This is a genomic window from Phycicoccus avicenniae, assembly GCF_050496545.1.
In the GTDB taxonomy this organism is placed as follows: Bacteria; Actinomycetota; Actinomycetes; order Actinomycetales; family Dermatophilaceae; genus Phycicoccus; species Phycicoccus avicenniae_A.
The window spans coordinates 55515-110258 of record NZ_JBNVZV010000014.1; the positions used below are offsets into that span (position 1 = coordinate 55515).

Genomic DNA, 54744 nt, shown 5'->3' on the forward strand with positions numbered 1-54744 from the left:
CGTCGGCTTCTCGCTTCCCGACGGCCGGCCCCTGCTGCGCGAGGTGACGTTCCGCGTCGGCGACGGCGCGAAGACCGCCCTCATCGGGCCGAACGGCACCGGCAAGACCACGCTGCTGCGCATCCTGGCGGGTGACCTCACCGGGTTCGACGGCGCCGTGACCCGCAGCGGCGGGCTCGGGGTGATGCGTCAGTTCATCGGCAAGGTGCGCGACGACACGACCGTGCGCGACCTGCTCGTCTCGGTCGCCCCCGAGCCGGTGCGCCTCGCCGCCGAGGCGGTCGACCGCACCGAGCTGGCGATGATGGAGCGCGAGTCCGAGCAGGACCAGCTCGACTACGCGCAGGCGCTCGCCGACTGGGGCGACGTCGGTGGGTACGAGTGGGAGACGCTCTGGGACGTCTGCACCGTCGCCGCGCTCGGCATCCCCTTCGAGCAGGCCCAGTGGCGCAAGGTCTCCACCCTCTCCGGCGGCGAGCAGAAGCGGCTCGTCCTCGAGGCGCTGCTCCGCGGCCCGGACGAGGTGCTGCTGCTCGACGAGCCCGACAACTACCTCGACGTGCCGGCCAAGCGCTGGCTCGAGGAGCGGCTGGTCGAGTCGTCGAAGACCGTGCTCTTCGTGAGCCACGACCGCGAGCTGCTCGACCGGGTGGCCACCCGCATCGCCACCCTCGAGCCGGGGCACGGGGGCAACACGGTGTGGGTGCATCCCGGCCGCTTCTCGACGTACGAGCAGGCGCGCATCGACCGCAACGACCGCCTCGACGAGCTGCGCCGCCGCTGGGACGAGGAGCACGTCAAGCTCAAGGAGCTCGTCCTGATGTACCGCCAGAAGGCGACGTACAACGACGGGCTCGCCTCCCGGCTGCGCGCCGCCGAGACCCGCCTGCGCAAGTTCGTGGAGGCCGGCCCGCCCGAGGCGGTCCCGTTGCGGCAGAAGGTGACCATGCGGCTCACCGGTGGCCGCACGGCGAAGCGCGCCGTCGTGGCGACGGCGCTCGAGCTGCGCGTCGACGGGCAGCGCCTCGTCGAGCCGTTCGACGCCGAGATCTGGTTCGGCGAGCGGGTGGGCGTGCTCGGCAGCAACGGCTCGGGCAAGTCGCACTTCCTCCGGCTGCTGGCGGCCGGGGGCAGCGACCCCGACCGCGAGCACCAGCCCGTCGGGGACATCCGGCCGCAGCCGGTCGAGCACGCGGGCCGGGTCGTGCTCGGCTCGCGGGTGCGTCCGGGCTGGTTCGCGCAGACCCACGACCACGCGGCCCTGCACGGGCGCACGCTGCTGGAGATCCTCCACCGCGGCGACGAGCACCGGGCGGGGATGCCCCGCGACCTCGCCGCTCGCGCGCTGGACCGCTACGGGCTCGCCGCGGCCGCCGAGCAGTCCTTCGACTCGCTCTCCGGCGGCCAGCAGGCGCGGCTGCAGATCCTCCTGCTCGAGCTGTCCGGGGCGACCCTGCTGCTCCTCGACGAGCCGACCGACAACCTCGACCTGCACTCGGCCGAGGCGCTCGAGGACGCCCTCGCCGCGTTCGAGGGCACGGTCGTCGCCGTCACGCACGACCGCTGGTTCGCCCGCGACCTCGACCGCTTCCTCGTCTTCCGCGCCGACGGTACGGTGGCGGCCACCGACGAGCCGGTCTGGGACGAGGGCCGGGTCCGCCGGCCGAGATGAGGGAGCACGCGATGGGTCCGCAGTCACCGGCCGAGCGCCACCGCGAGGTGGCCGCCGTCTTCACCGACCGGGTGCGCGGCACCCGCGACTGGGACGTCCCGGCGCCCGTCGAGGGCTGGACCGCCCGCTCGGTCGTGGAGCACCTCACCACCTGGTACCCGGCCTTCCTGGCCGGCAGCGGCGTGGCCTTCCCGCCGCAGCCCAGCGCGGCCGAGGACCCGCTCGCCGCGTGGGAGGGGCACGTGGCCGCGGTGCAGGCGCTGCTCGACGACCCGGAGCGGGTCGAGCAGCCGCTGGACAACCCGCACATCGGCTCGATGAGCCTCGGCGCGGCGACCGACATGATCTACACGACCGACGTCTTCCTGCACACCTGGGACCTCGCCCGAGCCACCGGGCAGGACGACCGGATGGACCCCGAGGTCTGCGCCGGCCTGGTCGAGGGGATGGCCGGCGTCGAGGAGTCGATGCGCTCCTCCGGCCAGTACGGACCGCGCGTCCCGGTGCCCGACGACGCCGACCCGCAGACCCGGCTGCTCGGGTTCATCGGACGCGACCCGGCGTGGACGCCGCCGGCAGGGTAAAGAGTTCTTCAAGCCTGTGCTCCGGATCTTCATGTAAAGCGTTTACGCACCTAGGTTGGGCGACTCGCACACCGAGCCGGACGGCCCCGCCGCCGACCCACCCCGAGGAGCACCGATGCTTCGTCCCCGTCGACGCCTGTCCGTCCTCGCCGCCGGGGCCCTGGTCCTCGCCGGCGCCGTGGTGGGCATCGCCCCCGCCACGGCCGACCACACCGACACCCCGTCGCGGGTGACCCTCATGGGCACGCTGATGAGCGAGCTCGGCTGTCCCGCCGACTGGTCCGAGGACTGCACGTCCACCGACCTGCTGCCGGTCGCCGGGTCGCCCGGGCTCTTCGCGCGCACCTTCACCGTCCCGGCCGGCGACTACCTCTACAAGGTGCGGCTGAACGGCTCGTGGGACGAGAACTACGGCGACGCGACCTTCGGGGTGGCCGACGGCAACATCCCGCTGCCGCTCACGGCCCCCACGACGCTGCGCTTCACCTACGACCACGCCACCCACCGCGTCCGGGTCGGGCCCGCCGAGGCCCCGTCGAGCCGGCCGACCCGTACCGACGCCCGGCTCGCGAAGGACGGCCTGCGCAAGGACCTGACCCGCGAGAACTTCTACTTCGTGATGGCCGACCGGTTCGCCAACGGCAGCGCCGGCAACGACCGCGGCGGGCTCACCGGCTCGCGCAGCGCCACCGGGTTCGACCCGAGCGACCAGGGCTTCTACCACGGCGGCGACCTCAAGGGCCTCATGAAGAAGCTCGACTACATCGAGGGCCTCGGCACGACCGCGATCTGGATGACGCCCTCGTTCAAGAACAAGCCGGTGCAGGGCGAGCCGGGCTCGGAGTCGGCCGGCTACCACGGCTACTGGGTCACCGACTTCACCCAGATCGACCCGCACCTCGGCACCAACGCCGAGCTCAAGCAGCTCATCGACCTGGCGCACAAGAGGGGCATCAAGGTCTTCTTCGACATCATCACCAACCACACGGCCGACGTGCTCGACTACCCGTCCTCGGCCTACGACGAGACCGGTCAGGTGCCCTACAAGACCAAGGCCGAGTCGCCGTACACCGACGCGTCCGGGGCGCCCTTCGACGACCGCGACTTCACGATGATCGGCGACGACTTCCCGGAGGTCGACGCCGCCACCTCGTTCCCGTACGTGCCGACCTTCCGCACCGAGGCCGACAAGACGGCCAAGGTCCCGGCCTGGCTCAACGACCCGACGATGTACCACAACCGCGGCACCTCGACCTTCTCCGGCGAGAACAGCGAGTACGGCGACTTCCCGTCCGGCAACCGCTCCGCCCTCGACGACCTGTGGACCGAGCGGCCGCAGGTCGTGCAGGGGATGATCGACGTCTACAAGACGTGGGTGAAGGACGCGGGCGTCGACGGCTTCCGCATCGACACCGTCAAGCACGTCAACATGGACTTCTGGAAGCAGTTCGGCCCGGCCCTCCAGGGTTACGCCGCACAGGTGGGCAACAAGGACTTCTTCATGTTCGGCGAGGTCTACGACGCCGACCCGCGCTTCATGTCCCAGTACACGACCGAGGGCCGCCTCCAGGCCACCGTCGACTTCGGGTTCCAGGGCAGCGGGGTCAACTTCGCCAAGGGCAAGCCCACCAGCGAGATGCGCGACTTCTACGCCCTCGACGACTACTTCACCGACACCGACTCCAACGCCTACTCGTTGCCGACCTTCCTCGGCAACCACGACATGGGCCGGGTCGGCAGCTTCCTGCGCCAGGGCACCTCGTGGACCGATGCCCAGCTGCTGCGGCGCGACGAGCTGGCGCACTCGCTGATGTACCTCACCCGTGGGCAGCCGGTCGTCTACTACGGCGACGAGCAGGGATTCTCGGCCCCGTCGGACGTCCCGGGCGGCATCGGCGACCAGCGCGCGCGCGAGGACATGTTCCCGAGCAAGGTGGCGCTGCACAACGACACCTACGACCTCATCGGCACCCGGGCCACGACCGCCGACGCGAACTACGACACGAAGCACCCGCTGTACCGGCACATCGCCGAGCTGGCGAAGCTCCGAGACAAGCACCCTGCCCTCGCCGACGGGGCGCAGGTGCACCGGTACGCCTCGAACGAGGCCGGCATCTTCGCCTTCAGCCGGATGGACCCGGACGAGAAGGTCGAGTACGTCGTCGCGGTGAACAACGCCGAGACGGCGAAAAGCGCGACCTTCGCGACCTACCAGCCGGGCCGCAGCACCCTCAAGGCGGTGTGGCCGGCCTCGGCCCCGAAGCAGCTGCGGACCGACGCCGAGGGCCGGGTCACCGTGAACGTCCCCCCGCTCTCCGGCGTCGTCTACCGGGCGACCGCGAAGCTGCGGGGCGACCGCGTCGCGCCGCGCCCCGCATTCAGCGCCCCGGGCGCGGCGGGCATCGTCACCGGCCGGGCGGAGGTGGGCGTCACCGTCCCCGGTGGTGACTTCACGCAGGTGACCTTCGCCTGGCGGCGGGTCGGCACGACGGGCTGGACGCCGCTCGGCACCGACGACAACGCGCCCTACCGCGTCTTCCACGACGTGCGCGGCCTGGCGCAGGGCACGCCGGTGGAGTACCGAGCGATCGCCCGTGACCACGACGGCGACCTCGGGGTGGTCTCGACGAGCGCCGTCGTCGGCCAGCCGCAGCCGCCGGAGGAGGACGGCGTCGTCCTTGGCCCGATCACGCAGCCCGACGCGGTGTCGGTGCCCGGCAGCCACGGCAGCGAGATCGGCTGCGGGGCCGACTGGGACCCGCCGTGCGAGGACATCCAGCTCGCGCTCGACGACGACCAGGTCTGGAAGGGCACCTTCAGCCCCCAGGCCGGCCAGTACGCGTTCAAGGCCGCCGTCAACCGGTCGTGGGACGAGAACTACGGGTCGGGCGCCAAGCGCAACGGCTCGGACATCGCGTACACGACCGACGGCGGGCCGGTGTCGTTCTACTTCGACTACCGCACGAAGTGGGTGACGAACACCGAGCTCGACCCCGTGCTCGTCGCGACCGGTGACTTCCAGTCCGAGCTGGGCTGCCCCACCGACGGGGACGCCTCCTGCATGCGCTCCTGGCTGCAGGACCCGGACCGGGACGGCACGTACTCGTTCTCGACGATCGGCATCCCGGCGGGTACCTGGTCGGTCTCGGTCGGCTCGAGCGGGCCGCAGTCGTTCACGGTCGCGGAGGGGGAGGCGACGACGATCTCGTTCCAGCGCGCCACCTCGACGATCGGCGTGGACACCTTCGTCCCGGACCTCGGGCCGGACCTGAGCACCGCGCGCGCCTCGTGGCTGACCCCCAACCGCGTGTCGTGGAACCTGCCCGACGAGCGCGGCAGCTGGACCTACCGGCTGCACTACGGGCCGAAGGGCTCGCTCGCCCTCGACACCGAGACCGTCGGCGGGTCCTCCGTCCCGCTGACCCTCGACCGGCGGGGCCTGCCGACCTGGCTGGCGGACCGCTACCCGGACCTCGCCGACCAGGAGGTGCTGCGGCTGAGCAGCCGTGACGCCCGGGACGCGCGGAAGATCTCGCGGGCCGGCCAGGTGGCCGTCGTCGCCTACGACGAGCTCGGACGGGTCGTGCAGGCCACCGGCGTGGAGGTGGTCGGCCGCTTCTGAGGCGGACGTCAGCGCCCGGTCGGGCCGAGCACGACGTCGCGGCCGTCGAGGCGCACGGCGAAGCCCGCGCGGGTCACCCGCACCTCGCGCAGCACCATCCCGTCCGGCACGCCGGGCACCTCCTGGCGGATGGTGACCAGCTCGCGGACCAGGGCGCTCGCCGCCGAGTCCACGACACCCGGCCCGCCGAGGTCGACGGTCTCGGGCGTGAGGAGCAGCCCGCCGGCGTCGGCGCGGACCCGTCCGGTGGCGCGGACCGTGACCTGGCGCCCGAGCACCGTGGCGGTCCGCTCGACCCCGGCGCGGCCCCGGCCGGCGTCGAAGAGCCGCACGCCCTCGCCGACCTGCCGCGCGACGGTGTCGAAGGGCAGGGTCGCCGAGAGGTCGAGGCGGGCGGCCCGCAGCCCGGCCGGTCCGAAGCGGACTCCCGAGCCGGTCGCGGTGACGTCGGTCAGCGTGCCGTCGGCCGCGACGACGTCCTCACCGGTGAGGCGCACCGCGCCGAGCCAGGTCTCGTCCGCCGCGAGGTCCGCGGGCGGTGTGGGAGCCGTCGAGGACGTGGGGGAGGCGGGCGGCACGGGCGCCGGCGGGGCGCCGGACCCGATCGAGAGGAGCAGGGCGCCGGCCGCCGCCGCGAGGACCACGAGGGTGGTGACGACACCGAGGAGGAAGCGCTTCACCCGGTCAGGGTGTCACGCCCGCATCGCCCCGAGCGTCCGGGCGAACCCCTCCGGCACGAGTACGTCGTCCGGGGTGAGGTCGTGCACGGACGCCTTCCCGAGCCCGAGCAGCGCGGAGGAGATGCCGCCGGACATGATGTCGAGGACGTTCTCGACACCGGCCTGGCCGTTCGCCGCGAGACCCCAGAGGTAGGCCCGGCCGATCATCACGGCGCGGGCGCCGAGGGCCAGGGCCTTGACGACGTCGCCGCCCCTCCGGATGCCGGAGTCGAAGACGACCTCGACGTCGTGACCCACCGCCTCGGCGATGCCGGGGAGCATCCGGATCGCGCCGGGGATGCCGTCGAGGTTGTTCCCGCCGTGGGTCGAGACCGAGATGGCCGTGACGCCGGCGTCGACGGCGCGGCGGGCGTCGTCGACCCGGCAGATGCCCTTGAGCATGAACGGGCCGCCCCACGCCTCGCGCATCCAGGCGATGTCCTCCCACGACGGCGGCGGCGTGGTCATCCACTCGCCGTAGGCGCCGAAGAAGGTGGGGCCCTTCTGGCCCGGCGCCCCCATGTTCGGGGTGGTGAGGTCCGGGAGGGCGCCGGAGCGGACGAAGTCGAGCAGCCACCGTGGCCGGCGGACCACCTCGGGCGCGAAGGACATCATCGCCCGGGGGGTGAGGGCTTCCGGGATGGTCGGGCTGCCCCAGTCGCGCCCGTGCGAGAAGGTCCAGTCGAGGGTGGCGATGATCCCCTTCGCTCCGGCTGCCCGGGCCCGCTCGAACCGCTGCTCGATGGTGTCGCGGCCCCCGGACCAGTAGATCTGGAAGAAGGTCTTGTCGTTGACCGCCGTGACGTCCTCGATGCTGCTCGACCCGAACGAGCTGAGCCCGATGGCGGTGCCGCGGGCGGCTGCCGCGCGGGCCACGGCCACCTCGCCCTCGGGGTGGACGGCCTGGACGCCGGTGGGGGAGATGATGACCGGCAGCGCGAGGTCGACGCCCATCACCGAGGTCGCGAGCGAGCGTTCGGCCGGCCCACCCGCCACGTGCGGTGCGAACCCCAGCTCGGAGAACGCGGCGATGTTGTCCTCGTAGGTCAGGCCGCGCTCGGAGCCGGCGAGCAGGGCCTTGTAGACCGAGCGCGGGAGCCTCTTCTCGGCGCGGCGCTGGGCCTCGGCGACGGTCTCGAACCATCCGGTGCTGCTCATGGGGTGGCCTCTCGTGGGGGGGGCGGTGCTGACGGGCGGGGCGGTGACGGTGGTGGTGCGGGTGCGGACGGAGGGCAGGAGGGCGCGGGCCGACCTCTCGCGCAGGCAGCCCCACCAGAGGCCGGCGCCGTAGGCGAGGTCCTCGGCGCGGCGCAGCGCGACGTAGCGCGGGAGGTCGAGGTCGGGGCGGACGCGACGGTGGTCGAGGACGCCGTCGACGACGGCCGCGACGACCGCTGCCCGCCGGGCACGCCGCGAGATCGGCAGCAGGGCAACGGTGACAGGCCAGTGGTGGCGGACGACGAGACCCGCGGTCTGGGTCAGGGTGGCGTGCAGGCCGACCGCGAGCACCGCTCGGGCGGCACGGTGCGGCTGGTCACTGCCCGTCAGCCGCCGGGCGAGGGACTGCTCGGCGAACGCGGCGGCGGCGAGGGCGACAGGCAGGCTCCAGCGGCGCTGGGCCAGCAGCGCGGCGGCGGTGACGGCGGCCCAGGGGGCGAGCACGGCGGGGGCGACGGCCTCGCCGTGGCGGGTGGCGAGCAGGGCGGCGCCGCTGCCGTAGAACGCCTTTCGCCGCAGCCAGGCTCCGGCAGTCGTGCGGTGCTCGTGCCGCACGACGATGGACGGGTCGTAGCGCACGACGTGGTCACGGGCCACCCGCCACACGAGGTCGACGTCCTCGGCCACCTCGAGGGACTCGTCGAAGCCGTCGCCGAGGGCCTCCCGGCGCCCGAGCAGGACGGCGCTCGGCACGTACGAGACGCGTCCGTGCGGGTGCACCCGGGCGGGTGCGGCGCCGAGGTCGAGGGAGGAGCGGGCCGACTCGTAGCGGGCGAGCACTCCCCGGAGGTCGTCGAGCCCGAGGACCCGGGGCGCGACGAGGGCGACCGCGGGGTCCTCGAGGTGCCGGCGCAGCGCGGCGAGGGCGGTGGTGTCGAGGACGACGTCGGAGTCGACGAAGGCCACGACGCCGGAGGTGACGGTGCGCAGGCCGGTGTTGCGCGCGGCGGCGGGCCCGCGACACTCCGGGTGGCGGACGTAGCGGGCGTCGTGGCTCCGGCACACCTCGACGAGGGCCGCGGGGTCGCGGGAGCCGTCGTCGACGACCACCACGGGCACACCGGGCAGCCCCCGCAGGAGCCGGTCGAGGGCCGCCGGGCGGTCGAGCACGGGGACGACCACGGTGACGTCGGTGAGTGGGGCGGGCGGGGTGCCGTTCCACCACGGGTGCGCCAGGCCGCGGTCGAGGAGGAGCCGGGCGACGCGGCCCGAGGTGGGGTCGTCGACGACGAGGGCGCCGCGCTCGTCGAACCGCTCGAGGGCGGCCGGGCGGAGGTGGACGAGCCGGCCCGACGAGCCCCCGAAGAGCGTGCGGCCGTCGTCGCAGCGGTGCGTGTCGTCGGCCAGGCGCACCCGGAAACCGCGGGGGAGGTCAGGCACGGCCGAACCCCCCGTCGGCCGGGAGGATCGCACCGTGGACGGATGTCCCTGCGGTGCAGCCGAACTCGATGACCGCCGCGACGTCGTCGGGGTCGAACGGCCGGGGTGGGTGCTGGTGCTGCGCGAGCTCGTGCACGTCGTCGAGGCCGTAGATGCGCGCCGTGGCGGCCAGCATCTCGGTGTCGGTGGCTCCCGGGGCCACGCCGCAGGCCGTCACGGAGGTGCCGACGAGGTCGGCGGCCAGCGCCCGGACGACGCCCACCGCGGCGTGCTTGGCGACGACGTAGGCGGAGAGCCCGTACAGCCCGCGGTCGCCGGCGACGGAGGTGGCCACGCACACCGTGGGCCGGTCGGCGGCCGGACGGGCCAGCAGGTGGGGGACGGTGGCGCTCGCGAGGTTCCACGCCGTCGTGGCGTCGGCCGCCCACAACCCGTCGCGCAGGTCGGAGGAGGTCTCCCACAGCGGGGACCCACCCGCGATCGCGGAGGCGCAGGCGACGGCGACGTCGAGCCGGCCGTACCGCGCGGTGACCTCGTCGACCGCGGCGCAGGTGGCCGCGAGGTCGCGCAGGTCGACGGAGCGCACCTCGATCCCGCTGTCGCGCAACGCCTGCGCATCGATGTCGGCAGCGTGGCGGTAGCCGACGGTCTCGCCGCCCAGCGCGTCGAGGACGACGACCGGCCCGCGTGCGGCCAGCCGCCGGGCGACGGCCGCACCGATGCCCCGGGCGCCCCCGCCGACGACGGCCACCCGTGCGGCGTCCTCCGGCCCGCTGCTCACGCCGGCACCCCGGAGCCCTGCGGACGGACGAGGCACCCGTCCTCGTCGACCGCCGCGGCGCGCACCTGGCGCGCCACGCGCTCGACCAGCTGCTCGAGGTGCGCACGGCCCTCGGCCGCCGAGGCGCCCCTCGGGTCACCGAGGACGCCGCTCGGCGAGACGGCGGCCACGCCCTCGGCCCGCAGCCGCGCCAGCAGCTCTCCGACAGGTCGGGTCGGGCCGGGGGCGGCGGCCTCGGTCCGTACGCTCGCGGGGTCGAGGGCCAGCACCATCGAGGTCTCCGCCCGGCCCGCGTGCGCGTCCCACCCGGGCTCGGCGCACGAGGTCCACGAGACGTCGTGGCCCTCCCACCGCAGCTGCCGCACGGCGTGGACGAGGGCCTGCGCGTTCCCGCCGTGCCCGGTGACGAGGACGACCGGCCCGCACCACCGGCGCGCGGAGCGGACGAGCTCGACGACGAGGTGCAGGAGGGCGTCGGTGCCGATCGAGACGGTGCCCGGGAAGCCCTCGTGCTCGCCGCTCGCGCCGTACTCGACGGTCGGGGCCACGACGGCGGGGAGGTCGGCCAGCCGCTCGGCGACACCGTCGCAGACGGCCCGGGCCACGAGGGAGTCGGTGTGCAGCGGGAGGTGGGCGCCGTGCTGCTCGACCGCGCCCAACGGCACGAGGACCGTGGCACCGCGCAGCGCGGCGCCGGAGGTCCGCGGCCCGAGGTCCACCGACGTCAGCCCGTCGCGACGGCGTCCCGGCCGGGAGCCAGGGGGTTCTCGTCGCACGGCGAGGCCGGCGGGCGGCGGGCGATGGTGACCGGGACCGGGGCGTTGCGGACCGGACCGGTGTGGCTGTGGTCCTGCGAGGGGGCCGGGCGGCTGCCGTCGGCCACGGCGGCGAGGGCGCCCGCCGCGTTGCCCTTCACGCACTCGGGGTCGGGGCCGTCGAGGGGCAGGCCGGTGAAGAACTTGGCGGCCATGCAGCCGCCGCGGCAGGCGTCGTAGGCCGAGCACCGGGTGCACGCGCCACCGGTCTGCGGGGAACGCAGCTCCCGGAACAGCGGGGCGTCGCGCCAGACGCTGCCGAAGCCGTCGCCGCGCACGTTCCCGGCGAGGAAGCGGTCGTGGATGGCGAAGGGGCAGGCGTAGACGTCCCCGACCGGGTCGACGAGGCAGACGACGCGGCCGGCTCCGCAGAGGTTGAGGCCGGGGAGGGCGTCGCCGTAGGCCGCCAGGTGGAAGAACGAGTCGCCGGTGAGGACGCCCTCGCCACGCGCGACGAGCCAGTCGTAGAGGGTGCGCTGCTGCTCCGGGAGCGGGTGCAGCTCGTGCCACACGTCGGCGCCGCGGCCGGCGGGGCGCAGGCGGGTGAGGCGGAGCATCGCGCCGTGCTCGTCGGCGATGTCCTTGAACCGGTCGAGCTGCGGGATGTTCTCGCGCGTGCAGACGACGGAGAGCTTCGTGTCCTGCATACCGGCGTCGCGCAGGTTGCGCAGCGCGCGGAGGGCGGCGTCGAAGGTGCCGGCTCCGCGGACGCGGTCGTTGACCTCGGCGGTGGCGCCGTCGAGGGAGACCTGGACGTCGACGTAGTCGGTGCGCGCCAGCCGTTCGGCACGCTCGGGGGTGATGCGGAAACCGTTGGTGGAGAACTTGACCCCGACGTGGTGGGCGACGGCGTGGTCAATGATCTCCCAGAAGTCGGGCCGCACCGTGGGCTCCCCGCCGCCGATGTTCACGTAGAACACCTTCATGGCCTCGAACTCCTCGATGAGCCCGAAGCACTCCGCGGTCGTCAGCTCGCGCGGGTCGCGCCGGCCGGACGAGGAGAGGCAGTGCACGCACGCGAGGTTGCAGGCGTAGGTCAGCTCCCAGGTGAGGCAGATCGGGGCGTCGAGGCCGTGCTCGAAGTGGTCGACGAGCCGGGTGCCCGTCGTCGGGACGGCGGGGCGTTCGGGGGCGAGGGTCATGCGGTCCTCCTCGTGATCATCCGCTGCTCGGCGAGCCGGTGCAGCGCGGCGTCGAACCCGGCCCGCTCGTCGTCGCGGACGCCGGCCCGCTCGAGGGCGGCCCCGACGGTGGGGGCGGCGGCCAGGCCCTCGACGACGGCGACGAGCCGGCGGTCCTTGAGGAAGGTCAGCCGGCGGGTGGTGAAGTCGTAGAGCAGGGCCCCGAACGGCTCGGGGCGGATGGCCACCGAGCCGTTCAGCTCCCAGGGCTGCTCGAGCACGGCGGCCTCAGTAGACGCCGCACATGCCGTCGATGGACACGTCCTCGACGAGGGCGTCGGCGAGGAGCTCCTCGCGCTCGGGGGCCTCGGTGGTGGTCTGCTCGACCGTCTCCTCGGGGGTCATGGCGACTCCTTCCCAGCTGCGTCGGTGGTGGCCGGCCCCTCGTGGAGCCGTTCCTCCACGCTAGGAACGGCGGCCGCGGGCGAGCACCCCTCGCCCGCACGGGCGCCGCCCCGCCGTCCGGGCAGGGGACAGGTGGCGACCTGCCCGGACGGCGGGGCGCACCCACCCTCCGGCGAACGGGCCGGGCCCGGGGCGGGCGGGCGGTTTCCGGATCCTCGTCTGGTCAAGCCCGCGTGGCCCTCCCTAGCGTCGGCGGCGCTGGTAGGCGACTGCCTCAACGAGGAGGATGTTCCATGCAGGTCGACGAGCTACTGAAACCGTTCCCCATCAAGGAGTTCCACCCCTTCCCGCGGGCCCTGATGGGTCCCGGTGCGCACGAGATGATCGGCCCGGAGGCGCTCAAGCTGGGCTTCCGCAAGACCCTGGTCATGACGTCGGGCCTGCGCGGCACGGACGTCGTCCACAAGATCGTGGAGTCGATGAAGTACCACGGCCTCGAGGTCGTCGTGTACGACAAGGTCGAGTCCAACCCCAAGGACTACAACGTCATGGACGCGGTGTCCCTGTACCAGGACAACGAGTGCGACTCGTTCGTGTCGATCGGCGGAGGCAGCTCGCACGACGCGTGCAAGGGCGCCCGCGTGGCGGTGGCCCACGACGGCCGCAACGTCAACGAGTTCGAGGGCTTCAACAAGTCCGAGAACCCGAAGAACCCGCCGCACATCGCGGTCTCGACGACGGCCGGCACCGGCTCGGAGACCTCGTGGGCCTACGTCATCACGGACACCACGACCGACCCCGACAACCCGCACAAGTACGTCGCGTTCGACGACGCCTCGGTCACCACGCTGGCCATCGACGACCCGGTCCTCTACTACGACTGCCCGGTCGACTACACGGCCCAGTGCGGCTTCGACGTGCTCGCCCACGCGAGCGAGCCGTACGTCTCGCGGCTGAACTTCGAGCCCTCGCTCGGCAACGCGCTCCGGGCGATCAAGCTGACCGCCGAGAACCTGCGCCAGGCGGTGTGGAACGGCCAGGACCTCGCCGGGCGCCAGGGGATGATGTACGCGCAGTACATCGCCGCGCAGGCGTTCAACTCCGGCGGCCTCGGCATCATCCACTCGATCAGCCACGCGGTGTCGGCGTTCTACGACACCCACCACGGGCTGAACAACGCGATCGCGCTGCCGCGGGTCTGGGCGTTCAACATGCCGACCCAGTACAAGAGGTTCGCCGAGATGGCCGAGGCGATGGGCGTCGACACCTACGGGATGACCGACGTGCAAGCCGCGGACGCCGCGCTCGAGGCCGCCATCCGGCTGCTGCGCGACGTGGGCATCACCGAGAAGTTCACCGACGTGACCGCCGACAGCTACTCGAAGAACCGTCTGGGACAGGGCCCGACGAAGTTCTACGAGAACGCCAAGACGATCACCGGCGACGAGGCCGACGTCGACCGCATCACGAACCACGTCCTCGGCGACGCCTGCACCCCGGGCAACGCCAAGGAGTGCACCTTCGAGACGGTGCGGCCGGTCGTGGACCACTGCATGAACGGTGACCTCGACGACCTGCTCACCTGAGCCCCGGTGCCGCCCGGCGCGCGACGCGACGCCGCCGGGCGGCATCGGCACCACCGCATCCCCACCGACGACGCTGGAGGAGACCGTGACCGACACCGAGGGGACGAGCGAGGGCGTGGCGAACACCTTCACGAGCGTCGAGGACGCGCGGGAGCGGCTGCGGGAGGTGGGCTACCTCACCGACGACCGGCTGGCGACGACCGCCTTCCTCCAGTCCGCCCTCGGCAAGCCGCTCCTCCTCGAGGGGCCGGCGGGCGTGGGCAAGACGCAGCTCGCGAAGTCCGTCGCCGACGCGACCGGTCGGCGGCTCCTGCGGCTCCAGTGCTACGAGGGCCAGGACGAGACCAAGGCCCTGTACGAGTGGGACTACGGCAAGCAGCTCCTCTACACGCAGATGCTGCGGGACAAGATCGGGCAGGTGGTCGAGGACGCCCCGGACATCGGCAGCGCCGTCGAACGGATCGCCGCCCAGGACAGCGTCTTCTTCTCCGAGCGCTTCCTCGTGGCCCGCCCGCTGCTCGAGGCGATCACCTCGAACGAGCCGGTCGTGCTGCTCATCGACGAGGTCGACCGGGCGGACGAGGCCCTCGAGGCCGTCTTCCTCGAGCTGCTGGCGGAGTTCCAGGTGTCGGTGCCCGAGGTCGGGACGTTCGTGGCGGAGCAGACCCCGCTCGTCGTCCTCACGTCGAACAACACCCGGGACCTGTCGGCGGCCCTCAAGCGGCGCTGCCTGCACCTGTTCCTCGACTACCCCTCCGCCGAGCGCGAGCTGGACATCATCCGGTCCAAGGACACCGGTCTGGCCGACGCCCTCGCCGAGCAGCTCGTCGGGGTCGTGCGGGGACTGCGTGGGCTCGAGCTGCGGAAGGCGCCGAGCATCTCGGAGACCATCGACTGGGCCCGCACGCTCGCCGTCCTCGGCGTCACCGAGCTGTCCGCGCCGGTCCTCGCCGAGACGCTCAACGTCGTGACGAAGTACGAGCGCGACCTCGGGCTGGCCACCCGCGAGCTGCCACGCCTCGTGGACCCGAACCAGACCGTCCCCGAGGACCGCGGGCAGGGGCACGGCCACGGTCATGGCCACGGGCACGGTCACTCCCACGACGACACCGACGGGCCGGACGGACGTGACGTCCGCGCCGCCAAGGATGCCCCCGGCCGGCACGACGAGGCCTACTACGGGTCACCGAGCGCGGCTGCGGCAGAACCGAAGCGGGTCGCGCCCGGCCAGGGGCAGCGCTCGTTCCGGGGTGGCGGCGCCAAGCGGCGGCCGGTCTAGGCGGCGCCCGGTGGAGAGCTCGCTGCACCGCTTCATCCGCTTCCTGCGCCTGCACGGGATGCGGGTGAGCGTCGCGGAGGCGGTCGACGCCCTCGAGGCGGCGTCGCAGCCGGGCATCATGGCCGAGCGCGAGGTGCTGCGCTCGGCGCTGGCCGTCACCCTCGTCAAGGACCGCCGCGACCAGGAGGTCTTCGACGCCGTCTTCGACCGGTTCTTCCGGCTGCGCGCCGTCGTGCCGGAGGCCGAGGGCCACGGGCACGCGCACGACGACCTCTCCGACGAGGGCGAGCTGACCGGGCTGACCATCTCCGACGAGCTCTCCGACACCCCCCAGCAGGGGCACAGCCACGGGAAGCCGCAGGACATCCGGGAGTTCTTCCGGCCCGAGGACCTCGCGCAGCAGTACAACCTGCACCAGGAGGCCAACAAGATCGACATGGCCTCGATGACCGACGAGGTCGTGCTCTCCAAGGACGGCGTGACGCCGCAGGGCGAGGCCGCGCGGGTGCAGGTGTCGACGTCGCGGCTGCACAACCCGGGCACGCCCGGCCGGCTCACCGAGGCGCGTGGCGCCGAGCTCGACGTCGAGCTGACGGTGGCCGAGGAGCTCGCCCTGCTCAGCTGGCTCGGTGAGCCCGACGACGAGCTGGAGCGCGTGCTCGAGGATCCGGACGTCGCCGCGCTGCGTGCGCAGCTCGCGCCGTTGCTCGCCGGCCTGCCCGAGCAGATCAAGCGCCACCTCGAGCAGCTGATCTCCGCGCAGGCCGAGGTGGAGGAGCGCGAGCTGGACACCGCGCGCGCCGAGGTGCTCGCCGAGCCGGACCGGCTCGCCTTCGAGGAGTCGGTGCGCCGGCTGCTGCGGGCCCTGCGCGGGGCGCCCCGGCCCCGGCGGCACGTGGCCGGGCGTGGCGTCATCGACAGCCGCCGGACGATGCGGACGAACATGCGCTACGACGGCGTGCCGTTCCGCCCGGTCCTGGTCAGCAAGCGCGAGGACCGCCCGCAGCTGCTCGTCCTCTGCGACGTGTCGCTCTCGGTGCGCGCCACCTCGGGGTTCGCCCTGCACCTCGTCCACGGCCTGCAGTCGGTCGCGTCGAAGGTGCGCTCGTTCGCGTTCGTCGACGAGGTGGCCGAGGTCACCGACCTCTTCGACGACCACCACGTCCAGCAGGCCCTGGCGATGGTGATGGCCGGGCGCGGCGACGGCGGGTCGGTCGACGTCGACGCCGACAGCGACTACGGGGCGGTGCTGCGGCAGTTCCTCGACGAGTACGGGTCGGCGATCACGCGGCGCACGACGGTGGTCGTCATCGGCGACGGGCGCGGCAACGGCAAGGACCCGGCGGTCGGCACGTTCGAGGAGATCGCGCGGCGGGCGCGGCACGTGGTCTGGCTGACGCCGGAGCCGCGGTACTCCTGGGGTCTCGGCCGCTGCGACCTGCCGCTCTACGCCGAGCACTGCGACCACGTCGAGGTGGTGCGCAACCTCGGCGCGCTGGAGTCGTTCTCGCACCGGATGGGGGAGGTGCTGGTGTGAGCGTCGCTCCCATCGACGCGCTGTCCCCGGCCGTCGGCGGCTGCTACCGGGACGGGGTGGTCACGGTGCGCCGGCGGGGGACGACCGCCCCGCGCCGCCTCGGCGCCGCACGGACCCCGCACTTCGACCTCGGCCGGGACGCCCGTGGAGACCTGGTCGTCGAGCACTCCCTGACCCTCGAGCGCGTCGACGACGACCTCGCCGGGCTGCTGTCGGACGAGCTGTTCGAGCCCGGATGGCTGCGCGGCGCGGAGATGTTCGAGCGGGTCTTCACGGGGGTGGTGCTCACCTGCGCCGAGGACCCCGAGGTGGCCTGGGAGGCGTTCTACGCCAACACCCTCGCGGCCGTCGGCGCGCACGCCCGGGCCGGGGTGCCGGCCGACGGCGCCCGCCCGGACGGGCACGGCTGCGTGCGCGACTACGCGCCGGTGTACGCGCAGGCGGAGTCGCTCGTCCGCCCCGGGTCGGTGCTCGAGCTGGGGAGCTGCTTCGGGTTCCTCGCGCTGCGGCTCGCCGCATCCGGCCGGCCGGTGACGGCCTCGGACGTGTCGGCCGGGACGATGCGGTTGCTGTCGGCGATGGCCCCGCGCTTCGGGGTCGAGGTCGACACCCTCACCTGCGACGCCGCGCACGTCCCGGCGCCCGACGGCTGGGCCGACACCGTGCTCGCCGTCCACCTGCTCGAGCACCTCGAGCCCGACCACGCCGGGCGGGTGGTGGCCGAGGCCTGCCGGCTCGCGGCCCGCCGGGTGGTCGTCGCGGTGCCGCTCGAGGACACCCCGAGCGAGCAGTTCGGCCACCTGTGGGCGGTCCACCTCGACGCGCTGCGGGCCTGGGGAGCGGCGGCCACCGGCTGGCGGGCGGAGGTCCACGAGCACCACGGCGGCTGGCTCGTGCTCGACCGCGCCTGAGATCCGCATCCGGGTGTCGGGATGGCCGTGGACCGGCTAGCCTGCCCGTGTACAGCGGCTTTTGACAGGGGAAGGCGCCGTGACACCAACTGGTCGAACCATGCTCGCGCTCGCAGCGGCCATCGGGCTCTGCGCGCCCACGATCGCGCTCGCGTCGGCGCAGGCCCGCCCGGCGCCGACGGTCTCGTCGGCCGCCGCAGCCGCGTCGCCGGCCTACACCACGTCGGTCCGGACGGGGGTGGGGCTCCTCGGTGGGACCACCGACACCGGCAACCACTGCGGCAGCTACGACGACTGGAACAACACCAGCCCGTGCACGACGCCGCTGCAGTTCCCCTTCCCGGTGAAGTTCTACGGGAAGACCTACACCTCCGCGCTCGCCGACACCGCGGGCAACATCCAGTTCGGCGGTGACGCCACGCGCACCGAGTCCGACACCTGCTTCCCCGACCCCGAGCTCGGGCCGGCCTTCGCCGTGCACACCGGGTACGCCATGCAGACCGCCGAGAAGCCGACCTTCGGCATCTTCACCGGCGTCCACGGCACCGCGCCGCACCGCACTTTCGTCGTCGAGTGGCGGGCCGGGCTGGCCGGCCTCAGCTTCGACGACCCATACGCGGAGTGGGACTTCGAGGCCCGGTTCGTCGAGGGGTCCTCCACCGTGAGCGCCGTGTTCGGCGACAGCTACGAGAACGACCTCGGCCCGAACGACACCTGGGTCCGCACCAGCCCCGCCCCGTGGCGGGGGTCGACGGCCGTACAGGACGGGCTCGGCCACTCCAGCGGCGGCTGCGGCGGCACCCCCGCCAAGGGCACCGAGGTCACCTTCACGACGACGCCGACGGCCCCGACCGTCGTCGAGGAGAACGGCGCGGCCGTCCGGTACTCCGGGACCTGGCGCGCGGGGCGGTGCGGCTCGTCCACGTGCAGCCCCGGCAACCGGCAGACGAGCACGTCCGCGGCGGGGGCCCGGGCCACGCTCACGTACACCGGCACGCGGGCCGACTGGGTCGCCTCGACCGGCCCCAACGGCGGCAAGGTCGGCCTGTACGTCGACGGCCGGTTCGTGCGGACCGTCGACCTGTACAGCCCGACCATCGTGGACGGCCGCGTGTTCGCCGGCCCCACGAAGGCGTCCGGGAAGCACACGCTGACGCTCAAGCGGCTCAGCGGGCGCCTGAACGTCGACGCCTTCCGGGTGCGCTGACCCACCTTGTCGCGGGCGCGGTGTCGATCCCGGCCGGTCCCGCGCGTCAGGGTGGTGTCAGACCGATCTCCCGAGAGGACCCACCATGCCCCAGTACGTCGTGATGTTCCCCGCCGACGACGAGCAGGAGTGGAGCGCCGGCACCGCGGCCGACCACCAGCGCACCTACGACACGGACGCGGAGTTCGTGGCGGCCCTGCGGGCTCGCGGCGGTGCCGTGACCGGCGGCGCGGCGCTCGCGGCCAGCGGGATGGCCCGCACCCTCCGGCGTGGCCCCGACGCGCGGCCCCTCGTGACCGACGGACCGTTCTCCGAGACCGTGGAGCAGCTCTCCGGCTTCTACCTCGTCGCCTGCGACCGGTACGACGATCTCGTCACCGCGGCCGAGGTCCTCGTCCGCGCGCACCCGGTCGTCGAGATCCGCCCGGTCGAGGAGGACTGACGGCCGGGGATCCTGCGCCCGGACCCGGCAGCTGCTGCGCCCGCGCGCAGGATGTGCGGCGCCCCGCGACGCCTCAGAGCATCCCGCGTTTGGTCGCCTCGTAGACCGCCTCCGCCCGCCCGGACACGTCGAGCTTGCGCAGGATGTTGCCGACGTGGAACTTGGCGGTGGTCTCGGAGATGTACAGCCGCTTGCCGATCTCCTTGTTGGACAACCCTCGCGCCAGCAGCTGGAGCACCTCGTCCTCTCGTGCCGAGAGCGTCGGCCGGGTGGGCGGCGGGGGTGCCTGCATCCCGCGCACCATCGCCGCCGCCGAGCGCGCGTCGAACGCGGACTCGCCCTGGCTGACGTCGTGGATGGCCCGCACGAGCGCGGCGGTGTCGACGTCCTTGACGACGTACCCCCGCGCCCCGGCCCGTACGGCCTCCAGCACGAGGTGCTCGTCGAGGAACGTCGTGAGGACGAGCACCGCCACGGACGGATGGCCGGTGCTGATGGCCTGGGCGAGCTCCAGGCCCTCGGTGTCCGACGAGGTGGACAGCTTGAGGTCGAGCAGCACCACACGCGGTGTCACCCGCTCCAGCACCGCGAGGGCCTCGCCCCGCGACGAGGCCTCGGCGACGACGGCGATGTCGGGCTCGCGCTCGAGCACCGAGCGCAGCCCCTGCCGGACGATCGCGTGGTCGTCGACGAGCATGACCCCGATCGGCTCGCTCTCGGTGGCGGGATCGGTGCGGGGATCGGCGGTGCTCAGCACGGCGTGGCCTCCTCGGGGTCGGACAGGTCGAGACCGGGACGGGAACGGAGCACGGGCAGGGGGATGCGTGCCGTCAGGCGGACGCCGCCGAGCCGGGAGCGGCGGAAGGTCAGGGTGCCCCCGAGGCCCTGGACCCGCGCGTCCATGTTGGCCAGCCCCTGGTGCCGCCCGTCGCGCACCGTGCGGCGCTCGAGGCGCAGCATCCGGCGCAGCGCGGCGGGCTCACCGTCGCCGTCGTCGGACACCGACACCACGAGCGCCTCGGGCAGCCAGCGCACCCGGACGACGGCCCGGCCAGCCGACGCGTGCGTGACGACGTTGAAGAGCGCCTCCCCGACGACCCGGGCCACCTCGTGGTGCACGTCGTGGCCGAGCGCCACGGCCCGGCCGGCCACGAGGACGCGGATGTCGAGGAGCGAGCGGTGGTGCTGCACGACCTCGCCGAGCAGGTCCTCGAGCGAGGCGACGGAGTCGCTGTGCGGACGGGTCAGCGCGAAGATGGCCGACCGCAGCTGCTCGACGGCGGTCTGCGTCAGCGACTTCGCACTCTCCAGCTGAGCGGCCAGCGCGTCGGCGCCGTCGTGCACGGCCTCCCCCCGCGCCACCTCGACGGCCATCCCGGCGGACAGCACGTACTGCGTGACGCTGTCGTGGAGCTCGCGGGCGATGCGGTGCCGCTCGGCGTCGACGAGCTCGCGCTGCTCGGCGACGGCGAGCCGGTGCTCCGCGGCCTCGAGCTCGGCGGTGCGGGCCGCGAGGTCGCGGGCCTGGGCCCGGGCCTCCTCGTGGAGGCGCTGCGCCCGGCGGTGCAGCGAGAGCCCGGCCTGGTACTGCTCGCTCGTGTGCAGCGACACGGCGGCCTGGTTGGCGAGGATGCGCAGCACGGCGAGGTCCTCCGGCTCCGGGTCCTCGGCAAGGCCGTGCCGGGCCGCGAGCCCGCCCACGCGCCGCCCCTCGAGGTACATCGGCACGCGCACCCACACGTCGGTGCGTGCCGACGGCCCGGCGTACCCCGACCGGATGGCCGACAGCTCGAGGCGGACGTTCTCGGGGACGAGGGTCGGGTCCCCGACGCTGCGGCGGTCCGGGCCGATCACGACGAAGCGCGGGCGGGCGTTCTCGAGGTGGCTGTCGGCGAGCGCGAGCACGGCCCAGCCGGCGTCGAGGTGGTCGGCCGCCGCCCGGGCCACCTCCTCGAGCAGGCCGCGAGGACCCTCGACGGTGCGCACGACCGCCCGGCTGATGGTGTCCATGGCGCGCACGGCCCGCTGGGTGCGCTCGGTGGAGCGGACGTACGCCGGGTAGTACGAGTTCTTGCCGGACCGCACCCCGGTGAGCCGGGCGAGGTCCGAGGCGCCCTCTGTCACAGCGCCGCCCGGAAGATGCGCTCGATGTCCTCGGCGTCGGTGGGGCGCGGGTTGGTGGTGAGGCAGGCGTCCTCGAGGGAGTTGCGGGACAGCACCGCGAGGTGCTCCTCGGTGATGCCGAGCGAGCGGAGCGAGCGCGGCACCCCCACCTCGTCGGCGAGCGCGCGCACCTGTACGGCCAGCGCCTCGGCGACCTCGTCGGCCGGGACGCCGTCGACCGGGATGCCCGCCGACCGCGCCAGCGCCACGAAGCGGTCGGGGGAGGAGGCGGCGTTGTACCGGATGACGTGCGGCAGCAGGATGCCGTTGATGACGCCGTGCGGGGCGTCGAGCAGCCCGCCGACCTGGTGGCTCATCGCGTGCGTCGCCCCGAGGATCGCGTTGGTGAAGGCGAGCCCGGCGGCCAGCGCCGCCTCGGCCATGCCGGTGCGGGCCTCGTGGTCACCGGGGTCGATCATCGTGGTCACCAGGTGCTGGTTGACCAGCCCGACGGCGTTGAGGGCGTGCACGTCGGCGAGCGCGTTGTGGGCCCGCGAGACGAACGCCTCGATGCCGTGCGTCAGCGCGTCGAGGCCGGTGGCGGCGTTGAGCCACTCGGGCATCGTCGTGAGCAGCCGCGGGTCGGTGATGGAGATGTCGGGCACGAGCGCGCGCCCCATGATCGTCACCTTCACGTGTCGGGCGGTGTCGGTGACGATGCAGAACTGGCTGACGTCGGCGCCGGTGCCGGAGGTGGAGGGGATCATCAGCAGCGGGGGGATCTCGCGGTGGACCTGGTCGACCCCGCGGTAGTCGAGGATCGAGCCGCCGTTGCCGGCGAGGACGGCCACCCCCTTGGCGGCGTCCATCGAGGACCCGCCGCCGATGCCGATGATGACGTCGCAGTCGTTGGCCCGGTAGAGGTCGTGAGCGGCGGCGACCTCGACGTCGCGGGGGTTCGGCGAGACGTCGCTGCAGACGACGGGGGAGAGGCCGACGTCGCGCAGGTGGCCGAGCAGCTCGCGGACCCAGCCGGCCTCGACGATGCCGGGGTCGGTGACGACGAAGGGCCGCCGGGCACCGAGGCGGCGGGCGGCGTACCCCGCCTCCGCCAGCGCGCCGATGCCGAAGACGATCTCGGGGGCCTGGAACTTCACGAGCGCGGACGAGTCGACCGGCCACGTGGTGGCGGTCCCGGCGCCGTTGCCGTGCGTCCCCGTCATCCGGCCTCCATCGCCCCGTCGGTTCCCGGCAACGGTAACCCTCCGACCGGGCCGGCGCACCCCCCGAACCGGTCGCCCCGAGGGCCAGCGGGCACCTGCCCGACCGGGCAGGTCGCGTGGCCGCGTCAGTGGCAGCAGCCCCGGGGTCCGAGATCGGTCGCGGAGGTGCCGAGGTCGTCGGAGACCCCGGCGGCCAGGCGCGGCCACTGCGCGCTCGGGCGGCCGTCGGTGGCGAACTGGCTGCCGTCCGCGGTGTACGGCTGCGGCCACCCGGCCGGTGAGTCCTCCCAGGTCTCCTGCCGGCCGTACGGGGTGAGGTCGAGCAGCCCGTAGGCGGGGGCCATCACCTCGAGACCCCGGCCGCGGGGGGTCCAGTACGTCTCGAGCACCCGGTCGCCGTCGCGCAGGTAGCAGACGAGGGAGCCGAAGGGTCGGCCCCTGAGCAGCGCGGGGCCGGAGCCGGCCACGGAGTACCACGGCTGCTCCCAGCCCATGAAGGTCCGGTAGCGGTGGCTCTCGGCGAACGGTCCCTCGCAGATCGTCGCGTAGGTGGTGTCCCGGGCGTGGAGGCTCGAGAGCTCGCGGACCTGGCTCGTGAAGAACGTGCAGCCCTCGCACTGCCGCGCCGCCGGCTGCCCGGTGTGCCACATGAAGTAGTACGCCACGAGGAGACGGCGGCCCTCGAACACCTCGAGGAGCGGGACCGGCCCGGCCGGCCCCTCCACGGGGAGGGAGGCGTCGACCTCGAGGGCGGGCAGGCGGCGCCGGGCGGCCGCGACGGCAGAGCCCTCACGGGTGTGGGCCTTCTCGCGCACCCGCAGCCGTTCGACGGCGGCCTCGTACTCGGCGCGCCCGGTCGGGCGGGGGAGGGCGGGGGCGACGGGCGTGGTGTCGGGAGTGTGACGCGTCATGTCTCCTCCTCGAGGAGCTCGGTCAGGCGGGCGAGGTGACCGTCCCAGTCGCGGGCGAGGGCGGCGAGGAACTGCTGGGCGACCTGCATCGGAGCGGGCCGCAGGCGGAACCGGACGCGGCGGCGCTCGCCCGGCTCGGCGACGACGAGGCCGGCGTCGGCGAGCAGCCCGAGGTGCTTGGACACCGCCTGCCGGCTGATCGGCAGCGTGCGGGCGAGGTCGGTGGCGGTCGACGGCCCGGCCTCCGCGAGGGCGGCGAGCACCGCGCGGCGGGTGGGATCGGCCAGGGCGGCGAAGACGGCCTCGGCGACCGCCTCCGCGTCGGGCGCGCCCGCCGGGTCAGGCCGCATCGAGGTGCGCGACGAGCTCGCCGAGCTCGTGCTGCCACCCGCGGGTGTTCCCGCCGAAGGCGGCGTCGTGCTGCTCGGGCGAGAGCTGGGCGAAGCCGGTTTCGGACACCGTGAGCCGCGTGCCGTCGGAGGTCGCCTCGAGGACGAACTCGACGTAGGTGCGCCGCGGGTCGTCCTGCGGCAGCCCGTACACGTGCCAGGTGAAGCCGAAGACCGAGGGCTCCTCGACGCGCTCGACGCGCATCCTGGCGACGTCACCGGACTCGTCCCACGTCATCGTGGCCTCGCCCCCGGGGCGCAGGTCGATCTGCACCCTGTCGCCGAACCACGACGCCAGCCCGTCGGCGGTCGTGATCGCGTCCCACACCCGCTCCGGCGGGTGCCGCAGCTCCACCGTGCGCTCGATCCGGTCGGGGAAGCCCATCGTCATCACTCCCTGGGTAGCAACTGGTTGGTTGCAACAGTATGGCAACCGAAAGGTTGCGTCAAGAGGTGGAGAGTCAGGCCGCCGGGGCCACGACCGGTTCGGTCCTGCGCCGTTCCTGGCGCAGCGCCGGGAGGTAGCAGAGTGCGCCGAGGATGCTGAACGCGCCGGCGACGAGGATGCCCGTGGCGGTGCTCGTGGCTTCGGCGAGCGGTCCGAGCACGAGGAGGCCGAGGCTGTAGCAGCCGCCGGCCACCATCGAGTTGATCGAGAGCACCGTCGTGCGGTTGGCGGCCTCGGCCTGCCGGTGCAGCAGGGTCGAGTGCACCGGACCGGCCGTGCCGTGGAGGGTGTAGACGACGAAGAAGGCGGTGACGAGCCCGACCGGCCCGGTCATCAGGGCCATGACGACCACGAAGAGCCCCTGGAGGACCCGCGAGGCGATGGCCGTCCACGTGACGCCCACCCGGCGCGCCGCCAGCCCCGCGGCGGCCGACCCCGCGGCGAACAACCCCCACGCGGCGGCCGACACCGGGCCCATGAGCGCGCCCGCCTGAGCCTCGCCACCGACGAGCTCGGAGAGCCGGACGGGCATGAAGGTCTCGAAGGCGATCATCCCGACGCTCCAGAACACCTCGACGAGGACGAGGGCCCGCAGCACGCGGTTGCTGCCGAGGAGCCGGAAGCCCCCGGTGACCACGCGCGGGGCCTCCCGGGCCGAGGCGAGGGCGCGGTGCAGGCCGCGGGAGTCGAGGTGCGTCACCGGTTCGCGCAGGAGCAGCGCGGTGGCGACGAGGTTGACGACGACGAAGACGATCGAGAGCCAGTAGGCGTTCTCGAGCGCCGTGAGCGAGCGCACGGGGTGCCAGGCGATGATCCCGCCCGACAGCACCGCGCCCGACGCGATGGCGGTCCCCAGCACCGTGCCGGCGCGGGCCAGCCCCTGCTCGACCTCGACGTCCGGGTCGTCGGCCTGCGCGGTGTCGACGTACCAGGCCTCCAGCGGCCCGGAGTCCAGCGCCCGGAAGACGCCCTGGAGGAGGAGGGCGACGCAGAAGGCGAGGAAGGTCTGCGCGAACACGTACACGAGGGCCGACACCAGGGACACGACGGTGGATGCGACGAGCAGCGGCCGGCGCCCCAGCGCGTCCGCGAAGCCACCCGTCGGGAGCTCGAGGGCGAGCACGACGAAGCCCTGCATCGAGAGGATGACGCCGAGCTGGGCGAGCGACATGCCGCGCTCGAGGGCGAGCAGGGTCGTGACGCCGATGACCAGCCCGACCGGGAACCACCGCGTGAAGGTGAGCAGCAGGAGGACGCGCCGGGCCTGCGGCGCGGTCAGCGGAGCGGCGCTCACCGCCGGTCACCGCCCCGGGGCGCCCGGTCGAGGTCGACCGGGTACATCACGGCGTAGACGGACACGCGGCGGGCGGCGGGGTTGCCCTGGCCGACCCGGCGGTAGCGCGCGACGACGGCGTCGACCTCGGCGCGCATCGCGACGGCCTGCTCGGGGGTGGCGAGGACCCAGGAGTCGTCCATGCCCATCGCGTCCCGCCATTCCGGGGGCCAGGCGTGCTCGACGTCGAGCCACCGCTCGTAGCGCTCGGCGAGGTGGCGCGAGTAGTCGCGCTGGAGCCACCCCAGCGCCGTCTCGGCGTCGTCGTCGCCGACGAAGTCGCTCGGCTCCCACTGGTGGCTCTCGGTGGCCGCCCGCCAGAGCCGGCGCTTGCCGGCGCCCTCGCCGGTGTCGGTGACCAGCCCGACCGCCTCGAGGCGGCGCAGGTGGTAGGACGTCGCCCCCGAGTTGGTGCCGAGGGCGCCCGCGAGGTCGGTGGCCGTCGCCGGGCCGCCGACCCGCAGCGAGGACAGCAGGCGGCTGCGCAGGGGGTGGGCGAGGGTCTTCAGGGCCTGGGCGTCGAGCCGCAGGCCGGTCAGCGAGCCGTCGTCGGGGGAGCCCGGGACCGGGGTCGAGTCCGTCATGGTGTGCACAGTACCTTTGCACAGTCTGTTTGCACAAGAGGCGTGCACGATGCTGACGCGCGGCATCCGTGCAGGTCAGGACCCCATCACGCGGCCCCGGTGGCGATTTGGGGGGCCGCTGCCACCCCCGTAGACTGGGTGGCTGTTGTGCCGTGTGCCCTCGCGAGGGCTCCACTCCCTCCCGGGAGCACTCGGCATCACGCCCCCGTCCACGAACCATGAGGAAGCCCCCATGCGTACCTACACCCCGAAGGCGGCCGAGGTGACCCGTGCCTGGCACGTCATCGACGCCACCGACGTCGTCCTCGGCCGGCTCGCCAGCCAGACCGCCGTCCTCCTGCGCGGCAAGCACAAGCCGACCTTCGCCCCGCACGTCGACACCGGTGACTTCGTCATCATCGTCAACGCCGACAAGGTCGTCCTGACCGGCTCCAAGGCCGAGAAGAAGATGGCCTACCGCCACTCGGGCTTCCCGGGCGGCCTGCGCTCCACGTCCTACACCGAGCTCCTCGCCAAGAACCCCGAGAAGGCCATCGAGAAGGCCATCCGCGGGATGCTCCCCAAGACCTCCCTCGGTCGCCAGCAGCTGACCAAGCTCAAGGTCTACCGCGGCGCCGAGCACCCCCACACGGCCCAGCAGCCCAAGCCCTTCGAGATCACCCAGGTGGCCCAGTGATGTCCGAGAACGCCCAGATCGACGAGACCGCCGGGACGGACGCGAACGACCTCGCCGTCACCGAGTACACCTCCGAGTCCGACGGCACCGTCGTCGACGGCGAGGTCCGCCGCCCGAGCGCCTCGGCGCCCGGCGCCGCCACCGGCCGCCGCAAGCAGGCCATCGCCCGCGTCCGCATCGTGCCGGGCACCGGCGAGTGGAAGGTCAACGGCCGCACCCTCGAGGAGTACTTCCCGAACAAGGTGCACCAGCAGATCGTCGCCGAGCCGCTCAAGGTCCTCGAGCTCGACGGCGCCTACGACGTGCTCGTCCGCGTGCACGGCGGTGGCCCCTCCGGCCAGGCCGGCGCGGTCCGCCTCGGCGTGGCCCGCTCGCTCAACGGGGTCGACGAGGAGCTGAACCGTCCGGCGCTCAAGAAGGCCGGGCTGCTCACCCGCGACGCCCGCGTCCCCGAGCGCAAGAAGGCCGGTCTCAAGAAGGCCCGCAAGGCCCCGCAGTACAGCAAGCGCTGATCCGCGACGCCGCACCCGCGGCGACCCGCACCCCGGAGGCGGCACCACGTCGGTGCCGCCTCCGGCGTGTGCGGAGTAGGTTCGTCCCCGATCGCGACGCGAAAGGCTGACCCATGTCCCGACTCTTCGGCACCGACGGCGTGCGGGGGCTCGCCAACGGCCCCGTCATCACGGCGGAGCTGGCGCTCGACCTGAGCATCGCCGCCGCCCACGTCCTCGGCGAGCCCGACCACGCGGCCGGCCGCCGGCCCCGCGCCGTCGTGGGCCGCGACCCGCGCGCCAGCGGCGAGTTCCTCTCCGCCGCCGTGTGCGCCGGGCTGGCCTCGGCGGGCATCGACGTGCACAACGTCGGCGTGCTCCCGACCCCGGCCGTCGCCTACCTCACCGCCGACATGGGCGCCACCTTCGGCGTGATGCTCTCCGCCTCGCACAACGCGATGCCCGACAACGGCATCAAGTTCTTCGCCGAGGGCGGCCACAAGCTGCCCGACCGGGTCGAGGACGAGATCGCCGCCCGGATGGGGCAGGACTGGGAGCGCCCGGTGGGCGCCGAGGTCGGCCGCATCCACGAGAACCGCGCCGGCCAGGCCCGGTACGTCGCCCACCTGCTGCGCACCCTCCCGAACCGCCTCGACGGGTTGACCGTCGTCATCGACGGCGCGCACGGTGCCGCCAGCGCCGTCTCGCCCGAGGTCTTCCGCCTCGCGGGCGCCGACGTCGTCGAGATCGGCACCGACCCCGACGGCCTGAACATCAACGACGGCTACGGCTCGACGCACCTCGACCGCCTCAAGGCCGCCGTCATCGAGCGGCACGCCGACCTCGGCATCGCCCACGACGGCGACGCCGACCGCTGCCTCGCGGTCGACCACACGGGCACCGAGGTCGACGGCGACCAGATCATGGGCATCCTCGCGGTGGCCCTCAAGGACCGCGGCGAGCTCGCGCACGACACCCTCGTCGCGACCGTCATGAGCAACCTCGGTCTGCTGCAGGCGATGGAGCGCAACGGGATCTCGGTCGTGCAGACCGGCGTCGGCGACCGCTACGTCCTCGAGGAGATGCGCCGCTCCGGCCACGCCCTCGGCGGCGAGCAGTCCGGCCACGTCATCATGCTCGACCACGGCACGACCGGCGACGGCGTGCTCACCGGCCTGATGCTCGCCGCCCGCGTGGCCGAGACCGGCCGCCCGCTCGCCGACCTCGCGACCGTCATGACCCGCCTGCCGCAGGTGCTCGTCAACGTCAAGGGCGTCGACACCAGCCGGGTCGAGGCCGACTCCGGTGTGCAGGAGGCGGTCCGCGAGGCGTCGAACGTCCTCGACGGCTCGGGACGCGTTCTGCTGCGCAAGTCGGGCACCGAGCCGGTCGTGCGCGTGATGGTCGAGGCCGGCACGCACGACGAGGCCCAGGACACCGCCACCCGCCTCGCGGCGGTCGTCAAGGAGCGGCTCTCGCTCTGAGCGGGGAATGGCCGCGGGGTGCGGTGGGTTGGCCTGAAGGACCACCTGTCGACGTCGAAGGAGAGCCTCCGTGCCCCACGAGTCCGTGACCAAGAAGTTCTACAGCATCTCCGCCACCTCCACCGGTGGGCGGGACGGCCACACGAAGAGCGCCGACGGCACCGTCGACGTGCGCCTCGGCAAGCCGAGCACCTCGAACCCCGTCGCGAACCCGGAGACGCTCTTCGCGGCCGGCTACGCCGCCTGCTACAACGGCGCGCTCGCCCACGTCGCGCAGCGTGACGGCGTCGACGTCACCGGCGCGGAGACGACCGCCGACGTCACGCTCGGTGAGACGGCCACGGGCGTCGGCCTCGCGGTCGAGATCGTCACGACCATCCCCGGTGTCGACGCCGAGACCGCGCAGGCCCTCGCCGACAAGGCGCACGAGTTCTGCCCCTACAGCAAGGCCACCCGGGGCAACATCGACGTCACCGTCGTGGGGAAGCCTGCCTGACCCGCTTCCCCCGCAGCGTCTTCCGGCCTCCTCCCGTCACGACGGGAGGAGGCCGGTGACGTGTCGGGCGATCTCCAGCGCGGCGGTCGCGGCCGGGGAGGGGGCGTTGAGGACGTGGACGCACCGACCCGAGCGCTCGACGAGGAAGTCGTCCACCAGGGTGCCGTCGGGGCGGACGGCCTGGGCGCGCACGCCGGCGGGGGCGGGCAGCAGGTCCTCGTCGCGCAGCGCGGGGACGAGCCGGCGCAGGCTGTCACCGAACCGCCGGGTCGAGAGCGAACGGGCGACCTCGGCCGCTCCGGTGCGCACCTGGCGTCGGGCCAGCCGCCAGAAGCCGGGATGGGTGAGCGTGTCGGCGAGATCGCGGGCGTCGACGTCGCGCCAGCGGTAGCCCTCGCGGACCAGGGCGAGGACGGCGTTCGGGCCGGCGTGCACGTGCCCGTCGACGCCGCGGGTCAGGTGGACGCCGAGGAAGGGCAGCTCCGGGTCGGGCACCGGATACACGAGGCCCCGCACGAGGTGCTCCGCGGCCGCGGTGAGTGACCGGTACTCGCCGCGGAACGGCACGATGCGCACGGACGGCCGGTGGCCGAGCCGCCGCGCGACGAGGTCGGTCCGCAGACCGGCGCAGTTGACCACGACGTCGGCGGTCACCGGACCGTCGGTGGTCTCGACGGTGGTGGCGTCGGCGTGGTGGCGGGCGCCGGTGACGGCGGTGCCGAGCCGCAGGTCGGCGCCGGCCGCCTCGAGCCGGCGGACGAGCGCCGCGCACACGCCGGGGTAGTCGACGACGCCGGTCTCGGCGACGTGCAGCGCGGCGAGGGCGGCCACGTGGGGCTCGTGCTCGCGGGCCTCGTCGCCGTCGAGGCGGCGGACGTCGAGCCCGTTGGCGAGGCCGCGCTCGTGGAGGACGGCGAGGCGTGGGAGCTCGTCGGCGGAGGTGGCCACGACGAGCTTTCCCGTGCGCGCGTGGGGGACTCCCTCCGCCGCGGCGAAGCGCAGCAGCTCCTCGGCACCGGCGCGACACCAGCGGGCCTTGGCGCTGCCGGGCGCGTAGTACAGGCCGGAGTGCACGACACCGCTGTTGCGGCCGGTCTGGTGCGTCGCCCAGCCGGTCTCCTTCTCCAGCACCGTGACCCGCGACGACGGGTCGTCACGCACCAGCCGCTCGGCGACGGCCAGCCCGATGATGCCGCCGCCGACGACGACGACCCGACGGGTCACCTCCGCGTCACCGGTCCCGGTGCTCGCCGATGATGCGCGCGTACTCGCGGCCGGAGTCCTTGATGGTGCGCACCTGCGTGTCGTAGTCGACGTGGACGATGCCGAAGCGCTTGTCGTAGCCGTAGGCCCACTCGAAGTTGTCGAGCAGGCTCCACGCGAAGTAGCCCCGGACGTCGGTGCCGGCGGCGACCGAGTCGGCGAGCGCTGCGAGGTGTCCCTGCAGGTAGGCGACCCGCTCGGGGTCGTGCACGGCGCCGTCGGAGACGGTGTCGTCCCAGGCCGAGCCGTTCTCGGTGATGTAGACGGGCAGCCCGCACTCGCGCGCCGAGCGCTCGACGATCTGCCGGTGCGACTCCGGCGACTGCTCCCAGCCCATGGCGGTGACCGGGGGGCGGGGCGGGATCTCGTCGACCCGCTCGCAGCCGGGGAGCAGGTGCGTGTTTCCGGTGGGCTCGGCGCCCTCGGGGGTGGCCCGCACGCGGCTCGGGAAGTAGTTGTTGACACCGAGGTTGTCCAGCGGCGCCGAGATGGTCTCGAGGTCGCCGTCGTGGACGAACGAGCCGTCGGTGAGGTGCGCGACGTCGTCGAGCATCCCCTCGGGGTAGGCGCCGTGGAAGAGGGGGCCGAAGAAGACGCCGTTGAGGGCGTTGTCGGCACGGCGCACGGCGTCGAGGTCGGCGTCGGTGGCGTCCTCGGGCCCGTGGACCTGGGTGGGGTTGAGGGTGATCGAGACCTCGGCGTCGGCGCAGTGCTCGCGGATCACCGGCACGGCGGTGCCGTGGGCGAGCATCAGGTGGTGGGCGGTGAGCAGGCCCTCCATCGGGTCCTGGTGGCCCGGGGCGTGGGCGCCGATGGCGTGGCTGAGCATCGAGGAGCACCACGGCTCGTTGAGCGTGGTCCAGTTCCGGACGCGGTCGCCGAGGGCGCCGACGACGTGGGCCGTGTAGTCCGCGAACCAGCCTGCGGCGTCGCGCGAGCGCCAGCCGCCGCGGTCCTCGAGGGCCTGGGGCAGGTCCCAGTGGTAGAGCGTGACGACCGGGCGGATGCCGGCGCCGAGCAGCTCGTCGACGAGCCGGTCGTAGAAGGCGAGGCCGAGGGGGTTGGCGGGGCCGACGCCGTCGGGCTGGATGCGCGGCCACGCGACGGAGAAGCGGTAGGCCTCCAGCCCGAGGTCCTTCATGAGGGCGACGTCCTCGGGGACCCGGTGGTAGTGGTCGCAGGCCACCTCGCCGGTGTCGCCGTTCGCGACCTTGCCGGGGGCGGCGGAGAAGGTGTCCCAGATGGACTGGCCGCGCCCGTCCTCCTTGGTCGCGCCCTCGATCTGGTAGCTCGCCGTGGCCGCTCCCCAGAGGAAGTCGGCCGGGAAGGTGGGGGTGCTCGTCATGACGGCAACCTACCGGGCGGGGCGCACCTCGTCGCCGACGCGGACCTCGCCGGCCACCTCGGGCACGAGCTGGACGGCGAACCACGTGGCGCCCTCCCAGCGGCGGTGCCGGGCCAGGGTGCGGATGGGCTCGTGGCCGCGGGCGAGCGTGTCGGGGTCGAGGGTGGTCATGACGCAGCGGTCGACCGGCTTGACGACGCGGAAGGTGACCGCACCCACCGTGACCGAGGTCCAGCCGTCCTCCTCGAACGGCTCGAGGTCGCCGTCGACGACGAGGTTCGGGCGGAAGCGCGTCATCGCGAGGTCGGTCGGCTCCTCGCCGCGCTCGAGCGCCGTCTCGGCGACCCAGTCCTGCAGCCGCCGCAGGGAGCGCGTCGTCGCGAGGGTGACGGGGTAGCCGTCGGCGAACGCGGTGGCCTCGCCGGGACGGTTGAGGGCCGGGTTGAGCGGACGGGGCTCGGCGACGTGCACGAGGCGGAGGTCGTCGCGGCCGAGGGCGGCGCGCAGCCACGCCGCGGCTTCCGGCCCGGCGTCGCGACCGGTGAGGCCCCGGCCGTGGACCGTGACGGGGATCGGGTCGCCGTGGGGTTCGTCGGCGAGGAGGTCGTCGTGGCCGGATGCCTTGAGCCGCAACGTGTTCCGGAGGCCGGTGTCGGTGTCCGGGGTGTCGGCGACGAGGGCGAGCATCGCGTGCTCCTCGCGCGCGGTGAGGCACTCGCCGGACGCGTCGACGACCATCCACCGTCGGTCTCCGCGCAGCCCCCACGGCTCGACGGTGGCGGCCCGGACGTGCCGGACCGCGGTGCTCTTGACGGGGTGGAGCGCCAGGCCCTCGAGGGTGGCGCTCACGCCAGCTGGTCGAGGCGGCCGGTGTCGACGTCGTACATGAAGCCGCCGACGAGCGCGCGCTCACCGATGAGCGGGTGCGAGCGCAGGACGTGGACGTCGTGCTCGAGCGCGGCCCTCTGGTCGGTGACGACGTTGAAGTCGTGCCACGAGGCGTCGACGCCGGCGGACTCGCCGACGCGGCGCTGGAGCTCCTCCTCGGAGTTCGACGCGACCGCGCAGCGGGTGTGCGGGACGACGAGGACACGGTCGACGTTGAGCAGGTGCACCGCGAGGACGAGGGCCTCGAGCGCCTGCGGGGTGACGCGTCCGCCCGGGTTGCGGAAGATCTTCGCGTCGCCGGGGTGCAGGCCGAGCATCGCCAGCGGGGCGATGCGGCTGTCCATGCAGGTGACGATGGCGATGCCCGCGTGCGCGACGCCGTCGAACCCGGCGAGGTCGAAGGTCTGCGCGAACTCCTCGTTGGCGGCGAGCAGGTCGGTGAAGTCGGTCGGGGTGTCGCTCACAGCAGTCCGGTCCTCTTCTCGATGGTGAACGCGACCGGCTTGGTCACGGCGGCGAAGAAGTCCTCGCCCTTGTCGTCGACGACGACGAACGCCGGGAAGTCCTCGACCTCGATCTTCCAGACCGCTTCCATGCCGAGCTCGGGGTACTCGAGCACCTCGACGCTGCGGATGCAGTCCTGGGCGAGCCGCGCGGCGGGGCCGCCGATCGAGCCGAGGTAGAAGCCGCCGTGCGCCTTGCAGGCGTCGGTGACCTGCTGGCTGCGGTTGCCCTTGGCGAGCATCACGAGCGAGCCGCCGGCGGCCTGGAACTGGTCGACGTAGGAGTCCATCCGGCCGGCGGTGGTGGGCCCGAACGAGCCGGACGGCATGCCCTCGGGCGTCTTGGCCGGGCCGGCGTAGTACACCGGGTGGTCCTTGAGGTACTGCGGCATCTCCTCGCCGGCGTCGAGCCGCTCCTTGATCTTGGCGTGGGCGATGTCGCGGGCGACGACGAGCGGGCCGGTGAGGCTGAGCCGGGTCTTGACGGGGTGCTTCGTCAGCTCGGCGAGGATCTCGTCCATCGGCCGGTTGAGGTCGATGGGCACGACCGCGCCGGCACCGGTGCCGCTGACGCCCTCGGCCTCCTCGAGGCCGTCGTGGGTCTGCTCGGGGAGGAAGCGGGCGGGGTCGGTCTCGAGCTGCTCGATGAACACGCCCTCGGGCGTGATCTTCCCGAGCACCTGCCGGTCGGCGGAGCAGGAGACGGCGATGGCGACGGGGAGGCTGGCGCCGTGGCGGGGGAGGCGGACGACGCGCACGTCGTGGCAGAAGTACTTGCCGCCGAACTGCGCCCCGATGCCGAACTGGCGCGTCAGCTCGAGGACGCGCTCCTCGAGCTCGGTGTCGCGGAACCCGTGGCCGGTGGCAGGGTCACCCTGCTTGGGCAGGTGGTCGAGGTACTTCGCGCTGGCGTACTTGGCTGTCTTGAGGGCGAACTCGGCACTGGTCCCTCCGATGACGATGGCCAGGTGGTAGGGCGGGCAGGCCGCCGTGCCGAGGCCGCGCAGCTTCTCGTCGAGGAAGCGCATCATCGCGTCGGGGTTGAGGATCGCCTTGGTCTCCTGGAACAGGAACGACTTGTTGGCGCTGCCGCCGCCCTTGGCCATGAAGAGGAACTTGTAGGTGCTCTCGTGGCCGGGCGCGGTGTCGGCGTAGAGCTCGACCTGGGCCGGGAGGTTGGAGCCGGTGTTCTTCTCCTCCCACGTGGTGACCGGGGCCATCTGGCTGTAGCGGAGGTTGAGGCGCGTGTAGGCGTCGTAGACACCGCGGCTCAGGGCCTCCTCGTCGGTGCCCTCGGTGAGCACGTGCTGGCCGCGCTTGCCCATGACGATGGCCGTGCCGGTGTCCTGGCACATCGGGAGGATGCCGCCCGCGGCGATGTTGGCGTTCTTCAGCAGGTCGAGCGCGACGAACTGGTCGTTGTTGCTGGCCTCGGGGTCGGCGAGGATGTTCGCCAGCTGCTGGAGGTGCGCCGGCCGGAGGTAGTGGGCGATGTCGTGCATCGCGGTCTCGGACAGCAGGCGCAGCGCCTCGGGCGCGACCTGGAGGAAGCTGCGGCCGCCCGGGCCGTCGACGACCTCGACGCCCTCGGTGGTGAGCAACCGGTACGGGGTCTCGTCGGCGCCGACGGGCAGGAGGTTCTCGTAGGCGAAGTCGGTCATCGGATCTCCTCTCGGGTGGGCGCGTAGGCGCCGGCGTGGCGGACGGTGACGCCGCTCGTGGCCAGGGCGCGGTCGACCGCGGGCTGCACGTCGGCGAGGGTGGCGGCGGCGAGGCGGGCGCGGGCGTCGGTGCTGCCGAGCAGCCCGTCGTCGAGCAGGCCGGAGACGAGGCCGGCCATGAACGAGTCGCCGGCGCCGACGGTGTCGACGACGTCCTTGATGCGGGCGGCCTCGCGGCCCTCCTCGCCGGACGCGGCGCGCCAGACGACGCCGTCGCCGCCGAGCGTCACGACGGTGAACGAGGCGCCGAGGGCGGCCCAGTGGGCCATCACGGTCGAGGGGGAGTCGCCGGGGTAGAGCCACTCGATGTCGTCCTCGGAGCACTTGACCACGTCGGCGAGGGCGACGAGCTCCTCGACGCGGGGGCGGACGTCCTCGACGTCGCCCATGATCGTCGGCCGCACGTTGGGGTCGTACGAGACGGTGCCCTGCTCGCGGGCGCGCAGGACGGCGGCGGTGACCTCGGCCTCGCCGGGGCGCAGGGTGGTGGCGATCGAGCCGGTGTGCAGGTGGGCGGTGCCGTCGGGGAGCTGCACCGGCGGGAGGTCCCAGTGCAGGTCGAAGACGTACGAGGCGGCACCGCCGTCGTCGATGGTGGCCAGGGCGGTCGAGGTGGGGTGGTCCGCGCTGCGGCTGCCGGGGAGGAGCCGGACGCCACCGGACTCGACGTGCTCGGCGCAGCGGTGGCCCCGGGTGTCCTGGCCGACGAGGCAGGCGAAGTGGGTGTCGTGGCCGAGGCGGGCCAGCCCGAGGGCGACGTTGGCCGGCGAGCCGCCGACGTGCTCGGCGGTGCTCCCGTCGGGGTAGCTGACGATGTCGACGAGCAGCTCGCCGACGACGACGACCGGCGGCGCGGTGGCGCTCACGGCATCCCAACCTCTCTGCAGGCGACGTGCCGGGCACGGCCGGGGGGACGGTCGTGGGCGGCTTGTCGAACCCTATCGCCGGGTCCGATTGGGAGTCTCCGCGGTCCGTCGGGGACGATGGGGGCGTGAGCACGCCCGCCGCGCCGAAGAGCCGCTACTCGATGGGGTCGACCAAGAACCTCGTCCTGTCGCTGCTCGCCGTCCTCGGCATGGTCCTCGTGCTCGTCCTCCTCGTGCCGCGCGTCGACCGCGTCGGCGGCCCGCCGGTCGACGTCCACACGCAGGCGCTCGAGGTCAAGGAGCGCTCCGGCTGGCCGATCGTCGAGCCGGCGGGGCTGCCCGAGGGATGGAGCCCGACGTCGGTCCGCTACGTCGGCGTCACCGGGGGCTTCCTCACCTGGCACGTGGGCTACCAGACGCCGTCCGGCACGTTCGTCGCCGTCGAGCAGACGAAGGACCCGAACCGGGAGTGGATCTCGGCGCAGACCAACCGTGCACCGCGCGAGGGAACCGTCGAGGTCGCGGGCCGCACGTGGGAGAAGTTCGTCCGCGACAACAAGGTCCAGAACAGCCTGCTGTCGGTGCCGGCGCAGGGCTCCGGTGAGCTCGCGACGCTGGTCACCGGCACGGCGTCGTTCGAGGACATGGCCACCTACATCGAGTCGCTCCGACCGGTGCAGTGAGCCGCGTCCGGGTGCTCGGCGCCGACCGCGCCGCCGCCCTGTCCGCCCTGCCGCTGACCTACGACGGCCCGGGCCGCCTCGCGGGGACGAGCCGGCCGGGCTTCCACACCTTCAGCCGCTCCCTCGTCCTCGACGGCGTGTCGATGGAGGCCGCCGCCGAGGCGCTGCTCGGCTGGCGCGCGCACACCGGGGCCGGGCTGGCGGTACGCGCATCGGCGCCACGGGTGGACGAGGGTGTCGTCGCCGAGCTGGGACTCGGCCTCACGGCTGGTCGGGTCGCTCCGGTCGCGCCGGTGCGGGTCGTCGACGTGGTCGACGAACCCGGCCGTCGTGGTTTCGCGTACGGCACGCTGCCCGGGCACCCCGAGGACGGCGAGGAGAGCTTCGTGCTCGAGGCCCTGCCGGACGGCCGGGTGCGCTTCACGGTCGCGGCGACCTCCCGTCCGGCCTCCTGGCCGGCTCGGGTGGGTGGGCCGGTCGCGCGAGCGGCCCAGCACTGGATGGCCGGCCGCTACCTGCGCGCCTGCCGCGACGCGGCGCGCTGAACGCTGGCGGTACCGGCGCCGGGGGAGGAGCATCGGGGCATGTCCCGGGGGAGCCGTTGGCGCGAGGTGGAGGGGCTGCTCGACGGGCTCGACGGGGTGCGGCTGAAGGAGGACCCGCGGGGCCGGCGCTGGTGCGTGGGGCAGCGGCTCGTGGCCCGGCAGGTCGACGACTCCACCCTGCTGGTGCGGTGCGCGTTCGGCCCCCGCGAGGAGCTGCTGGCCGCGCACCCGGAGACCTTCTCCGTGCGCCCCGAGCTCGAGGCCCACGAGAAGGTCCTCGCCGACGTCTCGGCGGGAGACCTCGGGGCGCTCGGTGCGGCACTGCGGGCGGCCTGGGAGATGCAGCGCCGCTGACGTCCGTGGCGCGGAGCCGCCGGCCCGGTCGCCGCAGTGCGGGGATGGCGCAAGCCGCCCGGCGCAGTCGTCTCGCCTGACCGAGCGTCAGGCGTCGACCCGGTGCTGGGGTTCCGTGGTGCGGGTCCGGCCGTTCGGGCCGTGCCAGGTGATGGTGCCGTCGGGTGACAGGACGGGTCGCCAGCGGCCGAGCTGCTTGAAGCGGTGATGTCTACGGCACAGGTCCTCCAGGCCGGTCGGTGCGGTCTCTCCGTCGGGCCAGGCTCGGACGTGGTCCAGGTCGCAGCGCTCGGCGGGGCAGGTGCAGCCCCACATCCGGCAGGTCCCGTCGCGGGTCTTGACGAACTCGGTGATGGCCTTGGTCGGCTTGTACGCGCTGGTGGTCAGCGAGGCGAGGGTGCCGGTCTCGGCCTCGAGCACGGCGCGGGCGACCTCCATCGGCAGGAGCTTGAGGAGGTTGGCCAGGGTGGCGGGGTCGACCCAGCCCACGTTCGGCAGGTGCGTCCCGGACACGGCGAAGCCGGGGCTCACCTCGGCCATCACGTCGGCGCGGTCGCTGAACGACTCGGGCGACATCGTCACCCACGAGAGCTCCTCGCGTGTGGCGGGGTCGAGGTCTCCGTAGCGTGTCTCGGCGCCGGTGGTGTGGTCGATGATCGTGTCGTCGTCGTCCCAGTCGACCCGGAACCGCTCACCCGTGACCGTCTCCGGAGCCGGACGGTCGGTGACGACGGGCACCCCGAGGGTGACCTGCGCGGTGACGGTGACGTTGCGCAGGACGAGGTCGGTCAGGGCGTCGGCGCGGGACTCCGGCACGGACAGTGACTCGTCGACCTGGCGGTACTCCCCGGCCAGCTGCTCCACCGCCGACCACATCGCCGCCGAGGTCGCGGTCGGGAGCGAGGCGAACCACTCCGACAGGCCGTCCGCACCGGCGCACACCTCCACCCGCCGGCCCGTCTTCGTCAGCGCCACGTGCACCGCGACCTGGTCCGCCGCCACCCGCGTCGCCACCCGGCGCGCCTCGGACATCACCCGGGCCGGGTCCAGGCCGGGCAGCCGCGGCGCGAGCTCGGCATCCACCCGACCGCACGCCTCCACGTCCAGACCGGCGCAGGCGTCGATGACCTTGTGCGCGCTGATCGCCGTGACCGACCCGGCCACGAAGAGGTCGCGGGTCGACGGGAAACGCTCCCCGAGCGCAGCACCCAGGGCCACCTTCCGCGCCGCCACGCCTTCGGTCAGGCCGGCCTCCAGGCAGAACATCACCCCCGACATCTGGTCCACGAACCCCACCGGGTGCACCCGCTCCGCCGGGCCATCACCCGACAACCGCGTCTCGAACCGCGCACCCCACGCCGCCGACACCGCCACCAGGGCATCAGCACTGTTGGCCAGCCCCTGCGCCTCCCCGGCCAGCGCGAACGCGTCCTCCGACGACAGCCCCCGACCGGACTCGACCAGCTCACGACCCAGCCGCGCGCACTCATCGCGCAGTGCCGCGATGCGGCTCGAGATCGTCCCCCTGTCCATGCCTCATCCTACCGAACATCCGTATGGTTGACAATGGTCACCGCAGGTCAATCTCGTTGAGGCACAACACATCTGACCCAGATGCTGGGTCAAGCGTGCAGGTGCTCCGGGGGCTGGGCCACGCGGACTGGCGGAGGTCCTCGGGGGCCCGACCGATGAGTTCCGGAGCCCGCTCCGGTCCATGCTGGTACCCGTCACCGGACCGACCCAGGAGCACCGATGTCCCGTCTCGTCACCGCCCACCTCTTCACCTCCGTCAACGGGGTCTGCGAGTCCCCGAACGAGTTCCAGTTCGGCGCGTTCGGGCCCGAGGAGGGCGAGATGATGGGGCGCGTCATCGGCCCGGTCACCGACATGGTGCTCGGCGCCACGCTCTTCCGGGAGTGGTCCGAGTTCTGGCCCACCATGCCGGCCGACGACCCGTTCGCACGGTTCGTCAACGGAGTGCGCAAGCACGTCGTCTCCAGCACGCTCACCGGCGACCTCGGCTGGAACGCCACGCGCATCAAGGGGGGCCCCGTCGAGTACGTCCGCGCGCTCAAGGAGGGGGAGGGCGGCGACATCTCGGTGGGCGGTGGCGTCGAGACCGTGCGCACGCTCTTCCTCGGCGGCGTCGTCGACCGGCTGCGCCTCACGATGCACCCCGCGGTGGGCAGCGGGCGGCGGCTGTTCGACGAGTCGGTGCCGGTGACCCGTCTCGAGCTCCTCGAGGCGGTGCCCACCTCGGCGGGCAACGTGCTGCTCACCTACGCGCTGCGGCCCACCGACTGACCGGCCGGGCGGCGACCGGGCCGGAGCGCGTCACTCGTCGCCGGCGGTGATGCGCTCCTCGGCCTGGTCGAGCCACTGGCGGCAGTGCGCCGCGAGCGCCTCGCCGCGCTCCCACAGCGTCATGCTCTCCTCGATGCCGACCTGGCCGCTCTCGAGCCGGGCGACGAGGTCGACGAGCTCGTCACGGGCCTGCTCGTACCCGAGGGAGGCGACGTCGGCGTTGGCGTCCTCGGCGGGCGCGGGCGCGCTGCTGTCCTTCGGCATGCGGCGAGCCTAACGGCCGGCACCGACTAGGTGCTCGAGCCGACGACGCGGGTGCCGAAGTCACCACGGGCCACGCGCACGCGCAGCAGCTCGTCGGCCTCGACCTCCTCGGGCGAGGTCACCACCGCTCCGCCGACCCGCTGGACCACGGCGTACCCGCGGTCGAGGGTGGACTGCGGCGAGAGGGTGCGGGCCTGGACGCCCAGGTGGTCGACGCGGTCGCGCTGGCGGTGCAGGCCGGCCTCGACCCGGTGGTGCGCGCGGGCCACGAGCGCGTCGACCACCTCGCGCTGGCCGCGGACGAAGGCGCCCTTGTCGGCGAGCACGGGACGACTTCCGAGCTCGGTGAGCCGGCGCCGCTCGTGGTGCAGCCGCCCCCCGAGCGCCCGGTGCCCGCGCGCCCGGGCGGCGTCCAGCCCGCGCCGCTCGGCGTCGGCATCGGGCACGATCGCCTTCGCCGCATCGGTCGGGGTGGAGGCGCGGTGGTCGGCGACGAGGTCGAGGAGCGGGGTGTCGACGTCGTGCCCGATGGCGCTGACCACGGGTGTGACCGCGGCGGCGACCGCACGCAGCAGCGTCTCGTTGGAGAACGGCAGCAGGTCCTCGACCCCGCCACCACCCCGGGCGATGACGACGACGTCGACCTCGGGGTGGGCGTCGAGCTCGGCGAGGGCGGCGGTGACCTCGGTGACCGCCGCCGTCCCCTGCACCGCGACCTGACGGATCTCGAAGACCGCGCTCGGCCAGCGCCGGCGGGCGTTCTCGACGACGTCCTTCTCGGCCGCGCTGGCCCGGCCGCAGACCAGCCCGATGCGGCGGGGCAGGAACGGCAGCGGCTTCTTGCGGTCGCGGTCGAAGAGGCCCTCCTGGGCCAGGTGCCGCTTGAGGTACTCGAGCCGGGCCAGCAGCTCGCCGACCCCGACCGGCCGGATCTGGCGGGCGTCCAGGACGAGCGAGCCGCGCTGGGTCCAGAACGACGGCTTGGCCTGGAGGACGACCCGCGCGCCCTCGGTGAGCGGCCCGGGCATCGCGTCGAGGGCGTTGACGTGGACCGAGCAGGACAGGCTCATGTCGACGTCGGGGTCGCGCAGGGTGAGGTAGGCGGTGCGGGCGCCGGGACGCCGCGTCAGCTGGACGACCTGACCCTCGACCCACAGGACCGACATCTTCTCGACGTACTCGCCGATCTTCATCGAGAGCAGGCGCACCGGCCACGGGTGCTCGGCGGAGGTGTCGGCGGCCTTCTCCGGGAGCGGGGGTCGCGCCGGGGTGCTCATGGCACCGCACTCTAGGCGCGGGCGCCGTCAGCCGAGGCCGGTGCGCCGCCGCGCGGCCCGGATCATCGCGCGGCGCAGGTCACGGGGCGGGACGGGCGGGGCGAGGGCCGGTGCCCCCGGCGTCGCGCGGCAGCCCTCGAGGAAGAGATCGACGTGACGCCGCCACGCTTCGGGGGCGTCGTCGCGGGTGGCCTCGAGGATGCCGGCGACGGCGAAGGTGAGGACCGGGAGGTCCTCGGGGCTGAGGTCGGGACGCACGACACCGGCCTCCTGGCCGCGGCGGACCACCTCGACGGCCGTCGTGTAGCCCTTCTGGCGGGTCCCCTCGTGGTCACGCCCGGGGAGGCCGGCCGACTGGAGGAGGTGGGTGAACCCGCGGTCGCGCGCCTCCAGCTCGCTCATCCCGGTGACCATCGAGACGAAGGCGTGCCACGGGTCCGGGTCGGCGAGGGTGGCGTCGAGGAGGACGTCGAAGGCCTCGAGGGCCTCACCGAAGGCCTCGGAGACGAGCGCGTCGCGGTCGGGGAAGCGGCGGTAGAGCGTCGCGATGCCCACGCCCGCCTCGTCGGCGACGGCGGTGAGGGGGGCGCCGACCCCGTCGCGGCCGAAGACGCGGCGCGCGGCGGTGAGGAGGCGCTCGCGGTTCGAGGCGGCGTCGGCCCGCAGGCCGCTCGCGCCGCATCCTCCGGTCCGGTCCGTCACCCGTCGAGCATAAGTGGAATAGATCCTCCGGTTGCTCGCGTTGCGCCCGACAGCAAGCGGAGGAGGGCCTCCGCTTCCACGAGAGGAAGCCACACATGAACATCGCCGTCTGGGTCGTCCAGGTCCTGCTCGCCGTCGCGTACCTCGCGGCCGGTGTCCTCAAGACCACGCAGTCCCGCGAGGCCCTCAAGGCCAAGGGCCTGGCCTGGGTCGAGGACTTCTCGGACGGGACCGTCAAGCTCATCGGGGCCGTCGAGGCGCTCGGGGCGATCGGGCTGGTCCTGCCCGCCGCGACCGGCATCCTCCCGTGGCTGACCCCTCTCGCGGCCGTCGGGCTGGCCGTCGTCCAGCTGCTCGCCATCCCGGTGCACCTGCGCAGGGGCGAGAAGCAGGCGCTGCCCGTCAACGTCGTCCTGCTGCTCCTCGCCGTGTTCGTCGCCTGGCAGCGGTTCGGGCCCAACGCGTTCTGAGCCGTCCCGGCGATTCGGGCCTGCGCGGGGGCCGACCTACGATGGAGGCATGGCTGACTCCCCGAAGCGCGTCCTGCTCGCCGCCCCGCGCGGGTACTGCGCGGGTGTGGACCGAGCCGTCGTCACGGTCGAGAAGGCTCTCGAGCTCTACGGCGCGCCCGTGTACGTGCGCAAGGAGATCGTCCACAACAAGCACGTGGTCACGACCCTCCAGAAGCGCGGCGCGATCTTCGTCGACGAGACCGACGAGGTGCCCGAGGGCGCCACGGTGGTCTTCTCCGCGCACGGCGTCGCGCCGGTCGTCCACGAGGAGGCGCGGGCGCTGAGCCTGCGCACCATCGACGCCACCTGCCCGCTCGTCACCAAGGTCCACCGCGAGGCGGTGCGCTTCGCCGACTCCGACTACGACATCCTCCTCATCGGCCACGAGGGCCACGAGGAGGTCGTGGGCACCGCCGGTGAGGCGCCCGAGCACATCCAGCTCGTCGACGGCCCCGACGACGTCGACAACGTCACCGTCCGCGACCCCGAGAAGGTCGTGTGGCTCTCGCAGACCACGCTGTCGGTCGACGAGACGATGGAGACCGTGCGCCGGCTGCGCGAGCGCTTCCCCTCGCTGCAGGACCCGCCGAGCGACGACATCTGCTACGCCACGCAGAACCGCCAGCTGGCCGTGAAGCAGATGGCCGCCGACTGCGACCTGATGATCGTCGTCGGCTCGCGCAACTCCTCGAACTCGGTGCGCCTCGTCGAGGTCGCGCTCGAGCACGGCAGCCGCGCCGGGCACCTGGTGGACTTCGCCGAGGAGATCGACGAGTCCTGGCTCGACGGCGTCTCCACGGTCGGCGTGACGTCGGGTGCCTCGGTGCCGGAGATCCTGGTGCGCGGGGTGCTCGACTACCTCGCCGCGCGCGGGTACGAGGACGTCGCGCCCGTCGTCGCCGCGGAGGAGTCGCTGATGTTCGCCCTCCCCAACGAGATCCGTCGTGACCTCAAGGCTGCGGGCATGTCCGACAAGATGCGCCACGACGGCTCGTTCGCCGAGGCCGGCTCGCTGCACTGACGGAGGCCGCGATGGACGACCGGGTGGCGCTGGCCCTCACCGCGGACGACCTCGCGCTGGCCGGGCGCCTGCTCCACGAGTTCAACACCGCGTACGACGACCCGACGCCCGGGGCCGACGCGCTCGCGGCGCGACTGACCGGCCTGGTGGCCCGGGGGGAGACCGACGTCCTGCTCGGTGACGAGCACGGGGTGGCCGTCGTCCGGTACCGGCCGTCGCTGTGGAGCGCGGCCGACGAGGCCTACCTCGCCGAGCTCTGGGTGAGCCCGTCGGTGCGCCGCACGGGCCTGGGCCGCGCCCTGCTGCGGGCCTGCCTGGAGCGGGCGCGCGAGCGCGGCTGCGACCTGCTCGACCTCTCGACGAGCGAGGACGACCCCGAGGCGCGGGGGCTCTACGAGAGCGAGGGCCTGCACGCCACCGAGGGGGTCGGCGGGCCCACGACCTTCCACTACGAGATCGACCTCTGACCCTCCTCGCCACCTCCGAGCGGCTCGTCGAGCACGAGCTCGGGCCGGGCGTCGGGACCGGTGACGGCGTCGATCAGCTCCTGGGCGGTCAGCGGCCGGGGGCCCGAGCGCACCGGCTCGAGGGTGTCGAGGTCGTCGGTGACGACGTCGAGGTCGCGCATCCGGCGGGCGGTGACGAGGACCCGGGACTCCAGCGCCCCGACCATCGCGTTGTAGGCCTCGACGCTGCCCTGGAGGCTGCGGCCCAGCTTGGCCGTGTGCCCGCCGAGGGTGGCGAGGCGGGCGTGCAGCTCGCGGCCGAGGTCGAGCAGCTCGCGGGCGCTGGTCGAGAGCGCGTCCTGCTGCCACGTGAAGGCGACCGTGCGCAGCAGCGCCAGCAGCGCGCCGGGGCCGACGAGGACGATCCGCTGGGCCAAGGCCTTCTCGTGGAGGGACGGCTGGGCGGCCAGCGCGGCGGCGAGCATCGCGTCGCTGGGGACGAAGCAGACGACGACCTCGGGGCCGTCGCGGAACGCGGACCAGTACTCCTTGCCGGCGAGGGCTGCCACGTGCGAGGCCAGGCCGTCGGCGTGCCGGCGCAGCAGCGCGCCGCGCTCGTCGTCGGGGAGGTCCTCGGCCTGGGCGTCGAGGAAGTGCGTCATCGGGGCCTTGGCGTCGACCACGAGGGACTTGCCTCCGGGCAGGCGCACGACGACATCGGGCCGGACGCGGCGGTCGTGGGCGCTCAGCGCGGTGACCTGCTCGTCGAAGTCGCAGCGGGAGAGCATCCCGGAGGCCTCCAGGACGCGCCGCAGCTGGACCTCGCCCCAGGCCCCGCGCACCGACGACGAGCGCAGTGAGCCCGCCAGGGAGGCCGTGGCCCGGCCCAGCCCCTGCGTCTCGGACTCGACCCGTCCGAGCAGCGAGCGCAGGGAGCCGAACTGCTCGACCCGGTCGCGCTCGAGCACGCCGACGTGCTGCTCGACGCGCACGAGCGCGTCCTTGAGCGGGGCGAGCAGGGCGGCGGTCTCCATGTCCTCGGCGAGCGAGGTCTCGAGGTCGAGCACGCGCTCGCGCAGGAGGTCGCGCTCGGCCTCGACCGCCGCGCCCCGGGCCGCGAACACCAGCCGGGCGACCGCCCACGCCCCGAGCGCGCCGAGCACCACCCCGAGGAGAACCCACACCCATCCGTCCATGGCGCGATGCTCGCAGCCGCCACCGACAGGCCGGGCAATCCACGCCGCGGGGCCGCGACGAACAGTGCTCGACCGGCGTGACCCCTGCGCGCCCTCCCGACCGGAAGGACCCCTCCGTGCCCGTGCTCCAGGACTTCTCCGCCACCACCCTCTCCGGCGCACCGCAGGACCTCGCGGCCTACCGCGGCAAGGTCGTGCTCGTCGTCAACACCGCCTCGCAGTGCGGCTTCACACCGCAGTACGACGGGCTGGAGGCCCTGTGGCAGGAGTACCGGGAGCACGGCCTCGTCGTCCTCGGCTTCCCCTGCAACCAGTTCGGCGGCCAGGAGCCCGGCAGTGCCGAGGACATCGGCGAGTTCTGCCGCGTCAACCACGGCGTCACGTTCCCGATGTTCGACAAGGTCGAGGTCAACGGCGACGACGCCCACCCGCTGTTCCGGTGGCTGCGCAGCGAGGCCAAGGGCGCGCTCGGCAGCGAGAAGATCAAGTGGAACTTCACGAAGTTCCTCGTCGGCCGCGACGGCACGCCGATCAAGCGCTTCGGCTCGAGCACCAAGCCGGAGAAGCTCCGCGACGCCGTGGAGAAGGCCCTCGCCGCCTGATCCGGCCTAGGGTCGCGGGCATGCCCGAGAGCCCCGAGGAGTACTTCGCCCGCGTCGCCGCCGCGCAGGACGCTGACGGCCGCATCCCGCTCGACCCCGACGGCGTCCTCGTCTGGGACGTCTTCCCGTTCGAGACCGAAGGGCTCCGGCTCAAGCCCGGGCCGGTACCCGGCGACGAACGGGTGCGCTCGGGGGAGGACCCCGCCACTTGCCAGTGCGCGCAACCCCCCGCCCGCGGGCCCCGCGAACCCTTCGGCGTGGTCTGGGAGGACGAGAACTTCCTCGTCAAGGCGCCGCCGCCCTCCGGCGCGCCCTTGATGCTCTCGGCCGTCACCCGCGGGCACCTCGACGTGCCCGACATGGGCGCCGACCTCGCGGCGGCCTTCGGGCGGCTCCACGTCGCGCTCGTCGCGTCCGTCGAGGAGCTGCCGAGCGTCGGCCGCTGCCACGTGATGCGGATCGGCGACGGTGGGGTCCACGCCCACTGGTGGTTCCTCGCCCGCCCGGCCCGCCTGCCGATGGTCTTCGGCTCCTTCATGGTCGACTGGGACGACTTCCTCCCGCCGCTGCCGCTCGACGTCTGGGCCGAGAACGCGGCCTTCGTCGCACAGCGGCTGCACGAGCGGCTGGGCGGCAACGTGGTCACTGCGCTCGCGTAGGGTCGGGCCATGGCGCGACGCGAGGAGACCGAGGCCGAGCGCCTGCGCCGGATCGCCATCCTCAACAACCGGCTGCCGAAGAAGCGCAACATCGCCCAGGGACTGCTGCGCAACCCGGCCGGTCTGGTGCTGCTGTGCGAGCTGTCGTACAAGCAGGAGTGGGACCTCCCGGGCGGGGTGGTCGACCCCGGTGAGCCGCCGGCCACGACGGTCGCGCGCGAGATCGACGAGGAGCTGGGGCTCGAGGTCGCCGTCGGCGGGCTCGTCGCCGTCAACTGGCTGCCGCCGTGGCGCGGCTGGGACGATGCGCACCTCTTCCTCTTCGACCTCGGGGTCTTCGACGGCGAGCTCGACCCCGCCCGCTTCCTTCCCCGCGAGATCGCCGGGGCGCACTGGGTGGACCCGGCGGCCGTCGCCGACCACGTCGCGCCGTACACGGCCCGGATGCTCGCCGCCGTCGCCTCGTGGTCGCCGGGGGAGACCCTCTACCTCGAGGACGGTTCGCTGCCGGGGGGCGCCGCGTGAAGGACGAGAACCGTCTGGCGCTCGTGCTGCTCGGGGCGCTCGCGCTCGTGAGCGTCGGCATCCTCGGCTACATCGTCGTCTCGGCCCTCACCGCCTGAGCGACGCCTCCCGCGGCGCGTCTCCGGCGTCGGCCGGTCCGACCGACGACACGAAGCCGCTCCGCGACCCCCGTCCGTGCGGGGACGCGTGGCCCGCGCGACCATCGTGTCGTCCGCCGGTCCGCGCTCGGCCACCCTCGCGATTTCGGCCCGCCGGGGCCGGTGCGGCACGATGGGTGGTCGTGCCCGCCCGTCCGGCCGGCGCCTGCACCAGCCCCAGGAGGACGCGCCGTGGCGCTCACCATCGGAATCGTCGGCCTGCCGAACGTCGGCAAGTCGACGATGTTCAACGCCCTGACGAAGAACAACGTCCTGGCGGCGAACTACCCGTTCGCGACGATCGACCCCAACGTCGGGGTCGTCCCGCTGCCCGACGAGCGGCTCGGCCGGCTCGCCGAGATCTTCGGCAGCGAGAAGATCCTCCCCGCCACCGTCTCCTTCGTCGACATCGCCGGCATCGTCCGCGGCGCGTCCGAGGGGGAGGGGCTCGGCAACAAGTTCCTCGCGAACATCCGTGAGGCGGACGCCATCTGCCAGGTCGTGCGGGCCTTCGAGGACGGCGACGTCGTGCACGTCGACGGTGCCGTCTCGCCCGAGTCGGACATGGAGACCATCCACACCGAGCTCGTCCTCGCCGACCTCCAGACCCTCGAGAAGGCCGTCACCCGGCTCGAGAAGGAGGCGCGCATCAAGAAGGAGTCCAAGCCGCTCCTCGAGAACGCGCTCGCCGCGCAGACGGTGCTCGAGGAAGGGAAGACCCTGTACGCGCACGGCGAGGCCGCCGGTGTCGACCTCGCGCTGGCCGCCGGGCTCGGGCTGCTCACGACCAAGCCGTTCATCTACGTCTTCAACCTCGACGAGGACCAGCTCGCCGACACCGACCTGCACGCCCGGCTCGCCGCGCTCGTCGCGCCCGCCGACGCCGTCTTCCTCAACGCCAAGCTCGAGATGGACCTCATGGAGATGTCCGCGGAGGACGCCCTCGAGATGCTCCAGTCCTTCGGTGCCGAGGAGTCCGGGCTCGACCAGCTGGCGCGCGTCGGCTTCCACACCCTCGGGCTGCAGACCTACCTGACCGCCGGCCCGAAGGAGTCGCGCGCCTGGACGATACGTCAGGGCTGGACCGCCCCGCAGGCGGCCGGCGTCATCCACACCGACTTCCAGCGCGGGTTCATCAAAGCCGAGATCGTCTCGTTCTCCGACCTCGACGAGCTCGGCTCGATGGCCGCCGCGAAGGCCGCCGGCAAGGCGCGCATGGAGGGCAAGGAGTACGTCATGCAGGACGGCGACGTCGTGGAGTTCCGCTTCAACGTCTGAGGGCGTCGACGTGCCGATGACTCCGACGTGAGCATTGCACTGCGCATCGGCGCGCAGTAGAGTGCTCACATGGACGCTCACGAGACCACCCGGCAGTCGCTGCCCCCGTTCCACCTCGCCATCCCCGTCGGTGACATCGCCGACGCCCGGCGCTTCTACGGGCAGACCCTCGGCTTCGGGCAGGGCCGCTCCGCCGAGCGGTGGACCGACTGGGACGTCGAGGGACACCAGGTGGTCACCCACCAGGTCGACGCGTACTCCGCGCCCGTCGCCGGCCACAACCACGTCGACGGCCACGAGGTGCCCGTGCCGCACTTCGGGCTGGTGCTCTCGGTCGAGCGGTTCCAGGAGCTCGCGGCCCAGCTCGAGGCCGCCGGGACCGACTTCGTCATCGACCCGTACGTGCGCTTCGAGGGCGAGCCCGGCGAGCAGTGGACCATGTTCTTCCTCGACCCCTCGGGGAACGCGTTGGAGTTCAAGGCGTTCCGCGACCCGTCGATGCTGTTCGCCGTCTGAGCCATCGCCGATCGGCCCGGCCGACGAGTCACGGAGGAAGCCGCATGACCGAGCTCGACGACTCCACGCTCCACGGCGAGCTGGACCACGACTTCCTCGGCCGGGTCGGCGAACGGATCCGCGTCCTGCGCAAGGGGCAGGGCCTGACGGTCCAGCACCTCGCCGAGGCCTCCGGCGTCAGCCGCCGGCTGCTCACCCAGATCGAGCACGGTCAGGCGAACCCCAGCCTCGTCGCCGTCACGCGCATCGCCCGGCAGCTCGGTGTCGACTTCACCTCGCTGCTCACCCCGACCGCCGAGGCGGCCTGCCTCGTCACCGCTCCCGGCGACCACACGGTCGTCTGGACCACCGAGCGCGGGTCCACCGCGCACCTGCTCGGCGTCACGGGCGACGCTCGGCGGGCGGACCTGTGGCTCTGGTCGCTCGCGCCGGGGGACACCTACCAGGGGCACGCGGACCCGGCCGGCTCCCACGAGCTCTTCCACGTCCTGTCCGGGGAGCTGACCATCCACACGGAGGGTGTCGACCACGTCGTCCGGGCCGGCGGCTCGGCGACGTTGCGCAGCGACCGGCCCTACGCGTACCGCAACGACCGGATGGGTCCCGGCGACGCGGCGACGTTCGTGCGCACCGTGGCGCTGGCGCCCTGACCGTCGACCGTCGCGCTCAGGCGAGGGCCTCGGCCAGCAGGGCGCCCATCGCCCGCACCCCGGCCACGAGCCGGTCGTCGGGCACGCCCGAGAAGCTCATCCGCGCATGGTGGGCCTCGGGCCGCTCGGAGAAGAACGGTGCGCCGGGCACGAGGATGACGCCGGCCCGGGGGATGAGGACGTCGCGCTGGAACGCGGCGAGGTCGAGCGACTCGGGAAAGGTCACCCAGGTGAACAGACCGCCCTCGGCGCGCGTCCACGACGTGCCCGGCGGGAAGTGCTCCTCCATCGTCGCGAGCATGAGGTCGCGCTTGTGCCGGTACGTCGGCAGCATGTCGGCGACGTGCGCGTCGACGTCGAACCCGGTGAGGTACGCCGTGGTCGCCCGCATGTTGAGCGTGCCGTTCTGGGTGTCGGCGGCGAGCTTGAGCAGCGCCAGCTTGTCGCGGACCTCCGGCTCGGCCAGCGCCCACCCGAGCCGCAGCCCCGGCACGAGGATCTTCGAGAACGAGCCGAGGTGCACCACACGGCCGTTGGGGTCGAGGCTGCGGATGGTCGGCAGCCGCTCGCCCTCGTAGCGCAGCTCGCGGTACGGCGTGTCCTCGAGGACGACCACGTCGTAGCGCTCGGCCAGCTCGACGAGGTGGCGCCGTCGCTCCAGGCTCATCGTCCGGCCGGTGGGGTTCTGGAAGTCGGGCACCGTGTAGACGAGCTTCACGCGGTCGGTCGTGCGCAGGACCTCCTCCAGCGCAACGGTGTCCATGCCCTCGTCGTCCATCGGCACCGACCGGTACGCGGGCTCGCACGGGTCGAAGGCGATGAGTGCCCCGAGGAAGGTCGGTCGCTCGGTGACGACGACGTCGCCGGCGTCGAGGAAGAGCTTGGCGGTGAGGTCGAGCCCCTGCTGCCCGCCCTGCGTGATGAGCACGTCGTCGGCGGCACAGGGCATCCCGTCGGCGGTGAGCCGGTCGGCCACCAGGGCCCGCAGCTCGGGGATGCCGTCCGAGGCCGTGTACTGCAGCGCCGACGTGTTCTCGGGCGTCAGCAGCGCGTCGTAGACCTTGTGCAGCTCGTCGACCGGGAAGAGCGTCGGGTCCGGGTAGCCCCCGGCGAACGACGTGATGTCCGGGTTCGTTGCGAGGGAGAGGAACTCGCGGATGGCGGACGGCTTGAGGCGCTCGGCGCGCCGTGCGAAGGACGTCATCCGAAGGCCAGTCCGCCCGGCCGTCCCTCGCGCAGCGCGGCGAGGTGCTCGTCGTAGGTCATGACGTCGAAGAGCGAGGTGCCGTCGAGGATGCGCTCCTGCAGCGCCTTCTCCCGCGACTCGATGGCCTCGGCCCCGTCCACCGCCGCCGCGAAGTCCTCCTCGGACCCGGTGACGAGCCCGTCGTCGTCCCCGACGAGCAGGTCTCCCGGTACCACGGCCACACCGTCGAGGGACAGCGTCAGGCCCTCCTCCGGCACCCGCGCGGCGCCGAAGGCGTTGGGCGCGAACCCGGTCGACCACACGGGCATCGACAGCCTGCTGAGGGCTGCGGTGTCCCGGGTGCGTCCGTCGACCACCAGGCCGGCCAGCCCACGCCGTTGCGCCTCGGTGCCGAACAGCTCGCCGGCCACGGCCCGCTCGTCTCCGCCGGCGTCGATCACGAGGACGTCCCCCGGGCCGGACGCTCGCAGCGCGTGGATGACCGGCACGAGGTCCCGCTCGGCCCGCGCCGTCACGACCCGGCCCACCAGGTGTCGCCCGGCCACGACCGGCCGCAGCCGGTGCGGCAGCACGCGCAGCGCCGGCGAGGCATCGACGAGGCTCGTCGTCGAGAGGTGGGCGAGGCGCTCGAGCAGGGCCTGCGACGTCATCCGGGTGTCTCCTCGTCGTGCGGAGCCGGCGCGATCGGCCGGTCCCGAGCAGTCTCCGGTGCGCCTCCCGGTGGGGGCAACACGCGTCCACGGCCGGCCCACGGGGTTCCCCACGTCACACCCCGGGTGTGACCCACGAGACGGCGCCACCAACGGGCACCGGAGCACAGTGGGGACATGGCCGAGGACGTGCTCCCGAGGCACGAGGCCCACCCCCTCGAGGGGACGGACCCCGCACCCGTCGTCGCCGCGCTCGACGGCTCGTCCCACGAGGACGCCGTCGTCGCGTGGGCCGCCGCCACCGCGGTCCGTCGCGGGGCACGGCTCGACCTCGTCCACGTCATCGAGCTGGGCATCGCCCTGACCCCGTTCTCGGTCTTCGCCGCCGAGGCGCCGTGGTACGGCGAGCAGCTGATGACGAGTGCCCGCACCCGGCTCGATGCTCTCGCCGGCCGGCTCCGTGCGCGGCACCCGGGCCTGGAGGTCGCCGTGCATGCGTCGCACGGCTCCCCGGCCGCCGTCCTCGTCGGGCTCTCCGAGCGGGCGACGGTCGTCGTGGGGACCTCCTCCCACGACCGCCTCGAGAGGCTGGTCATGGGATCGACCGCCCTCGCGGTCGTGGCCCACGGGCACGGCACGGTGGTCGTCGTGCCCGAGTCGCTGCCGCCGGTGGAACCCCACCGTGTCGTCGTCGGAGCCGACGGCAGCGAGGCCGGGGCCCGAGCCGTCGCCCACGCGGTCCAGGAGGCCGCGTCGGTGGGCGGCCGGGTCTCGGCCGTCACCGCCTGGACCGTCGAGGTGGAGGACGGCGTCGTCGTCTCCGAGCCCGGGTCCGAGCGGTGGGGGCGCGTGGAGGCCCGCCTCGCGGCGGCGACGCGCGACGCCCTCGCAGCGGCCCACGCGGCTCGGCCCGAGGTGCCCGTGGACGTCGTCGTCCGGCACGGCAAGCCCGCAACGGTACTGCTCGAGGTGGCGCGCGAGGCCGACGCCGACCTCCTCGTCGTCGGCCGGCGCGGCCGCACCGGGATCGGCGGACTGCTCATGGGCAGCGTCAGCCGGTCCGTCGCGATGCGGACCTCCGTGCCTCTCGCGGTCATCCCCTGACCGATCGGTCCCCGAGACCACTGACCGGCCGCAGGGACCCGCGGCCGGTCAGTCGTCGGTTGTGAGGCTCAGCCCATCGCGGCGCGCACGAGCGGGACGAAGCCGTCGCGGTAGCCGGCGCGGGTCGGGTGGTAGATGTCGAGCAGGCCGGTCGCCTTGCCCCACACGTAGGGGGTCGAGGCGCAGACGTCGTGACCGGTGAAGGACGGCACGGGGTCGAGGTAGGTGAAGCCGGCCGCAGCGGCCCGCGCCGCGAGCACGCGGTCGAGGTGGGCGGCGACATCGTTGAGCAGCACCGACTCCCGCGAGTTCACGCCGCTCGCCTGCGTGCACGACACCGACGCCCCGAACGGCTTGGGGTAACCGACGACCATCACCTTGGCCCCCGGGGCGCGGGTGCGGATGTCGGCGTAGGTGGCGTCGAGCTTGGCGGGCAGCTCGGCGTCGATGCGGGCGTTGACCTTCGAGACGGTGGAGCGGCAGAGCAGCTCGTCCCAGCTGCTGAAGCAGGAGAGGATGAGGTCGGTGAAGCCGACGTCGTTGCCGCCGATGCTGACCGTCACGAAGTCGGTGGACGCCGAGAGCGCCGCCGTCTGACCGCCGGTGACGTCACCGGTCTTCGCGCCGGAGCACGCCTTGAACGACAGGGTCGTGTTCGGGCGGGCCTTCGCGACGAGCGGGGCGTAGGCCAGGCTGCTGCGGTAGCAGGAGAGGCTGAGGTCCGGGAAGCCCGTGCCGTTGCCGGCGGCGTAGGAGTCGCCGAGTGCGACGTACTGGTCGGGCTCGGCGGCGGATGCCGCTGCGGCGGAGGGCAGCAGGGTCGCGGTGAGCACGAGGGGGAGGGCCGCGACGGCGGCGACCAGGGACCTGAGGCGGGGGCGAGCGGACAACGGGCACTCCTTCGTGCGGCGTCTCGGGCGACCGTGCCGCCCCGGGTGCGCTCATGCTCACCCGCGCGGGCTCACCCCGCAACCGGGGCGAACGGCCAGCCCTCGACCATCGCCTCGCTGCGCCCCGGCTCGACGAAGTGCTCGAACCCGAACGCGGCGGTGAACACCTCGGGCGGCATGGCGAGCATCATCCCGACGTCGCTGGTCTGGCTCGCGTGGCTGGCGAGCGCCGCCCGCTTGCGCTCGATGAGCGGCCGGACGTCGACCCGCCAGTGCAGCTCGGCGGCCGGGGTGCCCATCGGGTTGCCGTCGTCCATCGGGGCGTCGGGGTCCCAGTCGTCCTCCATCCCGGCGGCGCGGGCGGCCTCGAACATCTCGCGCATCGCGTCGCGGTTCATCGTGGACTCGAGGACCCGCGGGCGGCGGGCCGCGAGCTCGGCACCGCGGTGCAGGACCCGGTGCACCTGCACGTGGTCGGGGTGGCCGTAGCCGCCGTGCCAGTCGTAGCCGACCGCGACGTCGGCGTCCTCGTCGTCGAGCACCGCGGCGAACCGGCGGCCGGCCTCGTCGAGGTCGGCGGCGGTGAACGCGCCCTCGTGCGAGTTCTGCTCCCAGCCGGTCATCCCGGAGTCGCTGTACCCGAGCCACTCCACGCGGTGCAGCCCGATGGCGCGGGCCGAGGCCTCGAGCTCGCGACGCCGGCGGTCGACGAGCGTCTCACCGGGCGCGAGGTCGGCCGGGGCGGTGCCGTGCTCGCCGCCGGTCGCGACGACGAGGACGACACGGTGGCCCTCGTCGACGGCGCGGGCCATCGAGCCGGAGGTCTGCGAGGCCTCGTCGTCGGGATGGGCGTGGAGGAAGACGATGGTCGACACGGCACCCATCATGCCGACCGCCCCCGACAGGGGGACGGCCGGCAGGGGGCTCAGCGACCCGGACGCTGCTCCGGGGGAGTGGCGCGGGCAGCGCGGGTCGAGCGGGACGCGACGAGCGCCTCGTCGACGACGAGCGCGCCCGAGCGAAGGTCGTAGCTGCCGGTGACGCGCACCGGCGACCCGTACGGGGCCCGCGACTCGTCGACGACGAAGGAGACGACGTCGCCGTCGACCGAGGTGCGGCCGCCGTGCACCAGCGTGCCGTCGGGTCGGACCAGCCAGACCCGGCCGCCGTCGCGCTGGTCGGCGAGGAGGTAGGCGTCGAGGCTGTAGCGCTCGGAACA

At 73.5% G+C, this 54744-nt stretch carries 58 protein-coding genes (2 of these 58 running past the window's edge); 27 read left to right on the forward strand and 31 right to left on the reverse strand.

What is annotated here, in order from left to right; genetic code table 11:
- The 3 genes from ACQZ2A_RS12900 to ACQZ2A_RS12910 form a co-directional block, all read left to right on the forward strand.
- Nucleotides 1–1672, forward strand: partial view of an ABC-F family ATP-binding cassette domain-containing protein gene (locus ACQZ2A_RS12900; protein WP_430211611.1) — the 3' portion only. It extends 23 nt beyond the left edge of the window; 1672 of the gene's 1695 nt are visible here — the last part of the coding sequence; its start codon lies beyond the left edge, outside the window; the stop codon is at nucleotides 1670–1672.
- 11 nt (nucleotides 1673–1683) lie between these two features.
- Nucleotides 1684–2256, forward strand: a complete 573-nt coding sequence (locus ACQZ2A_RS12905) for a TIGR03086 family metal-binding protein (protein WP_430211613.1) — start codon at nucleotides 1684–1686, stop codon at nucleotides 2254–2256.
- Nucleotides 2257–2371: 115 nt separating this feature from the next.
- On the forward strand, nucleotides 2372–5878 hold the full coding sequence (locus ACQZ2A_RS12910; protein WP_430211616.1) for an alpha-amylase family glycosyl hydrolase: 3507 nt from the start codon (nucleotides 2372–2374) through the stop codon (nucleotides 5876–5878).
- An 8-nt stretch (nucleotides 5879–5886) separates the two neighbouring features.
- Here ACQZ2A_RS12910 and ACQZ2A_RS12915 read toward each other — a convergent pair whose 3' ends face one another.
- Genes ACQZ2A_RS12915 through mftA form a run of 7 tightly spaced genes read right to left on the reverse strand, consistent with a single transcriptional unit; the run spans nucleotide 5887 to nucleotide 12317 of the window.
- Nucleotides 5887–6558 (reverse strand): LmeA family phospholipid-binding protein, encoded by a 672-nt coding sequence (locus tag ACQZ2A_RS12915; protein WP_430211619.1) that lies wholly within the window; start codon nucleotides 6556–6558, stop codon nucleotides 5887–5889.
- A gap of 12 nt (nucleotides 6559–6570) precedes the next feature.
- Complete coding sequence (gene mftD / locus ACQZ2A_RS12920; protein ID WP_430211622.1) at nucleotides 6571–9195, reverse strand: pre-mycofactocin synthase MftD; 2625 nt, start codon at nucleotides 9193–9195, stop codon at nucleotides 6571–6573.
- The gene (locus tag ACQZ2A_RS12925) at nucleotides 9188–9976 is read right to left on the reverse strand and encodes a mycofactocin-coupled SDR family oxidoreductase (protein ID WP_430211624.1); all 789 of its coding nucleotides are present in this window, start codon (nucleotides 9974–9976) and stop codon (nucleotides 9188–9190) included. Before ACQZ2A_RS12925 ends, mftD begins: the two co-directional genes overlap by 8 nt.
- Nucleotides 9973–10695, reverse strand: coding sequence for a mycofactocin biosynthesis peptidyl-dipeptidase MftE (mftE, locus tag ACQZ2A_RS12930; protein ID WP_430211627.1), 723 nt, complete (start codon nucleotides 10693–10695; stop codon nucleotides 9973–9975). The genes ACQZ2A_RS12925 and mftE overlap by 4 nt, the downstream gene beginning before the upstream one ends.
- A gap of 5 nt (nucleotides 10696–10700) precedes the next feature.
- A complete protein-coding gene (gene mftC / locus ACQZ2A_RS12935; protein WP_430211629.1) occupies nucleotides 10701–11933 on the reverse strand; it encodes a mycofactocin radical SAM maturase in 1233 nt (410 codons plus the stop codon).
- Nucleotides 11930–12193 (reverse strand): mycofactocin biosynthesis chaperone MftB, encoded by a 264-nt coding sequence (mftB, locus tag ACQZ2A_RS12940; protein ID WP_430211633.1) that lies wholly within the window; start codon nucleotides 12191–12193, stop codon nucleotides 11930–11932. Before mftB ends, mftC begins: the two co-directional genes overlap by 4 nt.
- A gap of 7 nt (nucleotides 12194–12200) precedes the next feature.
- The gene (gene mftA / locus ACQZ2A_RS12945) at nucleotides 12201–12317 is read right to left on the reverse strand and encodes a mycofactocin precursor MftA (protein WP_430211636.1); all 117 of its coding nucleotides are present in this window, start codon (nucleotides 12315–12317) and stop codon (nucleotides 12201–12203) included.
- 293 nt (nucleotides 12318–12610) lie between these two features.
- On the opposite strand from mftA, the gene mdo reads away from it, so the two are divergent.
- The 6 genes from mdo to ACQZ2A_RS12975 all read left to right on the forward strand — a co-directional run bounded on the left by mdo (nucleotide 12611) and on the right by ACQZ2A_RS12975 (nucleotide 19279).
- A complete protein-coding gene (mdo, locus tag ACQZ2A_RS12950; RefSeq protein ID WP_430211639.1) occupies nucleotides 12611–13903 on the forward strand; it encodes an NDMA-dependent methanol dehydrogenase in 1293 nt (430 codons plus the stop codon).
- A gap of 85 nt (nucleotides 13904–13988) precedes the next feature.
- On the forward strand, nucleotides 13989–15182 hold the full coding sequence (locus ACQZ2A_RS12955) for an AAA family ATPase (protein WP_430211642.1): 1194 nt from the start codon (nucleotides 13989–13991) through the stop codon (nucleotides 15180–15182).
- 10 nt (nucleotides 15183–15192) lie between these two features.
- A complete protein-coding gene (locus ACQZ2A_RS12960; protein WP_430211645.1) occupies nucleotides 15193–16719 on the forward strand; it encodes a VWA domain-containing protein in 1527 nt (508 codons plus the stop codon).
- Nucleotides 16716–17630, forward strand: coding sequence for a mycofactocin oligosaccharide methyltransferase MftM (mftM, locus tag ACQZ2A_RS12965; protein ID WP_430211648.1), 915 nt, complete (start codon nucleotides 16716–16718; stop codon nucleotides 17628–17630). The genes ACQZ2A_RS12960 and mftM overlap by 4 nt, the downstream gene beginning before the upstream one ends.
- A gap of 100 nt (nucleotides 17631–17730) precedes the next feature.
- Nucleotides 17731–18837 (forward strand): hypothetical protein, encoded by a 1107-nt coding sequence (locus ACQZ2A_RS12970; protein ID WP_430211649.1) that lies wholly within the window; start codon nucleotides 17731–17733, stop codon nucleotides 18835–18837.
- Between the two features lie 85 nt (nucleotides 18838–18922).
- On the forward strand, nucleotides 18923–19279 hold the full coding sequence (locus ACQZ2A_RS12975; protein ID WP_430211652.1) for a YciI family protein: 357 nt from the start codon (nucleotides 18923–18925) through the stop codon (nucleotides 19277–19279).
- A gap of 73 nt (nucleotides 19280–19352) precedes the next feature.
- Here ACQZ2A_RS12975 and ACQZ2A_RS12980 read toward each other — a convergent pair whose 3' ends face one another.
- The 8 genes from ACQZ2A_RS12980 to ACQZ2A_RS13015 form a co-directional block, all read right to left on the reverse strand.
- Nucleotides 19353–20036, reverse strand: coding sequence for a MadR family response regulator transcription factor (locus tag ACQZ2A_RS12980; protein WP_430211655.1), 684 nt, complete (start codon nucleotides 20034–20036; stop codon nucleotides 19353–19355).
- Nucleotides 20030–21403 carry a MadS family sensor histidine kinase gene (locus tag ACQZ2A_RS12985; protein ID WP_430211658.1) on the reverse strand — a complete coding sequence of 458 codons (1374 nt, stop codon included), beginning with the start codon at nucleotides 21401–21403 and terminating at the stop codon, nucleotides 20030–20032. The genes ACQZ2A_RS12980 and ACQZ2A_RS12985 overlap by 7 nt, the downstream gene beginning before the upstream one ends.
- Nucleotides 21400–22605: an iron-containing alcohol dehydrogenase gene (locus ACQZ2A_RS12990; protein ID WP_430211661.1), complete on the reverse strand. Its 1206-nt coding sequence runs from the start codon at nucleotides 22603–22605 to the stop codon at nucleotides 21400–21402. The genes ACQZ2A_RS12985 and ACQZ2A_RS12990 overlap by 4 nt, the downstream gene beginning before the upstream one ends.
- 125 nt (nucleotides 22606–22730) lie before the next feature.
- Nucleotides 22731–23516: a DUF899 family protein gene (locus tag ACQZ2A_RS12995; RefSeq protein ID WP_430211664.1), complete on the reverse strand. Its 786-nt coding sequence runs from the start codon at nucleotides 23514–23516 to the stop codon at nucleotides 22731–22733.
- Nucleotides 23513–23866, reverse strand: coding sequence for an ArsR/SmtB family transcription factor (locus tag ACQZ2A_RS13000; RefSeq protein ID WP_430211666.1), 354 nt, complete (start codon nucleotides 23864–23866; stop codon nucleotides 23513–23515). The genes ACQZ2A_RS12995 and ACQZ2A_RS13000 overlap by 4 nt, the downstream gene beginning before the upstream one ends.
- On the reverse strand, nucleotides 23856–24296 hold the full coding sequence (locus tag ACQZ2A_RS13005) for an SRPBCC domain-containing protein (RefSeq protein WP_430211668.1): 441 nt from the start codon (nucleotides 24294–24296) through the stop codon (nucleotides 23856–23858). Before ACQZ2A_RS13005 ends, ACQZ2A_RS13000 begins: the two co-directional genes overlap by 11 nt.
- Nucleotides 24297–24366: 70 nt before the next feature.
- Nucleotides 24367–25647, reverse strand: a complete 1281-nt coding sequence (locus tag ACQZ2A_RS13010; RefSeq protein ID WP_430211671.1) for an MFS transporter — start codon at nucleotides 25645–25647, stop codon at nucleotides 24367–24369.
- Nucleotides 25644–26270: an ArsR/SmtB family transcription factor gene (locus tag ACQZ2A_RS13015; protein ID WP_430211673.1), complete on the reverse strand. Its 627-nt coding sequence runs from the start codon at nucleotides 26268–26270 to the stop codon at nucleotides 25644–25646. The genes ACQZ2A_RS13010 and ACQZ2A_RS13015 overlap by 4 nt, the downstream gene beginning before the upstream one ends.
- Nucleotides 26271–26502: 232 nt before the next feature.
- Between ACQZ2A_RS13015 and rplM the strand changes: the two genes are divergently transcribed.
- The 4 genes from rplM to ACQZ2A_RS13035 all read left to right on the forward strand — a co-directional run bounded on the left by rplM (nucleotide 26503) and on the right by ACQZ2A_RS13035 (nucleotide 29417).
- Nucleotides 26503–26946: a 50S ribosomal protein L13 gene (gene rplM / locus ACQZ2A_RS13020; RefSeq protein ID WP_430211676.1), complete on the forward strand. Its 444-nt coding sequence runs from the start codon at nucleotides 26503–26505 to the stop codon at nucleotides 26944–26946.
- Complete coding sequence (gene rpsI, locus ACQZ2A_RS13025) at nucleotides 26946–27458, forward strand: 30S ribosomal protein S9 (protein ID WP_430211678.1); 513 nt, start codon at nucleotides 26946–26948, stop codon at nucleotides 27456–27458. The genes rplM and rpsI overlap by 1 nt, the downstream gene beginning before the upstream one ends.
- 113 nt (nucleotides 27459–27571) lie before the next feature.
- Nucleotides 27572–28921 (forward strand): phosphoglucosamine mutase, encoded by a 1350-nt coding sequence (gene glmM / locus ACQZ2A_RS13030; RefSeq protein WP_430211680.1) that lies wholly within the window; start codon nucleotides 27572–27574, stop codon nucleotides 28919–28921.
- A gap of 70 nt (nucleotides 28922–28991) precedes the next feature.
- Nucleotides 28992–29417 (forward strand): Ohr family peroxiredoxin, encoded by a 426-nt coding sequence (locus ACQZ2A_RS13035; RefSeq protein WP_430211682.1) that lies wholly within the window; start codon nucleotides 28992–28994, stop codon nucleotides 29415–29417.
- Between the two features lie 36 nt (nucleotides 29418–29453).
- On the opposite strand, the gene lhgO is transcribed toward ACQZ2A_RS13035, so the two are convergent.
- The 6 genes from lhgO to ACQZ2A_RS13065 are packed head-to-tail and all read right to left on the reverse strand — an operon-like array spanning nucleotide 29454 to nucleotide 36003.
- Complete coding sequence (gene lhgO, locus ACQZ2A_RS13040; RefSeq protein ID WP_430211685.1) at nucleotides 29454–30641, reverse strand: L-2-hydroxyglutarate oxidase; 1188 nt, start codon at nucleotides 30639–30641, stop codon at nucleotides 29454–29456.
- A 7-nt stretch (nucleotides 30642–30648) separates the two neighbouring features.
- Entirely contained in the window at nucleotides 30649–32025 is a 1377-nt protein-coding gene (locus ACQZ2A_RS13045) for a GH1 family beta-glucosidase (RefSeq protein ID WP_430211688.1), read from the reverse strand.
- Nucleotides 32026–32034: 9 nt separating this feature from the next.
- Nucleotides 32035–32874, reverse strand: coding sequence for an MOSC domain-containing protein (locus tag ACQZ2A_RS13050; RefSeq protein ID WP_430211689.1), 840 nt, complete (start codon nucleotides 32872–32874; stop codon nucleotides 32035–32037).
- Nucleotides 32871–33377, reverse strand: coding sequence for a beta-class carbonic anhydrase (locus tag ACQZ2A_RS13055; protein ID WP_430211691.1), 507 nt, complete (start codon nucleotides 33375–33377; stop codon nucleotides 32871–32873). The genes ACQZ2A_RS13050 and ACQZ2A_RS13055 overlap by 4 nt, the downstream gene beginning before the upstream one ends.
- Entirely contained in the window at nucleotides 33374–35077 is a 1704-nt protein-coding gene (locus ACQZ2A_RS13060; protein ID WP_430211694.1) for a fumarate hydratase, read from the reverse strand. Before ACQZ2A_RS13060 ends, ACQZ2A_RS13055 begins: the two co-directional genes overlap by 4 nt.
- The gene (locus tag ACQZ2A_RS13065) at nucleotides 35074–36003 is read right to left on the reverse strand and encodes a carbohydrate kinase family protein (RefSeq protein ID WP_430211697.1); all 930 of its coding nucleotides are present in this window, start codon (nucleotides 36001–36003) and stop codon (nucleotides 35074–35076) included. Before ACQZ2A_RS13065 ends, ACQZ2A_RS13060 begins: the two co-directional genes overlap by 4 nt.
- A 125-nt stretch (nucleotides 36004–36128) precedes the next feature.
- On the opposite strand from ACQZ2A_RS13065, the gene ACQZ2A_RS13070 reads away from it, so the two are divergent.
- The 3 genes from ACQZ2A_RS13070 to ACQZ2A_RS13080 are packed head-to-tail and all read left to right on the forward strand — an operon-like array spanning nucleotide 36129 to nucleotide 37585.
- A complete protein-coding gene (locus ACQZ2A_RS13070) occupies nucleotides 36129–36686 on the forward strand; it encodes a DUF4245 domain-containing protein (RefSeq protein WP_430211699.1) in 558 nt (185 codons plus the stop codon).
- Complete coding sequence (locus tag ACQZ2A_RS13075; RefSeq protein ID WP_430211701.1) at nucleotides 36683–37231, forward strand: DUF1990 family protein; 549 nt, start codon at nucleotides 36683–36685, stop codon at nucleotides 37229–37231. The genes ACQZ2A_RS13070 and ACQZ2A_RS13075 overlap by 4 nt, the downstream gene beginning before the upstream one ends.
- 39 nt (nucleotides 37232–37270) lie before the next feature.
- Nucleotides 37271–37585, forward strand: coding sequence for a hypothetical protein (locus ACQZ2A_RS13080; protein ID WP_430211704.1), 315 nt, complete (start codon nucleotides 37271–37273; stop codon nucleotides 37583–37585).
- An 87-nt stretch (nucleotides 37586–37672) separates the two neighbouring features.
- On the opposite strand, the gene ACQZ2A_RS13085 is transcribed toward ACQZ2A_RS13080, so the two are convergent.
- Nucleotides 37673–39118 carry a DUF222 domain-containing protein gene (locus ACQZ2A_RS13085; RefSeq protein ID WP_430211705.1) on the reverse strand — a complete coding sequence of 482 codons (1446 nt, stop codon included), beginning with the start codon at nucleotides 39116–39118 and terminating at the stop codon, nucleotides 37673–37675.
- A gap of 219 nt (nucleotides 39119–39337) precedes the next feature.
- Here ACQZ2A_RS13085 and ACQZ2A_RS13090 point away from each other — a divergent pair, with 219 nt between their 5' ends.
- Entirely contained in the window at nucleotides 39338–39889 is a 552-nt protein-coding gene (locus ACQZ2A_RS13090) for a dihydrofolate reductase family protein (RefSeq protein WP_430211707.1), read from the forward strand.
- A 30-nt stretch (nucleotides 39890–39919) separates the two neighbouring features.
- Here the strand turns inward: ACQZ2A_RS13090 and ACQZ2A_RS13095 are convergent, their stop codons facing one another.
- From ACQZ2A_RS13095 to ACQZ2A_RS13105, 3 genes are read right to left on the reverse strand one after another with little or no spacing between them, the layout of a single operon-like run.
- Complete coding sequence (locus ACQZ2A_RS13095) at nucleotides 39920–40153, reverse strand: exodeoxyribonuclease VII small subunit (RefSeq protein WP_430211710.1); 234 nt, start codon at nucleotides 40151–40153, stop codon at nucleotides 39920–39922.
- Nucleotides 40154–40179: 26 nt separating this feature from the next.
- Complete coding sequence (xseA, locus tag ACQZ2A_RS13100; RefSeq protein ID WP_430211712.1) at nucleotides 40180–41430, reverse strand: exodeoxyribonuclease VII large subunit; 1251 nt, start codon at nucleotides 41428–41430, stop codon at nucleotides 40180–40182.
- Nucleotides 41431–41457: 27 nt separating this feature from the next.
- The gene (locus ACQZ2A_RS13105; protein ID WP_430211715.1) at nucleotides 41458–42132 is read right to left on the reverse strand and encodes a TetR/AcrR family transcriptional regulator; all 675 of its coding nucleotides are present in this window, start codon (nucleotides 42130–42132) and stop codon (nucleotides 41458–41460) included.
- Between the two features lie 95 nt (nucleotides 42133–42227).
- Here ACQZ2A_RS13105 and ACQZ2A_RS13110 point away from each other — a divergent pair, with 95 nt between their 5' ends.
- The 3 genes from ACQZ2A_RS13110 to ACQZ2A_RS13120 are packed head-to-tail and all read left to right on the forward strand — an operon-like array spanning nucleotide 42228 to nucleotide 44132.
- A complete protein-coding gene (locus tag ACQZ2A_RS13110) occupies nucleotides 42228–42602 on the forward strand; it encodes a DoxX family protein (RefSeq protein ID WP_430211718.1) in 375 nt (124 codons plus the stop codon).
- Nucleotides 42603–42651: 49 nt separating this feature from the next.
- Complete coding sequence (locus tag ACQZ2A_RS13115) at nucleotides 42652–43665, forward strand: 4-hydroxy-3-methylbut-2-enyl diphosphate reductase (protein WP_430211719.1); 1014 nt, start codon at nucleotides 42652–42654, stop codon at nucleotides 43663–43665.
- 11 nt (nucleotides 43666–43676) lie between these two features.
- The gene (locus ACQZ2A_RS13120; RefSeq protein WP_430211722.1) at nucleotides 43677–44132 is read left to right on the forward strand and encodes a GNAT family N-acetyltransferase; all 456 of its coding nucleotides are present in this window, start codon (nucleotides 43677–43679) and stop codon (nucleotides 44130–44132) included.
- Here the strand turns inward: ACQZ2A_RS13120 and ACQZ2A_RS13125 are convergent.
- A complete protein-coding gene (locus ACQZ2A_RS13125; RefSeq protein WP_430211725.1) occupies nucleotides 44114–45307 on the reverse strand; it encodes a DNA recombination protein RmuC in 1194 nt (397 codons plus the stop codon). The genes ACQZ2A_RS13120 and ACQZ2A_RS13125 overlap by 19 nt on opposite strands.
- Before the next feature lie 116 nt (nucleotides 45308–45423).
- Here ACQZ2A_RS13125 and ACQZ2A_RS13130 point away from each other — a divergent pair, with 116 nt between their 5' ends.
- The 6 genes from ACQZ2A_RS13130 (at nucleotide 45424) to ACQZ2A_RS13155 (ending at nucleotide 49674) form a co-directional block, all read left to right on the forward strand.
- Entirely contained in the window at nucleotides 45424–45909 is a 486-nt protein-coding gene (locus ACQZ2A_RS13130; protein WP_430211728.1) for a glutathione peroxidase, read from the forward strand.
- Nucleotides 45910–45929: 20 nt separating this feature from the next.
- The gene (locus ACQZ2A_RS13135; RefSeq protein WP_430211731.1) at nucleotides 45930–46568 is read left to right on the forward strand and encodes a hypothetical protein; all 639 of its coding nucleotides are present in this window, start codon (nucleotides 45930–45932) and stop codon (nucleotides 46566–46568) included.
- 9 nt (nucleotides 46569–46577) lie between these two features.
- Nucleotides 46578–47093: an NUDIX domain-containing protein gene (locus ACQZ2A_RS13140; RefSeq protein WP_430211732.1), complete on the forward strand. Its 516-nt coding sequence runs from the start codon at nucleotides 46578–46580 to the stop codon at nucleotides 47091–47093.
- Between the two features lie 329 nt (nucleotides 47094–47422).
- Entirely contained in the window at nucleotides 47423–48508 is a 1086-nt protein-coding gene (ychF, locus tag ACQZ2A_RS13145) for a redox-regulated ATPase YchF (protein WP_430211735.1), read from the forward strand.
- 69 nt (nucleotides 48509–48577) lie between these two features.
- The gene (locus ACQZ2A_RS13150) at nucleotides 48578–49024 is read left to right on the forward strand and encodes a VOC family protein (protein ID WP_430211738.1); all 447 of its coding nucleotides are present in this window, start codon (nucleotides 48578–48580) and stop codon (nucleotides 49022–49024) included.
- Nucleotides 49025–49068: 44 nt separating this feature from the next.
- On the forward strand, nucleotides 49069–49674 hold the full coding sequence (locus ACQZ2A_RS13155; protein WP_430211739.1) for a helix-turn-helix domain-containing protein: 606 nt from the start codon (nucleotides 49069–49071) through the stop codon (nucleotides 49672–49674).
- 16 nt (nucleotides 49675–49690) lie between these two features.
- Here ACQZ2A_RS13155 and ACQZ2A_RS13160 read toward each other — a convergent pair whose 3' ends face one another.
- Nucleotides 49691–50878 (reverse strand): PLP-dependent aminotransferase family protein, encoded by a 1188-nt coding sequence (locus ACQZ2A_RS13160; protein WP_430211742.1) that lies wholly within the window; start codon nucleotides 50876–50878, stop codon nucleotides 49691–49693.
- Nucleotides 50875–51531: an RraA family protein gene (locus ACQZ2A_RS13165; RefSeq protein ID WP_430211744.1), complete on the reverse strand. Its 657-nt coding sequence runs from the start codon at nucleotides 51529–51531 to the stop codon at nucleotides 50875–50877. Before ACQZ2A_RS13165 ends, ACQZ2A_RS13160 begins: the two co-directional genes overlap by 4 nt.
- Before the next feature lie 177 nt (nucleotides 51532–51708).
- Here ACQZ2A_RS13165 and ACQZ2A_RS13170 point away from each other — a divergent pair, with 177 nt between their 5' ends.
- Entirely contained in the window at nucleotides 51709–52635 is a 927-nt protein-coding gene (locus ACQZ2A_RS13170; protein ID WP_430211746.1) for a universal stress protein, read from the forward strand.
- 68 nt (nucleotides 52636–52703) lie between these two features.
- On the opposite strand, the gene ACQZ2A_RS13175 is transcribed toward ACQZ2A_RS13170, so the two are convergent.
- From ACQZ2A_RS13175 to ACQZ2A_RS13185, 3 genes are all read right to left on the reverse strand, one after another.
- On the reverse strand, nucleotides 52704–53525 hold the full coding sequence (locus tag ACQZ2A_RS13175; protein ID WP_430211749.1) for an SGNH/GDSL hydrolase family protein: 822 nt from the start codon (nucleotides 53523–53525) through the stop codon (nucleotides 52704–52706).
- Nucleotides 53526–53596: 71 nt separating this feature from the next.
- Complete coding sequence (locus ACQZ2A_RS13180) at nucleotides 53597–54400, reverse strand: PIG-L family deacetylase (RefSeq protein ID WP_430211752.1); 804 nt, start codon at nucleotides 54398–54400, stop codon at nucleotides 53597–53599.
- Nucleotides 54401–54450: 50 nt separating this feature from the next.
- Nucleotides 54451–54744, reverse strand: the end of a protein-coding gene (locus ACQZ2A_RS13185) for a HEAT repeat domain-containing protein (protein WP_430211754.1). Its footprint extends 693 nt past the window's final position; 294 of the gene's 987 nt are visible here — the last part of the coding sequence; its start codon lies beyond the right edge, outside the window — the gene reads right to left on this strand; the stop codon is at nucleotides 54451–54453.

What these genes read in the sequence shown, in the direction of transcription:
- ACQZ2A_RS13165 (WP_430211744.1), bottom strand. Translation starts at nt 51,531, where the DNA reads ATGACGTCGCAGGCCCTGCTCGAGCGCCTCGCCCACCTCTCGACGACG.
- ACQZ2A_RS13155 (WP_430211739.1), top strand. Translation starts at nt 49,069, where the DNA reads ATGACCGAGCTCGACGACTCCACGCTCCACGGCGAGCTGGACCACGAC.
- ACQZ2A_RS13015 (WP_430211673.1), bottom strand. Translation starts at nt 26,270, where the DNA reads ATGACGGACTCGACCCCGGTCCCGGGCTCCCCCGACGACGGCTCGCTG.
- ACQZ2A_RS12990 (WP_430211661.1), bottom strand. Translation starts at nt 22,605, where the DNA reads ATGACGGGGACGCACGGCAACGGCGCCGGGACCGCCACCACGTGGCCG.
- rplM (WP_430211676.1), top strand. Translation starts at nt 26,503, where the DNA reads ATGCGTACCTACACCCCGAAGGCGGCCGAGGTGACCCGTGCCTGGCAC.
- ACQZ2A_RS13170 (WP_430211746.1), top strand. Translation starts at nt 51,709, where the DNA reads ATGGCCGAGGACGTGCTCCCGAGGCACGAGGCCCACCCCCTCGAGGGG.
- ACQZ2A_RS13120 (WP_430211722.1), top strand. Translation starts at nt 43,677, where the DNA reads ATGGACGACCGGGTGGCGCTGGCCCTCACCGCGGACGACCTCGCGCTG.
- ACQZ2A_RS13005 (WP_430211668.1), bottom strand. Translation starts at nt 24,296, where the DNA reads ATGACGATGGGCTTCCCCGACCGGATCGAGCGCACGGTGGAGCTGCGG.
- ACQZ2A_RS13045 (WP_430211688.1), bottom strand. Translation starts at nt 32,025, where the DNA reads ATGACGAGCACCCCCACCTTCCCGGCCGACTTCCTCTGGGGAGCGGCC.
- ACQZ2A_RS13060 (WP_430211694.1), bottom strand. Translation starts at nt 35,077, where the DNA reads ATGACCGACTTCGCCTACGAGAACCTCCTGCCCGTCGGCGCCGACGAG.
- ACQZ2A_RS12995 (WP_430211664.1), bottom strand. Translation starts at nt 23,516, where the DNA reads ATGACGCGTCACACTCCCGACACCACGCCCGTCGCCCCCGCCCTCCCC.
- ACQZ2A_RS13140 (WP_430211732.1), top strand. Translation starts at nt 46,578, where the DNA reads ATGGCGCGACGCGAGGAGACCGAGGCCGAGCGCCTGCGCCGGATCGCC.
- mftA (WP_430211636.1), bottom strand. Translation starts at nt 12,317, where the DNA reads ATGACCCCCGAGGAGACGGTCGAGCAGACCACCACCGAGGCCCCCGAG.
- mdo (WP_430211639.1), top strand. Translation starts at nt 12,611, where the DNA reads ATGCAGGTCGACGAGCTACTGAAACCGTTCCCCATCAAGGAGTTCCAC.
- ACQZ2A_RS13125 (WP_430211725.1), bottom strand. Translation starts at nt 45,307, where the DNA reads ATGGACGGATGGGTGTGGGTTCTCCTCGGGGTGGTGCTCGGCGCGCTC.
- ACQZ2A_RS13085 (WP_430211705.1), bottom strand. Translation starts at nt 39,118, where the DNA reads ATGGACAGGGGGACGATCTCGAGCCGCATCGCGGCACTGCGCGATGAG.
- rpsI (WP_430211678.1), top strand. Translation starts at nt 26,946, where the DNA reads ATGTCCGAGAACGCCCAGATCGACGAGACCGCCGGGACGGACGCGAAC.
- mftC (WP_430211629.1), bottom strand. Translation starts at nt 11,933, where the DNA reads ATGACCCTCGCCCCCGAACGCCCCGCCGTCCCGACGACGGGCACCCGG.
- ACQZ2A_RS12905 (WP_430211613.1), top strand. Translation starts at nt 1,684, where the DNA reads ATGGGTCCGCAGTCACCGGCCGAGCGCCACCGCGAGGTGGCCGCCGTC.
- ACQZ2A_RS12970 (WP_430211649.1), top strand. Translation starts at nt 17,731, where the DNA reads ATGCTCGCGCTCGCAGCGGCCATCGGGCTCTGCGCGCCCACGATCGCG.
- ACQZ2A_RS13095 (WP_430211710.1), bottom strand. Translation starts at nt 40,153, where the DNA reads ATGCCGAAGGACAGCAGCGCGCCCGCGCCCGCCGAGGACGCCAACGCC.
- ACQZ2A_RS13110 (WP_430211718.1), top strand. Translation starts at nt 42,228, where the DNA reads ATGAACATCGCCGTCTGGGTCGTCCAGGTCCTGCTCGCCGTCGCGTAC.
- ACQZ2A_RS13150 (WP_430211738.1), top strand. Translation starts at nt 48,578, where the DNA reads ATGGACGCTCACGAGACCACCCGGCAGTCGCTGCCCCCGTTCCACCTC.
- ACQZ2A_RS13115 (WP_430211719.1), top strand. Translation starts at nt 42,652, where the DNA reads ATGGCTGACTCCCCGAAGCGCGTCCTGCTCGCCGCCCCGCGCGGGTAC.
- glmM (WP_430211680.1), top strand. Translation starts at nt 27,572, where the DNA reads ATGTCCCGACTCTTCGGCACCGACGGCGTGCGGGGGCTCGCCAACGGC.
- ACQZ2A_RS13090 (WP_430211707.1), top strand. Translation starts at nt 39,338, where the DNA reads ATGTCCCGTCTCGTCACCGCCCACCTCTTCACCTCCGTCAACGGGGTC.
- ACQZ2A_RS13000 (WP_430211666.1), bottom strand. Translation starts at nt 23,866, where the DNA reads ATGCGGCCTGACCCGGCGGGCGCGCCCGACGCGGAGGCGGTCGCCGAG.
- ACQZ2A_RS13135 (WP_430211731.1), top strand. Translation starts at nt 45,930, where the DNA reads ATGCCCGAGAGCCCCGAGGAGTACTTCGCCCGCGTCGCCGCCGCGCAG.
- xseA (WP_430211712.1), bottom strand. Translation starts at nt 41,430, where the DNA reads ATGAGCACCCCGGCGCGACCCCCGCTCCCGGAGAAGGCCGCCGACACC.
- ACQZ2A_RS12975 (WP_430211652.1), top strand. Translation starts at nt 18,923, where the DNA reads ATGCCCCAGTACGTCGTGATGTTCCCCGCCGACGACGAGCAGGAGTGG.
- ACQZ2A_RS13160 (WP_430211742.1), bottom strand. Translation starts at nt 50,878, where the DNA reads ATGACGTCCTTCGCACGGCGCGCCGAGCGCCTCAAGCCGTCCGCCATC.
- ACQZ2A_RS13080 (WP_430211704.1), top strand. Translation starts at nt 37,271, where the DNA reads ATGTCCCGGGGGAGCCGTTGGCGCGAGGTGGAGGGGCTGCTCGACGGG.
- ACQZ2A_RS12910 (WP_430211616.1), top strand. Translation starts at nt 2,372, where the DNA reads ATGCTTCGTCCCCGTCGACGCCTGTCCGTCCTCGCCGCCGGGGCCCTG.